Annotated in this window: 56 protein-coding genes (2 of these 56 cut by a window edge); 17 read left to right on the top strand and 39 right to left on the bottom strand. The window is 40.5% G+C overall.

Features of this window, described 5'->3' with window-relative positions; translation table 11 throughout:
• Positions 1-1,944, bottom strand: the 5' portion of a protein-coding gene (gene aceE / locus IE199_RS01775) for a pyruvate dehydrogenase (acetyl-transferring), homodimeric type (protein ID WP_189766995.1). It extends 735 nt beyond the left edge of the window; the window shows 1,944 of its 2,679 coding nt (coding positions 1-1,944); the start codon lies at positions 1,942-1,944; its stop codon lies beyond the left edge, outside the window.
• Between the two features lie 111 nt (positions 1,945-2,055).
• Positions 2,056-2,826, bottom strand: a complete 771-nt coding sequence (gene pdhR, locus IE199_RS01770; RefSeq protein WP_189766994.1) for a pyruvate dehydrogenase complex transcriptional repressor PdhR — start codon at positions 2,824-2,826, stop codon at positions 2,056-2,058.
• Between the two features lie 292 nt (positions 2,827-3,118).
• Between pdhR and IE199_RS01765 the strand changes: the two genes are divergently transcribed.
• Positions 3,119-5,419 carry a penicillin acylase family protein gene (locus IE199_RS01765; protein WP_189766993.1) on the top strand — a complete coding sequence of 767 codons (2,301 nt, stop codon included), beginning with the start codon at positions 3,119-3,121 and terminating at the stop codon, positions 5,417-5,419.
• Positions 5,420-5,465: 46 nt separating this feature from the next.
• On the opposite strand, the gene ampE is transcribed toward IE199_RS01765, so the two are convergent.
• Together ampE and ampD are read right to left on the bottom strand one after the other, a co-directional pair.
• Positions 5,466-6,383, bottom strand: a complete 918-nt coding sequence (ampE, locus tag IE199_RS01760) for a beta-lactamase regulator AmpE (RefSeq protein ID WP_189766992.1) — start codon at positions 6,381-6,383, stop codon at positions 5,466-5,468.
• A 22-nt stretch (positions 6,384-6,405) separates the two neighbouring features.
• A complete protein-coding gene (gene ampD / locus IE199_RS01755; RefSeq protein ID WP_189766991.1) occupies positions 6,406-6,987 on the bottom strand; it encodes a 1,6-anhydro-N-acetylmuramyl-L-alanine amidase AmpD in 582 nt (193 codons plus the stop codon).
• Between the two features lie 65 nt (positions 6,988-7,052).
• On the opposite strand from ampD, the gene IE199_RS01750 reads away from it, so the two are divergent.
• The 10 genes from IE199_RS01750 to yacG all read left to right on the top strand — a co-directional run bounded on the left by IE199_RS01750 (position 7,053) and on the right by yacG (position 15,548).
• On the top strand, positions 7,053-7,574 hold the full coding sequence (locus tag IE199_RS01750) for a retropepsin-like aspartic protease family protein (protein WP_229854477.1): 522 nt from the start codon (positions 7,053-7,055) through the stop codon (positions 7,572-7,574).
• Between the two features lie 2 nt (positions 7,575-7,576).
• Complete coding sequence (gene nadC / locus IE199_RS01745; RefSeq protein WP_229854473.1) at positions 7,577-8,488, top strand: carboxylating nicotinate-nucleotide diphosphorylase; 912 nt, start codon at positions 7,577-7,579, stop codon at positions 8,486-8,488.
• 257 nt (positions 8,489-8,745) lie between these two features.
• Positions 8,746-9,189 carry a pilin gene (locus IE199_RS22055; protein WP_308436234.1) on the top strand — a complete coding sequence of 148 codons (444 nt, stop codon included), beginning with the start codon at positions 8,746-8,748 and terminating at the stop codon, positions 9,187-9,189.
• Between the two features lie 38 nt (positions 9,190-9,227).
• Positions 9,228-9,629 (top strand): pilin, encoded by a 402-nt coding sequence (locus tag IE199_RS22140; RefSeq protein ID WP_308436233.1) that lies wholly within the window; start codon positions 9,228-9,230, stop codon positions 9,627-9,629.
• Positions 9,630-9,767: 138 nt separating this feature from the next.
• Entirely contained in the window at positions 9,768-11,474 is a 1,707-nt protein-coding gene (gene pilB / locus IE199_RS01730; RefSeq protein ID WP_189766990.1) for a type IV-A pilus assembly ATPase PilB, read from the top strand.
• A 25-nt stretch (positions 11,475-11,499) separates the two neighbouring features.
• Positions 11,500-12,747 carry a type II secretion system F family protein gene (locus tag IE199_RS01725; RefSeq protein WP_189766989.1) on the top strand — a complete coding sequence of 416 codons (1,248 nt, stop codon included), beginning with the start codon at positions 11,500-11,502 and terminating at the stop codon, positions 12,745-12,747.
• A gap of 110 nt (positions 12,748-12,857) precedes the next feature.
• The gene (locus tag IE199_RS01720) at positions 12,858-13,745 is read left to right on the top strand and encodes a prepilin peptidase (protein WP_189766988.1); all 888 of its coding nucleotides are present in this window, start codon (positions 12,858-12,860) and stop codon (positions 13,743-13,745) included.
• Complete coding sequence (gene coaE / locus IE199_RS01715) at positions 13,746-14,357, top strand: dephospho-CoA kinase (protein ID WP_189766987.1); 612 nt, start codon at positions 13,746-13,748, stop codon at positions 14,355-14,357. It abuts the gene before it with no gap.
• Positions 14,358-14,437: 80 nt separating this feature from the next.
• Entirely contained in the window at positions 14,438-15,184 is a 747-nt protein-coding gene (gene zapD / locus IE199_RS01710) for a cell division protein ZapD (RefSeq protein WP_189766986.1), read from the top strand.
• Between the two features lie 127 nt (positions 15,185-15,311).
• Positions 15,312-15,548, top strand: a complete 237-nt coding sequence (gene yacG, locus IE199_RS01705) for a DNA gyrase inhibitor YacG (RefSeq protein WP_189766985.1) — start codon at positions 15,312-15,314, stop codon at positions 15,546-15,548.
• A 32-nt stretch (positions 15,549-15,580) separates the two neighbouring features.
• Here the strand turns inward: yacG and mutT are convergent, their stop codons facing one another.
• The 27 genes from mutT to IE199_RS01570 all read right to left on the bottom strand — a co-directional run bounded on the left by mutT (position 15,581) and on the right by IE199_RS01570 (position 45,930).
• The gene (gene mutT / locus IE199_RS01700) at positions 15,581-15,973 is read right to left on the bottom strand and encodes an 8-oxo-dGTP diphosphatase MutT (RefSeq protein ID WP_189766984.1); all 393 of its coding nucleotides are present in this window, start codon (positions 15,971-15,973) and stop codon (positions 15,581-15,583) included.
• Positions 15,974-16,041: 68 nt separating this feature from the next.
• Positions 16,042-18,741 (bottom strand): preprotein translocase subunit SecA, encoded by a 2,700-nt coding sequence (gene secA / locus IE199_RS01695; protein ID WP_189766983.1) that lies wholly within the window; start codon positions 18,739-18,741, stop codon positions 16,042-16,044.
• Between the two features lie 93 nt (positions 18,742-18,834).
• Positions 18,835-19,698, bottom strand: a complete 864-nt coding sequence (locus IE199_RS01690; protein ID WP_229854471.1) for a M23 family metallopeptidase — start codon at positions 19,696-19,698, stop codon at positions 18,835-18,837.
• A 274-nt stretch (positions 19,699-19,972) separates the two neighbouring features.
• Positions 19,973-20,890 (bottom strand): UDP-3-O-acyl-N-acetylglucosamine deacetylase, encoded by a 918-nt coding sequence (gene lpxC, locus IE199_RS01685; RefSeq protein WP_189766981.1) that lies wholly within the window; start codon positions 20,888-20,890, stop codon positions 19,973-19,975.
• Positions 20,891-21,050: 160 nt separating this feature from the next.
• Positions 21,051-22,220: a cell division protein FtsZ gene (ftsZ, locus tag IE199_RS01680; protein WP_189766980.1), complete on the bottom strand. Its 1,170-nt coding sequence runs from the start codon at positions 22,218-22,220 to the stop codon at positions 21,051-21,053.
• 83 nt (positions 22,221-22,303) lie between these two features.
• The gene (ftsA, locus tag IE199_RS01675) at positions 22,304-23,539 is read right to left on the bottom strand and encodes a cell division protein FtsA (protein ID WP_189766979.1); all 1,236 of its coding nucleotides are present in this window, start codon (positions 23,537-23,539) and stop codon (positions 22,304-22,306) included.
• A 4-nt stretch (positions 23,540-23,543) separates the two neighbouring features.
• Entirely contained in the window at positions 23,544-24,320 is a 777-nt protein-coding gene (locus tag IE199_RS01670) for a cell division protein FtsQ/DivIB (RefSeq protein WP_189766978.1), read from the bottom strand.
• 2 nt (positions 24,321-24,322) lie between these two features.
• Positions 24,323-25,255 (bottom strand): D-alanine--D-alanine ligase, encoded by a 933-nt coding sequence (locus IE199_RS01665; RefSeq protein ID WP_189766977.1) that lies wholly within the window; start codon positions 25,253-25,255, stop codon positions 24,323-24,325.
• Complete coding sequence (gene murC / locus IE199_RS01660; protein WP_373304753.1) at positions 25,245-26,690, bottom strand: UDP-N-acetylmuramate--L-alanine ligase; 1,446 nt, start codon at positions 26,688-26,690, stop codon at positions 25,245-25,247. The genes IE199_RS01665 and murC overlap by 11 nt, the downstream gene beginning before the upstream one ends.
• A gap of 8 nt (positions 26,691-26,698) precedes the next feature.
• Positions 26,699-27,790, bottom strand: a complete 1,092-nt coding sequence (murG, locus tag IE199_RS01655; protein WP_189766975.1) for an undecaprenyldiphospho-muramoylpentapeptide beta-N-acetylglucosaminyltransferase — start codon at positions 27,788-27,790, stop codon at positions 26,699-26,701.
• Positions 27,780-28,985 (bottom strand): cell division protein FtsW, encoded by a 1,206-nt coding sequence (gene ftsW / locus IE199_RS01650; protein ID WP_229854470.1) that lies wholly within the window; start codon positions 28,983-28,985, stop codon positions 27,780-27,782. The genes murG and ftsW overlap by 11 nt, the downstream gene beginning before the upstream one ends.
• Positions 28,982-30,346 carry a UDP-N-acetylmuramoyl-L-alanine--D-glutamate ligase gene (murD, locus tag IE199_RS01645; RefSeq protein ID WP_189766974.1) on the bottom strand — a complete coding sequence of 455 codons (1,365 nt, stop codon included), beginning with the start codon at positions 30,344-30,346 and terminating at the stop codon, positions 28,982-28,984. The genes ftsW and murD overlap by 4 nt, the downstream gene beginning before the upstream one ends.
• 7 nt (positions 30,347-30,353) lie before the next feature.
• Positions 30,354-31,436, bottom strand: a complete 1,083-nt coding sequence (gene mraY / locus IE199_RS01640; protein ID WP_189766973.1) for a phospho-N-acetylmuramoyl-pentapeptide-transferase — start codon at positions 31,434-31,436, stop codon at positions 30,354-30,356.
• On the bottom strand, positions 31,436-32,836 hold the full coding sequence (locus IE199_RS01635) for a UDP-N-acetylmuramoyl-tripeptide--D-alanyl-D-alanine ligase (RefSeq protein WP_189766972.1): 1,401 nt from the start codon (positions 32,834-32,836) through the stop codon (positions 31,436-31,438). Before IE199_RS01635 ends, mraY begins: the two co-directional genes overlap by 1 nt.
• Positions 32,833-34,362 (bottom strand): UDP-N-acetylmuramoyl-L-alanyl-D-glutamate--2,6-diaminopimelate ligase, encoded by a 1,530-nt coding sequence (locus IE199_RS01630; RefSeq protein ID WP_189766971.1) that lies wholly within the window; start codon positions 34,360-34,362, stop codon positions 32,833-32,835. The genes IE199_RS01635 and IE199_RS01630 overlap by 4 nt, the downstream gene beginning before the upstream one ends.
• The gene (locus IE199_RS01625) at positions 34,355-36,082 is read right to left on the bottom strand and encodes a peptidoglycan D,D-transpeptidase FtsI family protein (RefSeq protein ID WP_189766970.1); all 1,728 of its coding nucleotides are present in this window, start codon (positions 36,080-36,082) and stop codon (positions 34,355-34,357) included. Before IE199_RS01625 ends, IE199_RS01630 begins: the two co-directional genes overlap by 8 nt.
• Before the next feature lie 3 nt (positions 36,083-36,085).
• Positions 36,086-36,397, bottom strand: coding sequence for a cell division protein FtsL (gene ftsL, locus IE199_RS01620; protein WP_189766969.1), 312 nt, complete (start codon positions 36,395-36,397; stop codon positions 36,086-36,088).
• 2 nt (positions 36,398-36,399) lie between these two features.
• Entirely contained in the window at positions 36,400-37,338 is a 939-nt protein-coding gene (rsmH, locus tag IE199_RS01615) for a 16S rRNA (cytosine(1402)-N(4))-methyltransferase RsmH (protein ID WP_189766968.1), read from the bottom strand.
• A gap of 39 nt (positions 37,339-37,377) precedes the next feature.
• Complete coding sequence (mraZ, locus tag IE199_RS01610; RefSeq protein WP_189766967.1) at positions 37,378-37,836, bottom strand: division/cell wall cluster transcriptional repressor MraZ; 459 nt, start codon at positions 37,834-37,836, stop codon at positions 37,378-37,380.
• Positions 37,837-38,077: 241 nt separating this feature from the next.
• On the bottom strand, positions 38,078-39,124 hold the full coding sequence (locus IE199_RS01605) for an ABC transporter ATP-binding protein (protein ID WP_189766966.1): 1,047 nt from the start codon (positions 39,122-39,124) through the stop codon (positions 38,078-38,080).
• The gene (locus tag IE199_RS01600; protein ID WP_229854469.1) at positions 39,121-40,749 is read right to left on the bottom strand and encodes an ABC transporter permease; all 1,629 of its coding nucleotides are present in this window, start codon (positions 40,747-40,749) and stop codon (positions 39,121-39,123) included. The genes IE199_RS01605 and IE199_RS01600 overlap by 4 nt, the downstream gene beginning before the upstream one ends.
• On the bottom strand, positions 40,746-41,759 hold the full coding sequence (locus tag IE199_RS01595; RefSeq protein ID WP_189766965.1) for a Fe(3+) ABC transporter substrate-binding protein: 1,014 nt from the start codon (positions 41,757-41,759) through the stop codon (positions 40,746-40,748). Before IE199_RS01595 ends, IE199_RS01600 begins: the two co-directional genes overlap by 4 nt.
• A 108-nt stretch (positions 41,760-41,867) precedes the next feature.
• On the bottom strand, positions 41,868-42,752 hold the full coding sequence (locus IE199_RS01590) for a sulfite exporter TauE/SafE family protein (protein WP_189766964.1): 885 nt from the start codon (positions 42,750-42,752) through the stop codon (positions 41,868-41,870).
• Between the two features lie 7 nt (positions 42,753-42,759).
• Positions 42,760-43,257: a YcxB family protein gene (locus IE199_RS01585; RefSeq protein WP_189766963.1), complete on the bottom strand. Its 498-nt coding sequence runs from the start codon at positions 43,255-43,257 to the stop codon at positions 42,760-42,762.
• 89 nt (positions 43,258-43,346) lie between these two features.
• Positions 43,347-44,144 carry an SDR family oxidoreductase gene (locus tag IE199_RS01580; protein WP_189766962.1) on the bottom strand — a complete coding sequence of 266 codons (798 nt, stop codon included), beginning with the start codon at positions 44,142-44,144 and terminating at the stop codon, positions 43,347-43,349.
• A gap of 218 nt (positions 44,145-44,362) precedes the next feature.
• Entirely contained in the window at positions 44,363-45,448 is a 1,086-nt protein-coding gene (locus IE199_RS01575) for an energy transducer TonB (protein ID WP_189766961.1), read from the bottom strand.
• Positions 45,449-45,459: 11 nt separating this feature from the next.
• Positions 45,460-45,930 (bottom strand): GNAT family N-acetyltransferase, encoded by a 471-nt coding sequence (locus tag IE199_RS01570; protein ID WP_189766960.1) that lies wholly within the window; start codon positions 45,928-45,930, stop codon positions 45,460-45,462.
• A 291-nt stretch (positions 45,931-46,221) separates the two neighbouring features.
• Between IE199_RS01570 and IE199_RS01565 the strand changes: the two genes are divergently transcribed.
• Positions 46,222-47,313 carry an aldose epimerase family protein gene (locus IE199_RS01565; protein ID WP_189766959.1) on the top strand — a complete coding sequence of 364 codons (1,092 nt, stop codon included), beginning with the start codon at positions 46,222-46,224 and terminating at the stop codon, positions 47,311-47,313.
• Positions 47,314-47,323: 10 nt separating this feature from the next.
• Here the strand turns inward: IE199_RS01565 and IE199_RS01560 are convergent, their stop codons facing one another.
• Entirely contained in the window at positions 47,324-48,076 is a 753-nt protein-coding gene (locus IE199_RS01560) for a DeoR/GlpR family DNA-binding transcription regulator (protein ID WP_229854467.1), read from the bottom strand.
• Positions 48,077-48,236: 160 nt separating this feature from the next.
• Here IE199_RS01560 and IE199_RS01555 point away from each other — a divergent pair, with 160 nt between their 5' ends.
• The 3 genes from IE199_RS01555 to IE199_RS01545 all read left to right on the top strand — a co-directional run bounded on the left by IE199_RS01555 (position 48,237) and on the right by IE199_RS01545 (position 50,112).
• Positions 48,237-48,884, top strand: a complete 648-nt coding sequence (locus IE199_RS01555; protein WP_189766958.1) for an HAD family hydrolase — start codon at positions 48,237-48,239, stop codon at positions 48,882-48,884.
• Positions 48,877-49,158 (top strand): PQ-loop repeat-containing protein, encoded by a 282-nt coding sequence (locus IE199_RS01550; RefSeq protein WP_189766957.1) that lies wholly within the window; start codon positions 48,877-48,879, stop codon positions 49,156-49,158. Before IE199_RS01555 ends, IE199_RS01550 begins: the two co-directional genes overlap by 8 nt.
• Before the next feature lie 153 nt (positions 49,159-49,311).
• Complete coding sequence (locus IE199_RS01545; RefSeq protein WP_189766956.1) at positions 49,312-50,112, top strand: trypsin-like serine protease; 801 nt, start codon at positions 49,312-49,314, stop codon at positions 50,110-50,112.
• A gap of 49 nt (positions 50,113-50,161) precedes the next feature.
• On the opposite strand, the gene IE199_RS22050 is transcribed toward IE199_RS01545, so the two are convergent.
• The 4 genes from IE199_RS22050 to argR form a co-directional block, all read right to left on the bottom strand.
• The gene (locus IE199_RS22050) at positions 50,162-50,293 is read right to left on the bottom strand and encodes a hypothetical protein (RefSeq protein ID WP_268245312.1); all 132 of its coding nucleotides are present in this window, start codon (positions 50,291-50,293) and stop codon (positions 50,162-50,164) included.
• A gap of 13 nt (positions 50,294-50,306) precedes the next feature.
• Positions 50,307-50,639 (bottom strand): helix-turn-helix domain-containing protein, encoded by a 333-nt coding sequence (locus tag IE199_RS01540; protein ID WP_189766955.1) that lies wholly within the window; start codon positions 50,637-50,639, stop codon positions 50,307-50,309.
• Entirely contained in the window at positions 50,639-51,073 is a 435-nt protein-coding gene (locus IE199_RS01535) for a hypothetical protein (RefSeq protein ID WP_189766954.1), read from the bottom strand. Before IE199_RS01535 ends, IE199_RS01540 begins: the two co-directional genes overlap by 1 nt.
• A 183-nt stretch (positions 51,074-51,256) precedes the next feature.
• On the bottom strand, positions 51,257-51,727 hold the full coding sequence (argR, locus tag IE199_RS01530; protein WP_189766953.1) for a transcriptional regulator ArgR: 471 nt from the start codon (positions 51,725-51,727) through the stop codon (positions 51,257-51,259).
• Positions 51,728-51,923: 196 nt separating this feature from the next.
• On the opposite strand from argR, the gene IE199_RS01525 reads away from it, so the two are divergent.
• Positions 51,924-52,703: a polysaccharide deacetylase family protein gene (locus tag IE199_RS01525; protein WP_189766952.1), complete on the top strand. Its 780-nt coding sequence runs from the start codon at positions 51,924-51,926 to the stop codon at positions 52,701-52,703.
• On the opposite strand, the gene IE199_RS01520 is transcribed toward IE199_RS01525, so the two are convergent.
• Genes IE199_RS01520 through IE199_RS01510 form a run of 3 tightly spaced genes read right to left on the bottom strand, consistent with a single transcriptional unit; the run spans position 52,700 to position 57,201 of the window.
• Positions 52,700-53,749 (bottom strand): ACP S-malonyltransferase, encoded by a 1,050-nt coding sequence (locus tag IE199_RS01520; RefSeq protein WP_189766951.1) that lies wholly within the window; start codon positions 53,747-53,749, stop codon positions 52,700-52,702. The genes IE199_RS01525 and IE199_RS01520 overlap by 4 nt on opposite strands.
• Positions 53,746-55,992, bottom strand: coding sequence for a thiamine pyrophosphate-dependent enzyme (locus tag IE199_RS01515; RefSeq protein WP_189766950.1), 2,247 nt, complete (start codon positions 55,990-55,992; stop codon positions 53,746-53,748). The genes IE199_RS01520 and IE199_RS01515 overlap by 4 nt, the downstream gene beginning before the upstream one ends.
• A gap of 21 nt (positions 55,993-56,013) precedes the next feature.
• A complete protein-coding gene (locus tag IE199_RS01510; protein ID WP_189766949.1) occupies positions 56,014-57,201 on the bottom strand; it encodes an acyl-CoA dehydrogenase in 1,188 nt (395 codons plus the stop codon).
• A gap of 163 nt (positions 57,202-57,364) precedes the next feature.
• On the opposite strand from IE199_RS01510, the gene IE199_RS01505 reads away from it, so the two are divergent.
• Positions 57,365-57,671 carry the 5' end (the start) of a LysR family transcriptional regulator gene (locus IE199_RS01505; RefSeq protein ID WP_189766948.1) on the top strand. Its footprint extends 533 nt past the window's final position, so only the first 307 of its 840 coding nucleotides appear in the window; it begins with the start codon at positions 57,365-57,367; the stop codon falls past the right edge of the window.

Raw genomic sequence — 57,671 nt, 5'->3', positions numbered from 1 at the left:
GTGTGAGTGACCGTCTTGGTGCTGTAAACCTTCACCGTTAAGCGTGGTACGACCCGCTGTAGCACCTAATAAGAAACCACGTGCTTGAGAGTCACCTGCCGCCCATGCTAAGTCGCCAACACGTTGGAAACCAAACATTGAGTAGTAGATGTAGAACGGAATCGTTGTTGCGTTACAAGTTGAGTAAGACGTACCAGAGGCAACCCAAGAGGCCATTGCACCTAATTCGTTAATACCTTCTTGTAATACTTGACCTTTTTTATCTTCACGGTAGTAAGCAACTTGGTCAGCATCTTGAGGAACGTATTTTTGTCCTTCATTTGCGTAAATACCTACCTGGCGGAATAGACCTTCCATACCAAAAGTACGTGCTTCATCAGGGATGATAGGCACAATACGCTTACCAATTTTCTTGTCTTTTAATAATGCGTTAAGTACACGAACAAATGTCATGGTACTAGACACTTCACGATCGCCTGAACCTTTAGTAATCGCTTCAAATGCTTTTACTGAAGGAATTTCAAGTTGCTCTTCCGCTTGTACACGACGTGCAGGTAAATGACCACCTAATGCTTCACGGCGAGCTCGCATGTATTGCATTTCTGGGCTGTTTTCATCAAATTTGAAGAATGGTAGATCTTCAATTTGATCGTCAGAAATAGGCATGTTGAAACGATCGCGGTATTGCTTGATCGAGTCGATATCCATTTTCTTCACGTTGTGCGCTGTGTTTTGTGCTTCGCCTGATTGACCTAAACCAAAACCTTTAACTGTTTTTGCTAAGATAACCGTTGGGCGACCTTTAGTGTTAATTGCTTTATCGTAGGCTGCGTAAACTTTTACCGGATCATGACCACCACGGTTTAAGCGCCAGATGTCTGCATCAGACATATTCGCTACCATAGCAGCTGTTTCTGGGTACTTACCAAAGAAGTTATCACGAGTATATTTGCCGCCTTTCGCTTTACAGTTTTGATACTCACCGTCAACAGTTTCGTTCATCAAATCTAAAAGCTTGCCAGAAGTATCACGTGCAATTAATGGATCCCAATATGAACCCCAAATGACTTTGATCACTTCCCAACCAGCACCACGGAATGTGCCTTCTAGTTCTTGGATGATCTTGCCGTTACCGCGAACAGGGCCATCTAAACGCTGCAAGTTACAGTTAATGACAAATGTTAAGTTATCTAAACCTTCACGAGAAGCTAGACCAATAGCACCTAGTGATTCTGGCTCATCACACTCACCGTCGCCCATGAAACAGTATACGCGCTGTTCTGAACAGTCTTTAATGCCACGGTTTGTTAAATACTTAAGGAAACGAGCTGTATAAATCGCTTGTAATGGACCTAAGCCCATTGAAACGGTTGGGAACTGCCAGAAGTCATCCATTAAGTGTGGGTGCGGATAAGATGATAAACCGTTACCATCAACTTCTTGACGGAAGTTAGCCATTTGCTCTTCTGTCAAACGACCTTCTAAGAAAGCACGTGCATAAATACCTGGTGAGATATGGCCTTGTGCAAAAATAAAATCGCCACCATGCTCTGGCGTTGCCGCTTTAAAGAAATGGTTGAAACCAACATCATATAAAGTTGCACTTGAAGCAAATGAACCAATGTGGCCACCTAACTCTAAGTCTTTTTTCGATGCACGCAGTACCAACGCCATGGCATTCCAACGAATTGCCGCACGAATGCGAGATTCAATGGTTTGGTCTGCTGGCATGTGAGGCTCTTGCCCCGGAGGAATAGTATTCACATAAGCTGTGGTCGCATCAAACGGTAAATGTGTACCGCTACGACGAGCTTGGTCGATAAGTTTTTCAAGTAGGTAATGTGCACGTTCTGGACCTTCATTTTCCAAAACGGCTTCCATTGATTCGATCCACTCTTGAGTTTCTAACGAATCAATATCCATGTTTTTTGGGAGCTCAGACATAGTATTACTTAGTCTCCGGTTGTTATTTATCAATGTAAAATTTGTAGATAAAAGAAAACTATCAGTTAACTCTCTTTAATCTGCTAACTAATGCCGCTAATAACTGACGGCTTATATTCTCTGCATTCGACGCATTGAACGTTCCATTCGGCTTTGTTCTTCGGTCAAATTCAGTAAAACTTCTTCAATAAACGCTAGATGGCGATGACTCGCCCCCCAAGCTTTTTGCGGCTGGCCACTGATGATGGCATCCATTAGCCTAGTTCTATATTCGGCAATCTTGGCAAATATATCTGGTCGCTGTGCCAAAATTGTTAAATTTTGTTCAATATTGTCAATGACAACCGCCGACATACTTCGCGCCAAATGCAAAATCACACCGTTATGTGAAGCTGAACATATTGCCAAGTAAAACTCAAATACTGCTTCAGCTTCAAGGCGATAGTTATTCTCAATTTGTGCATTGCCAATGGCTAAATGTTTACTCTTGATCAGCTCAAAATCTGCAGCAGTACCTCGCATCGCGGCATAGTATGCCGACATGCCTTCAATACCATGGCGAAACTCAAGCAAATCAAACTGTGATTCATTGCTTTGCGCCATCAAATCAAAAAGCGGATCAGAAAAACCTTTTAGTATTTGATCGCTAACAAAGGTACCACCACCTTGGCGTCGACTCACTAAGCCTTTTGCTTCGAGTTTTTGAATTGCTTCTCGCAGTGATGGCCGAGAAACATCAAACTGTTTTGCCAACTCACGTTCTGGCGGCAATTTTTGCCCTGGTTTTAAACTACCTTCTAAAATCATGTCTTCTAATTGCGACATAATTACATCAGAAAGCTTGGGCTGTTTTACCGGCTTATTGACATTTGAAAGTACCATATTCTCACTTTAATTCAGTGGTTTACCAGAAAAACAACAGGCAAAACCTATCACCAAAAACCCTTGGTAAATTGGTATTACCAATATACAAACTGGTGTAAAAATAACAAAATAGAAGTTTTTTGTAAATAGAACATAGTTCAGCTGACGAAAAAAACAACAAAGCGTTCTTACAAATGTTAAACACATTTTGCACAGTCATTAGACGATTTGATGACAATTATCTTCACTTATTCCCTCACTATTTTAGTTACGCTTTTGAGGATTTAATCGTTAAATAAAGGACTAAATAATGAATCCAACACTCTCCACATTGCTTTTGGCATTATCGGCGACAATTGTTTTATCTGGCTGTAACAGCGATAAACACCACTCAACTACCATTGAATGGACCAGTTATGGTGTGCCACATATCACAGCAAAAAATTACAAAGATTTGGGAAAAGGCTTAGGCTATGTTTTAGCAAAAGACAGGTTATGTAATTACGCTGACGGTTTTATTACGGTTAACAGTAGGCGAGCACAATACCTTGGAGCGGGTGATGAACAAAGCAACATAGATTCTGACTTTGCCTATTACCACTTAAAATTGCAGGAAGTTGCCAGCACCACATTTGAAAATTTAGATCCCAGTGTACAAGATCTGATGAAAGGGTTTGCCATAGGTTATAACGACTGGCTAGTTAAAAATCCCTCTTATTACCAAGAATGTAATAGTTATGCCGACCAAATAGACCACTTAGATGTATATAAACTCAGCCTTTCTTTAAACTACTGGCCATTTATTGAAAACTATTTTTCGGTGTTAGCTAATGCCTCGCCTACACAAACACAGTCTGCTGAAACTCTCTTTAACAAATCTGATACTTGGTCAGAAAAATTTAAAGGTAGCAATGGTTGGGCACTTGGCAAGGAAATGACGCAATCAGGAGGCGGCATGGTATTGTCAAATACCCACCTTAGCCATACGGCCAAATACGCTTGGTATGAAGCACATTTAACTATCCCCAATAAGCTCAATGTTTACGGCGGTATATTGCCTGGTTTTGTCACACCTGCTCTTGGTTTTAATGACAGTTTTGCTTGGACACATACCTGGACGGCTTCCGTCCCAGGTTCAATTTATTTGCTAACACAAGTAAACAATGATCCGCTAACTTACCAATACGGAGATGAATTTAAGACATTAACTTCAAACACCTACCAAATACATGTATTACAACCTAACGGAAACACAGAAATAGTTGAACGTACTTTGTACCGCAGCCATTACGGCCCTATCGTTTTATTTAACAATGATGGCACCATGCTGGCCGCCAAAGATGCACCAAGCTTGCGAACTAACCAAGCAGATTACTGGTTAAAACTAGCGCAGAGCAAGAGTATTGAAGATGCCGTTAAATTAAATAAACAAGGTTACCGAACAGGTTCACAAAACATCATGATGGCTGATAAATCAGGGCAAACTTTTTATGCCGACTTAGCAGCCGTACCTCACCTATCGGAACAAGCATGGAATATTATTGAAAACACACCGATGTTAAATGAGCACAACGGCGTGTTGCTAGATGGTGCAAACCCTGTTTTTGAATGGACTAACTATGTTCCTTTTGAAAACATACCAAAGCGCTACTCCAGCGAATATGTACAAAATGCTAATGAACCCGCTTGGTTGGTAAATTTAGCCAATCCTATCACTGAATATGTTCCACTATATGGAGACGTTGAACGAGCACAATCAACAAGAACCCGATTGAGTTTAGATTTATTAGAGGAATTTAAACAACTTGGAGGCGGAGTAAGTTTGGCAGATTTACAGCAAGTGATGTTTGAACACCGTTTGTTTTTGGCCGAGCTTGTTAACGACGATTTGGTATCACTTTGTTTGGCCAATCCAGAGGTATATTTTTCGCCCATCGAACAAACGGTTGATATATCTAAAACATGCGACGTATTAAATCACTGGGATAAAACCGCCAATATTGACAGCGTAGGTACACATTTATTTAGAGAATACGCGTTTAGTGTTTATGAGTCGTTAAGTGAAAACGATTGTAATGAAATGAGCTGTTGGCAAATACCCTTTTCTGAAGATGACCCAATTCACACACCTCGAGGCTTATACTCTTCAGAAATTACAAATACTATGCACCTAGAAGCACTAGCTTATGCAACTCTCGTTGTTCAACAAGCGGGTATTGCCTTAGATGCACCATTAAAAGAGCTGCAGGCACTATCTAAAGGAAACAGCAAGCAAGTGGCAGCTGGAGGTTATGGCGATATTACCGGCAGTTTTTCTGTACTGGGAGTTGAAGAAGTATCTGGCGAAGACTACGTATCTTACTCAGGGTTAACTCAGCAAGGTTACGCACTAAACTCAGGAGATGGTTTTATTTTTGCAGCAGAACTTAGCAACAGCGGTGTTAAGGCTAAAACTATGCTGTTATATAGCCAATCTAATGACGTTGATTCTCCACATTATTTTGATCAAGCATCACTTTTGCCAAAACAGGAATATAAAGAAGTAAAGTTTACATCAGAAGCCATTAAAGCTGACCCAAACTATAAGAAAGAAAAATTAAAGATAAATTAAATCCGCTTTCAAAAAGGGGAAACAATAATTGTTTCCCCATGTTCGATTAGTTTACCACGCCGGTTATGATCAGCATTGATACCGTGGCCAAACATAACAATAAAGTACGTTTTGCTAACCTCACCAATAAACAAGGCTCTGCTGTACAGTCATCTTGATCCACCATAAAGTCTTCCGATTTCTGTGCCACATCAATTAATACATAATGTGCTTGTTTTTCTGTGGCAAATAAGTTTTCTAACCAAACAGGGAAGGCTCGCGAAAAATGCCCGACTAACATATAACCAAAAGCAACAATTCGCACCGGCACCCAATCAATGATAAACAATAATCGCTGGTTTAATCGCAGCACTTCGTTGTTGCTATCATCACAAGGCTTGCACTCTTGGTATTGCTCAGCTTTTTGAGCATCGTCTAAATTAGCTTTAAGTAAATATTCTTCATGTTCTAACTGGCATAGCGGAGATTCATTTAATTTAGTTAATAAACGATAAAACAACGCGCCTGGTGCACCAAACAACACAAAAAACAGCATAATGGCGATAAAATACCGATAGTTTAACCACACTAAAGTTTGACCAAAGCCCATATCTGGTAAGTTTTTATCTTGCATCAGCTGTTTGTGATACAAAGAACAGGTTGTGGCTTCTCCACGAAATGCCGCCATTAAATATTGTTTATAGGTATCTCTAGTTTTAAAACAACCAAAACAAGCGATAAGCACTAAAGTTGAAACAATTAAATGCAGTAGACCGTCTTCAACAATGGCTAAAACAGCATAACAAACAATAACGGGAACAAGTAAAAATATCAGGTTAGTGATGGTTGATTTAGAAGGAGAACCTAAAATATCCAGTTTTTTAAATAACCGTAAATAACGCTGATAGTAAACACTAAATTGCCACGCAGAAGATGAAAGGTACCTTTCTGCTGCTAAAGCAATTAACAAACTGATTAAGCTCATTTTTTATTCCATTATTATCATTTTAAGCAATTAGCTTTTTAAACCTAACCCAGTCGAATGCCTTACCTGGGTCTGTTTTACGTTCTGGCGCAATATCACAATGCCCAACAATATTATCAGCAATTTCTGGATATTGAACTTTTATTGCAAGTGTCAGCACACTAAGCTGCTGGTATTGCTCGTCAGTATAAGGAATATCATCTGCTCCTTCCAGCTCAATACCAATGGAAAAGTCATTACATTTACTTTGGCCTAGGTAATTTGAAACGCCTGCATGCCAAGCTCTATCATTAAATGATACATATTGAATAATCTCACCGTTCCTGCGAATTAAGCAATGTGCAGAAACCCGCAACTGATATATCTCTTCAAACACAGGGTGAACATTGGGATCAAGACGCCCTAAAAACAGATCGGTAATATAAGGCCCACCAAACTCTTTGGGTGGAAGTGAAATATTGTGTACTACTAACAAACTAACGTTACGACTTGAACAATGCTCACGCTGATCAAAATGCGGTGAGGGAATTTTCTTTGCACCAACAAACCAGCCGTCAATTATCAGGTTTGTATTTAAGGGTGGGAAATCTTGGGTAGTAGACATACAATAGTTGCCAAGAGTTAAGAATATTTAACAATCATAATGCCGCTTGGGAGTGATTTAAAGCTTTGAGTGATCAACAACCACCAGATTTAAAAATGGGAAAATACTTTGTTTGGCTTGCTTGGTGCTCTGCCTTAGGTTTATTAGTTTTCTTTTTTCAAGATATTTTAGATAAACAATGGAACCCAAATCAAAGTCCAGAGTTTACTTTATCTAATACGGGTAAAGCCGAAGTAGTGTTAGAGCAAAACCGCCAAGGGCATTATGTAACACGCGGCACTATTAACGGACAAACTGTTGTATTTTTATTAGATACTGGCGCAACCAATGTATCTATTCCTGCCCATATTGCAGAGCAATTGTCGTTAACATCTTATGGTAGCCATATCGCACAAACGGCCAATGGTAATGTGAGAGTATTTAAAACGACGCTTGATGAACTTAGCATAGGCAATTTATTTTTAAATAATATTGACGCCAGTATAAACCCAGGCATGAAAACAAATGAAATTCTATTGGGCATGAGTGCCCTGAAAAAGGTAGAATTTACCCAATCTGGAAAACGACTGATATTAAGAGAAAGATAACTGTGGTTGATTATAATAACTCCCCTTTATTCAAAAACAATATTTGCAACTCGGTAACTCGTGCACTTTGTGAAGATCTTGGTGTTGAAACATCTGAGCAACTTGTGCAGGCTCAAGATATTACCGCTGAGCTAATTCCTAGTAATAATGTTGCTGTTGCTAATGTTATTAGTAGAGACCCTTGTATTGTTTGTGGCGTTGAATGGGTAAATCAAGTTTTCCACCAGCTTGATAAAATCTACGGGTTTACTGGAGATCAAGCGACTACAATTACTTGGTTTGTTAATGATGGACAAGCTGTCAAAGCGAACACCAGTTTATTTGAAGTATCAGGTAATGCCCGATTAATCTTAACTGGCGAGCGTACGGCGTTAAACTTTCTACAAACGCTTTCGGCTACTGCAACCGTTACCTCAACGTATGTTGAACATCTTAAAGATACCAATACTAAGCTCCTTGATACCAGAAAAACCATTCCAGGCATGCGTTTAGCACAAAAATATGCAGTAACGTGTGGAGGCGGTGTCAATCACCGTATTGGTTTATATGATGCTTTCTTAATTAAAGAAAACCATATCGCTGCTTGTGGCGGCATAACAAAAGCGATTGAAACAGCTAGAGTAAACCACGCAAATAAAACTGTGGAAGTAGAAGTTGAGTCGATAGAAGAATTAACCGAAGCGTTAAACGCTGGCTCTGACATTATTATGCTTGATAACTTCACACCAGAAATGATTGAACAAGCGGTAACGCTTACTAAAGATATTTCAGGTGGCAAAACAAAGCTTGAAGTGTCTGGTAATATGACTCTTGATAAAATTCGCCAATACACCAAGGCGGGTGTCGATTACATTTCCGTTGGTGCTATTACTAAACATTTGCACGCTGTCGATTTGTCAATGCGCTTTGTTTAATTAATATCCTTTCTTGTGGCATGTTTTAGCCATGCCACAACACCTTTAATCTAACCCATTAAAATTTAGCCCCCCATTTTTTCCCTTTAGCTTTCGGCTTTCTCAGTTAAATATGTGTTAAAAAATAAACACAATTCCTAATAAAACGTTAAAACTTAAAAAAATTTCAAAAAAAAGCGTCACAATATTTTACATTTTCGAAATTTTGTCGCAGTATGAACTTAGCCCCCTTAATAACTAGTATGGATTTACGAATTATGAAAAAGACACTTCATAACATGTTAACGGCGAAACAAGGCCAAAAAGGTTTTACTCTAATTGAATTAATGATCGTTGTGGCGATTATCGGTATTTTGGCAGCAGTAGCCTTACCTGCTTACCAAAACTATTCTGACCGCGCAGCGTTTTCGGAAGCAGTGCTAGCAGCTACACCTTACAAGGCAGCAGTTGAACTAGCGATTCAAACAAAAAACCCGGGTGCTTTAACTGACTTAGATGCAGGTGCTTTAGGTATTCCAGCTGCAATAGCTCAAACAGCAGCTGTACATGGTGTTGGTGTAGCAGACGGTGTTATCACTGTAACTTGGGCGAACGATGGTTCTAATCTAGCAGGTGTTACTTATACTCTGACAGCAGGTGGTGTTACTCCTCCAGTGACTTGGACTGAGGGTGGTACTTGTTTAACTAACGGTCTTTGTTAATTGTTTGAGAAGGGAGCTAAACGCTCCCTTTTTTAATTATGAAAAAAAACGGCTTTACTTTAATTGAATTAATGATGGTAGTTGCCATTATTGGAATTCTAGCTGCTGTAGCACTTCCTGCATACAGACTGTACACCGACAGGGCAGCATTTTCTGAAGTCATCTTGTCTGTATCTAAATACAAATCTGCCATTTCTACTGCTATTGCAACAAAGAACCCAGGAGCTTTAACCGACCTAGATGCTGGCCAACTTGGTATACCAAATCCAGATCCTGCATATGGACGAATAAAGTCGATCACAATCGTTGATGGAGTGATTACAGTGACTGCTGCTGGTGGAACTTTAGAAGATGTTACGTATACGCTCACCCCTAGCGGAGTTACTTTTCCTTTAGGTTGGACAGAAGGCGGCACTTGTAAAACACTAGGCTACTGTTAACACTAGAGCAATAAACGTTTTGGTTGTTTACTGACAGCAAATATTTTATATGAATGAGCTTTTCATATTTTGTGTTTCATTACAAAAATGCGTTACACTGTTTTATTAGCAGCATAAATATAATATATCCAAGGTGTTATGAAAGGACTGCATCAGCAATCAAGTGTGCTATCGGCACTATCAAAACATGATCTTGTCCCTGTAGAATTGGTGGATAAAATCAGTGCAGAGTTTATCCAGCAAAAAAAACCTTTTATTCGCTATCTTGTTGAAGATAAAAACTATAATGCACAAAATATTGCCAATATCTTATCTAAAAGTTTTGGCTACCCACTTATAGATTTAACCCAGTTTGATACAAGCCTTGTTCCCGATGGCATTCGAAATGAAAAACTGATCCGCAAACATAACGCTTTACCCTTATTTTTACGCGGCAAAGTATTGTACGTCGCAATGTCAGATCCAACAAACCATGACGCATTAGAAGAAATTCAGTTTAATACGGGTTATACCACCGAGTTAGTACTTGCCAACGAAAAAGCTTTGCATGATTGTATTGAAAAGGTTTTGGAAGAAGAAAGCGGCGCACTTGATATTTCAGATATAGACACTGAAGAGCTTTCTGGCATTGATGTACAAGAAGATCGAGCTGACGATGACGATGCCGTATCAGGTGATAAAGAAGATGCGCCTATTGTTGTTTATATTAATAAAATATTACTAGACGCCATTAAAAAAGGCGCGTCTGATTTACACTTTGAACCATATGAAAAAGCTTATCGAATCCGCTTTCGTATTGACGGCATTTTAACAGAAGTCGCCAAGCCTCCTATTGCACTTTCATCTCGTATGGCTGCGCGCCTTAAAGTCATGTCAAAATTGGACATTGCAGAAAGGCGTATTCCACAAGATGGTCGAATAAAACTCGCTTTATCGAAACGTAAATCGATAGATTTTCGTGTCTCTACCCTGCCGACCATGTGGGGCGAAAAAATTGTAATGCGTATACTGGATTCCTCCAGTGCCATGCTAGGTATTGACATGTTAGGTTATGAAGCTGCGCAGAAAAAAATCTACATGGACGCGTTGGCGCAACCTCAAGGCATGATCTTGGTCACAGGACCAACAGGCTCGGGTAAAACCGTTTCCTTGTACACAGGTTTAAATATTTTAAATACCCCTGAACGAAATATTTCTACCGCTGAAGACCCTGTAGAGATTAACTTAGAAGGTATCAATCAGGTACAAATTAACACTAAAGCCGGTCTAACCTTTCCAAGTGCTTTAAGGTCTTTTTTACGTCAAGACCCTGACATTGTAATGGTGGGTGAGATACGGGATTTAGAAACGGCGGAGATAGCTATTAAAGCGGCACAGACGGGTCACTTAGTACTTTCAACACTACATACTAACTCGGCCTCAGAAACACTAACACGTTTATTAAATATGGGAGTTCCTTCCTATAACGTCGCCAGCTCAGTAACTATAATTATTGCCCAGCGCTTAGCAAGGCGCCTATGTGCACAATGCAAAACAGAAGATAACGTCCCTCAACAAGAACTAATAAATCAAGGCTTCCCTGCGGAAAAAATAGGGCAATTTAAACTATTTAAACCTGTCGGATGTGACCAATGCACTGGTGGTTACAAAGGGCGTGTGGGCATTTACGAAGTTATTCAAATTAACGAGCGTATTGCTGCTATTATTATGGAGGGGGGAAATTCCCTCGATATCGCGGCACAATGCCAAAAAGAGGGTTTTAATAACTTAAGGCAATCAGGCTTGATTAAAGCGATGAATGGCGTAACAAGCCTTGAAGAGATAAACAGGGTAACAAAGGCCTAAATAATCAATATTATAGGAAGGTTTTATGGCAGTTTCAGCAACACGAGCAAAAGTAGCCGCTCCAAAGCCGCTAGATGTATTTTTATGGCAAGGGGTTAACCGTAAAGGTAAAAAGGTTAATGGTGAACTTTCTGCCGCTAGCATGCTGGAACTTAAAGCTCAACTTAGAAAACAAGGTATTACTCCCGGCCGTATTAAGAAAAAACCTAAACCTTTATTTGGTTTAGGCGGCGACAAAAAAATTATTCCTGCAGATATTGCGACCATAACACGCCAAATAGCGACTATGTTAGGAGCAGGTGTGCCTTTAGTACAAACCATCGAAATGATAGGTAAAGGCCACAATAACGGTAATATGCAAAAGCTATTGGGAGATATCGGCAATAAATTACAATCTGGCATTCCCCTATCTGAATGTTTACGCGATCACCCTCGTTATTTTGATGGTTTATATTGCGATTTAGTCCATTCTGGGGAACAGTCAGGTTCACTCGAAACCATATACGATCGTATAGCGACCTACAAAGAAAAAGCGGAAGCACTAAAAGCAAAAATTAAAAAAGCGATGACTTACCCAATAGCGGTACTGGTTGTCGCCGCCATTGTTACCTCGATATTATTAATATTTGTTGTACCCGTATTTAAAGAGATTTTTGATAGTTTTGGTGCAGAACTGCCAGCATTTACTTTATTGGTGTTAGCAATATCTGAGTTTATGCAATCATACTGGTACATAGGTCTGGGCATAGTTTTTGTCGCCGGTTTTTTGTTTAAAAGAGCTCACCTCAATAGCCGTAAATTTAGAGACAACGTAGATAAAAACATTTTAAAACTTCCCGTTGTTGGAGACTTACTTAAAAAGGCAGCAGTTGCTAGATATGCCCGAACCTTGTCGACAACCTTTGCAGCAGGTGTTCCACTGCCAGATGCACTTGAATCGGCTGCTGGTGCATCTGGCAATGCCGTATTTCGCGACGCTATTTTAGAAATACGCTCAGAAGTATCATCAGGCATGCAAATGAATTTAGCGATGCGTAATTGCAACATCTTTCCAGATATGGTCATTCAGATGGTCGCCATTGGTGAAGAATCAGGTGCAGTTGACGATATGCTAGCAAAAGTAGCAACTGTTTATGAGCAACAGGTTGATGATGCCGTTGATTCGTTAACTAGTTTGTTAGAGCCTATGATAATGGCTGTACTTGGTGTAGTTATCGGTGGATTGATTGTTGCCATGTATTTGCCTATCTTCCAAATTGGACAAGTGGTATAACTTTACTGACCGATATTTGCTGTTTGTGGCAGTATGCTTGATAAAGTGATTGTTTCTATTTGCCATTTCATCGCTTAAACTGTTGCAAAAAATAGGTTGGATAGTTGTACATGTTTGACGACTTTACTTTAATGTTTACCACATACCCGTGGGCTTTTTATGCCAGCATTACTTTGCTTGGATTAATTATTGGCAGCTTTTTAAATGTTGTTATTTATCGTTTGCCTAAGATGTTAGAGCAAGGCTGGTATCAAGAATGCAGAGAGTTTTTAGCTGATGAGCTAAAACATCCCCCTTCCAACCAATCACAAGAGAAGCTTACGCTTTCAACACCAAGCTCTACTTGCCCACATTGCGCTCATAAAATTCGATTTTATGAGAATGTTCCAATCATAAGCTGGCTAATACTGGGTGGAAAATGCAGCCAATGTAAAAATAAAATATCTGCACGCTACCCCACTATAGAAGCGGTTACGGGACTTCTAAGTTTAATAATAGCCATGCATTTTGGTGTTTCTATGCTGACATTATTTGCCTTAGTACTTACTTGGGGACTGATCAGTTTAACAATGATAGATTTTGATCATATGCTGCTCCCCGATCAAATTACTTTACCTTTGTTATGGCTGGGCTTAATAGTCAATTTAAATGGCACCATTGTCCCATTAGAGCAGGCTGTTATAGGCGCTATTGCAGGTTATTTGAGTCTATATTCGGTATTTTGGCTATTTAAGTTAATTACAGGCAAAGAAGGCATGGGCTTTGGTGACTTTAAACTCGTCGCGGTTTTTGGCGCCTGGATAGGCTGGCAACTACTGCCTCTCCTTATTTTAATGGCCTCGGCATTAGGCGCAATTGTTGGCCTTAGTTTGATCCTAATTAAAGGTCAAAGTAAAGAGCAAGCCATACCATTTGGACCATATATTGCAATTGCCGGTTGGGTTTGTTTTTTGTGGGGGCAAAGCATGTGGGATTGGTACCTGGGGTTATTAGCTTAAATGTCAAAATTAATCATTGGATTAACAGGCGGCATTGGCAGTGGTAAAACTACCGTATCAAATCTATTAGCCGACTATGGTATAACCATAGTCGATGCGGATGTCGTTGCACGCGAGGTTGTTGCCGAAGGCAGCCTAGGCTTAAAAGAAATAGTTGCGAAATTTGGAGCAACGATTTTACAAGAAGATGGACAATTAAACCGAGCTAAACTTCGTGAACTGATTTTTAGTGATGAACAACTTAAGCAATGGTTAAATGCTTTGTTACACCCATTAATACGTGAAAGCATATTAAATCAACTCAAATCAGCAACTAGCCCTTACTGTATATTGTCAGCCCCCTTGTTATTTGAAAACAACCTACATCAATACACTAACAGAACGTTATTGATAGATGTTGAAAAAGAAATACAAATCACAAGAACCTCGAAACGAGACAACGTAGAAAAAAAGCAAGTAGAAGCGATAATTGCCAGTCAAATGCCAAGAGAAGACAAGCTCGCTTTAGCTGACGACGTCCTCAACAATAGTAAGTTAACACATCTGGAATTAGAAAATGCCGTGGAAAAGCTGCATCTAAACTACTTAGATTTAGCAGCTAAATTGAATTAAACGCCGAAAAGCTAAAAAGATTAGCCATTTAGCTCAAGTGTGGTTAAGATAAGTGCAGTTGTAGGTAATATTGTTGTGCAATGACAGGCATTTTATACGAACATCCGCTAAATGAGCGGATAAGAAACTACTTAAAGCTCGAGCAATTGTTTGCTCAGGCTAACGAGTGCCTGTCTTTAGATGTTTCAACCTCGCATCAAGTTTATTTCAATGCCTTATTTGCCATAATCGATACATTAGAGCGTAATGATATCCGTGGCGATCTAATTAAAGACTTAGAAAAGTTAGAGCAAAACTTGGTCGTTTGGTCGAGCAACCCTGATGTAGACGGCAGTGCATTAACTGAAAATTTAAAACAAACAGTTGCTTTACTAAGTCAATTGAAGTGCCCATCACAACAATGGATACAGCTCAAAGAGGATAAATTTCTTTCGGGTTTAAAACAGCGTTTTGCTATTCAAGGTGGTAGTTCAAGTTTTGATTTGCCGCAATTACAATTTTGGCTTAAGCATTCAGCAGATAAAGCGCAACAAGATCTCAAGCACTGGCTCTCGTTTCTAGCTCAAATTAATCAAGCATTGAGTTTAATTCTCAAATTTTTAAGACAAAAAAGTAATTTTGAAACCATCGAAGCAAATAATGGTTTTTTCCAAGAAAGTGGCGATGGTTTGATGTTGTTACGCATCAAAGTGCAAAAAGGCAGTGAGTATTATCCAACCGTCAGCGGCAATAAGTTCAGATATTCCATCAGATTTGTCTGTCCTTGCCAGGAGTCAGGCAAGAAGTTTTGCGACATGATGGTACCTTTTGAACTAGCCCGTTGTTAAATGTAGCTAATTGTTCCAATTAGTACCATGACACTTTAGTTTATAAACTTCGAGTACTTGCATACACTGTTAAACCCAACGTAATCGTTTTATAATTGCCCTTTAGCACATCATACCTTATTAACTTATGACACTAATCGTAGACTGCCCAAACTGTAAAAAACAGGTAATTTGGAACCAAGACAGTAAATTCCGTCCTTTTTGTAGCGAGCGTTGTCGCCTTATTGATTTGGGAGATTGGGCTGAGGAAAACCATAAAATATCTCAACCAATGCAAAAAGATGTTGTGGTTAGCGAAGAGATGCTTGATGCGCTTGAAGCTGAGTTTGTTCAGCATAATAAATTTTTTGTTGAGCCTGAATAGGCTCAACAGAACACTGAACACTGAACACTAGATTACTGATAATATTGTTCTAGTGCGTCGATAATTTTCACGTTTGCTTCTGGAAAGTCTAAATCGCGCAAGTCAGTTAACATAAACCAACCTTCCTCTTGGCCTTCTTGTGCTGTTGGCTCACCTTGATATTGGTCAACAATAAACACATCAAGAATAACCTGTTTATCGCCGTAATCATGTTCGATTTTTATCAAAGGAATACCTGCAAGGGTATCAATCGCTATTTCTTCCTGAAGCTCTCTATGCAGCGCTTGTGCAACTGATTCTCCAGACTCTACCTTGCCACCGGGAAACTCCCATTTTCCGCCTTGGTGAACGTCTGCGTGTCGTCTAGTTAAAAATACTGCTTGGTCACTAACAATAACACCAACAGCTACATGTACTTGCTTCATACTTACTCCAAAAACAAGAATGCCAATCTATTGATTGGCATTCTCAAATCAAACAACGAAAACCAGTGTTAACTTAGTTTACCGTGACACTGTTTATATTTCTTACCTGAGCCACACGGACATGGATCATTTCGTCCAACACGAGGCATCTCGTTTGGCTCTGTATTATCAATAGCAGATTCATGTGTATATTGCTTAGGTGTTTCATCAGCTTTACGATGTTGCTCTTCAACAGCCTCAACATCTGACTCTGCTTGAATGCGTACTTTACTTAAAATACCGATCACTTCATGTTTTAAGTTATCCAGCATTTGAGAAAATAACTCGAACGACTCACGCTTGTATTCTTGTTTAGGGTTCTTTTGTGCATAACCTCGTAAACCAATGCCTTGACGCAAGTGATCCATAGCAGCTAGATGCTCTTTCCACAATGAATCTAATGTTTGTAACATAACTGCTTTTTCGAATTGGCGAAGCACATCTGCACCTACCATATCTTCTTTAGCTTGATATTCTTGTTCAATGATATCCTGGATTTTTTCACGTAATGTTTCTTCGTGTAAGCCTTTATCTTCTTCTAGCCATTGAGCAATTGGCATTTCAATGTTGAAATCGCCCTTTATACGCTCTTCTAAACCAGGAATATCCCACATTTCTTCCATTGATTGGCGAGGAATGTGTTGGTCGATAACGCTTGCTACAACATCTGAACGAATAGCTGTCACTACTTCTTTGATGTCTGACTCATCCATCAATTCATTACGTTGTTCATAGATAACTTTACGTTGATCATTTGCTACGTCATCGTATTCTAATAGCTGCTTACGAATATCGAAATTACGACCTTCAACTTTGCGCTGTGCGTTTTCAATACTCTTAGTAACCCAAGGATGTTCAATAGCTTCACCACGTTCCATACCCAACTTACGCATCATGTTAGTAATACGTTCCGAGGCAAAAATACGCATCAAGCCATCTTCCATTGAAAGATAAAAGCGAGTTGAGCCTGGGTCACCTTGACGACCAGAACGACCACGTAGTTGGTTATCGATACGGCGAGACTCATGTCGCTCAGTTGCTACGATATGTAAGCCACCTAATTCAATAACTTTATCGTGTTCAGCTTTCCACTCTTCTTTTGCTTTGGCTATTTGCTCTTCGTTAGGGTTATTTAATTTGGCAATAGCAGCATCTAAGTTACCACCCAACACGATATCCGTACCACGACCAGCCATGTTAGTTGCAATTGTTACAGCACCAACTTTACCTGCTTCGGCAACGATTTCAGCTTCTTGTTCATGGAACTTGGCATTCAATACTTTGTGTTTAATCTTAGCTTTTTTCAAATAGTTTGATAAAAACTCAGAGGTTTCAATGCTAATAGTACCGACTAATACTGGTTGACCACGTTCTACACAACCTTTGATATCTTCTAAAATTGCTTCAAATTTCTCTTCCGCTGTCAGATAAATAAGATCTGCCATATCATTTCTGATCATGTCGCGGTTAGTTGGAATAACAACTGTTTCCAAGCCATAGATATGATTAAACTCAAAAGCTTCTGTATCAGCAGTACCTGTCATACCAGAAAGTTTTGTGTAAATACGGAAGTAATTTTGGAAAGTAATAGACGCTAACGTTTGGTTTTCATTTTGAATATTTACGCCTTCTTTAGCTTCAACAGCTTGGTGTAAACCTTCAGACCAACGACGACCTTCCATTGTACGGCCAGTATGCTCATCAACGATAACGATTTCGCCGTCTTTAACGATGTAATCAACGTCTTTTTGGAATAGTTTATGCGCTCTTAAAGCCGCCATAACATGGTGCAACAATGTAATATTGCTTGCAGAGAATAACGAGTCGCCTTCTTCGATCAAACCTTTTTCAGTTAAGATTTCTTCGATGCGAACTTGTCCGCGCTCAGTTAAATAAATTTGTTTTGCTTTTTCATCGATGGTGAAGTCACCCTCAACAAAGTCAGCTGATTGTCCCGTTTCTTCATCTTTATCTTCTTCACTTTGTACTTCTAAAGAAGGAATGATGGTATTGATGGCTTTGTATAGTTCAGAGCTATCTTCTGCAGCACCTGAAATAATAAGAGGAGTACGTGCTTCATCAATTAAGATTGAGTCAACTTCATCCACAACAGCAAAATTTAATGGACGCTGTACACGTTCTTCAGCTGAAAACGCCATATTATCGCGCAAGTAATCAAAACCAAACTCATTGTTGGTCCCGTAAGTCACGTCAGCTTCATAAGCTTCTTTCTTTTCAGGATGCGACAAGCCTGGAATATTACATCCAACCGTCATGCCTAAAAATTCAAATAAAGGGCGAGACCAATCAGCATCACGCTTAGCAAGGTAATCATTTACCGTTACGACATGGACACCTTTGCCTGTTAAGGCATTTAAGTATGAAGGTAAGGTTGCTGTTAACGTTTTACCTTCACCCGTTCTCATTTCAGCGATCTTGCCTTGATTTAGCACCATACCGCCGATCATTTGTACATCAAAGTGGCGCATACCAAAAACACGTTTACTGGCTTCACGTACAACAGCAAATGCTTCTGGTAATATGGCTTCAATGGTTTCGTTATTGGACAAACGCTCTTTAAACTCGGCGGTCTTTCCTTTTAACTCTTCGTCACTTAATGCCTCAATGACAGGCTCTAGCGCATTTATTTTTGAGACTTCTTTGCGCATTTGTTTGATCAATCTGTCATTTCGACTACCAAACAATTTTGTCAATAAACTTACAAACATCTTGTTTAAACCATTGTTAGAAGAAAATTCTTCAGCTACTAAAAATAAAAGTGACCGGCAGCGCCGATCACCAGTTTATTAATAAAAACCTAACTACTTTGCTTTACGGTACACGTATTTAATCGGATTGATTTGTGTATTGTTTCGCAAAATTTCATAGTGTACATGTGGCCCAGTAGACCTACCAGTACTTCCCATGCGTGCTATGGCTTGTCCTTTATTAACAACATCCCCAACTTGCACGAGCAATTTTTTATTATGTCCATAACGGGTTTTAAACCCTTTGCCATGATCAATTTCAACTAATTGACCATAACCATATCTGTCGCCTGACCAAGTAACTACACCAGCAGCTGTTGCTATAACTTCAGCTCCTTCCTTACCTGCAAAATCAACCCCCTTATGCATAGCGGGTCTACCGGTAAATGGATCTTTTCGTGTACCAAAATACGACGATAACCAACCTTTTTTGATCGGGCGACCAGATAAATAGCTGGTATTTTCTATATGGTGACCCAAGGTAAGAGATTCAAGCAAATTAAGTTGTTTTTCTTCAATGGAGATCGAATTTTCTAATTCTTCAATCGCTAGTAGTAGTTCGGCAAGGGTTTTCTTTTGGCTTGATTGGGTTTGATTAATGGGGCCACCTTGAGGTGGAAGCTCTGTAAGATTAAATTCATTTTCCGGAATTTTTGCCTCTTCAGCTAACCTATCTCCTAAGGCATTTAATCTTAATACTTGGCTTTGTAATTCTGCCAGTTTCATGGTGAGCGCTATCACTTGCTGCTTACTACTGTCAGCTTGCTCACTTGATTCCGAGTTTGCATTGACTCTAGCTTCTGCAAACGTTCCATTAACTGGTGTAGCACCAGAAGACATAATTAAATAGACGATAAAACCAGAAATAATAGCAAAAACACCAAGCGCAGACAGCCAATGAAACTTATTTAGCTTCATTTGAAACCTTACATTTTTTCCGCGATACAGTAGTGTTAAACTCATTATTTATTACGTTTTCAGTACGTTATACCTGCTAGACAGCATCATTTAACGTTTATCAATTTCTATAAGAGGCAAGCATTGTACGACAATCTTGCACCGACCTGCCAGCCTAACAAACACCATTTTCAACAATTTCAAATGGCTTATGGGGCAAAGCAAAATAACCTATTGATTTATTTATTATAATTATATAAATGAAAAAACCGGACGAAGTGTCCGGTTTCAACTTTTAGTAATTCGCTAAGCTAGCTTCTTGGAATTCAATTGGAGCTTGTTGAGTATCTTCATAAGTTACCCATTCCCAAGCATCTTTTTGCTTAAACACTTCTCTTAGAAGTAGATTATTTAAGCCATGGCCAGACTTATAAGCATTTAACTCAGCTAACATGCTGTGACCACACATATAAAGATCGCCAATCGCGTCTAATATTTTGTGTTTCACAAACTCGTCATCATAACGAAGGCCGTCTTTATTCAACATATTGTAGTCATCTAGAACGATAGCGTTTTCTAAGCTACCACCCAATGCTAAATTGTGTGAACGTAATAATTCAATATCACGAACAAAACCAAATGTTCTTGCACGACTAATTTCTTTAATAAATGAACAAGATGATAAATCCATGCTCATTTGTTGACTCGTGTTAGCAATAACCGGGTGATTAAAATCAATAGCAAAGTTAACTTTGAAGCCTTCGTAAGGTCTAACTTCTGCCCACTTATCACCTTCTTCAACACGAATTGGTTGTTTGATACGGATAAAACGCTTGGCTGCGTTTAATGATTCAATACCTACTGATTGAATCAAATAAACGAAAGGCAATGAACTACCATCCATAATTGGAATTTCATGAGAATCAACATCAATAATTAAGTTGTCAATTCCCATGCCTGCAACAGCAGCTAACAAGTGCTCGACGGTGGAAATCTTCACACCTTGTTCATTCACTAAACAAGTACACATAGTGGTTTCACCAACAGCCTCAGGTGTTGCTTTAATATCAACCACGGGGTCTAAATCTACACGGCGAAATACAATACCTGTATTTGCTGGCGCAGGACGGAGAGTGAGCTGCACCTTTTTGCCTTTGTGTAAACCAACACCAACTGCTGACACACTATCTTTAATTGTACGTTGTTTAATCATAAATAGCCTTCTTAAGCCCTTTATTTACTGTATTACGAGCACCGCCGAATTTTAGCGGCCGCATAATATAGCAAAAAAGCCCAAACAAATCAAAATCTCAGCCTAAATAAGCTGAATTATCCATAACTATTGCCAATTTGAGCAACAATATGCCTTAGATTTAGTCTGCTTGTTTTCTTAAAAATGCAGGAATATCTAAGTAATCGTCTAATGCTGCCGCTTGTACTTTTTGCGTTTTAGCTTGAGCATTTGCTTCTGGCATTGCCGCAGTTTGTGCACGTGCTTCAGGCTGTGGATTAGAGACAAACTCTTGACCTACAGCAATAGGCTCCATCACAGGTGCAGGGTTAACCAAAGTAATATCCGGTTTACGCTCAGCGCCAATACCCGTTGCAACAACTGTTACACGTAATTCATCTGACATTTCAGGGTCAATCACGGCACCGACTACCACAGTCGCATTTTCAGAGGCAAACGCTTTAACTGCATTACCCACGGTTTCAAATTCATCAATAGAGATGTCCATACCCGCAGTAATATTTACTAAAATGCCACGTGCACCAGCTAAGTCTACATCTTCTAATAACGGGCTTGAAATTGCAGCTTCTGCTGCCTCTTCTGCTCTGTCTTCACCTGATGCAATACCTGACCCCATCATTGCCGTTCCCATTTCAGACATTACGGTGCGAACATCGGCAAAATCCACATTTATGAGTCCTGGACGAGTAATTAGTTCCGCAATACCTTGTACCGCGCCTAATAAAACATTGTTGGCCGCTTTAAATGCATCTAGTAAAGATGTACCTGGGCCTAATACTTTTAACAGTTTCTCGTTTGGAATCGTGATCAAAGAATCAACATTTTTAGATAAAAACTCGATGCCTTGGTCTGCGTAATTCATACGCTTTTTACCTTCAAACGGGAAAGGCTTCGTCACAACAGCAACGGTTAAAATGCCAAGCTCTTTTGCCACTTCAGCCACCACTGGCGCAGCACCGGTACCTGTACCACCGCCCATACCAGCAGCAATGAACACCATATCAGCGCCTTGTAGCGTTTCACGAATCGTATCGCGATCTTCTTCAGCACTGCGGCGCCCAATTTCTGGGTTTGCACCAGCACCAAGACCTTTAGTTACATCACCACCAATTTGTAACGTTACATTGGCTGAAGAATTTCTCAGCGCTTGCGAGTCAGTATTGGCTGTAATGAACTCAACACCTTCAATGGTTTGAGTTACCATGTGTTCAACAGCGTTACCGCCACCGCCACCAACACCAATGACTTTAATCACTGCTTCTTCGTTATGATCTTCCATCAATTCAAACATTATTTTCTCTCCGATTATTATGTTTTGTTCCACCAAAACGTTTTACATAAATTTGTTTGGGCTACTGAAATATCAATAACCAATTAAAACTCACCTTTAAACCAAGCCAGCACTCTTGAGCCAACACTTGGTGTATTTTCTTTTGCTTTTTCTTCTTGCTGGTTTTGCTCTGTAGCTTTCATGCCATATTGCAATAAACCAACAACGGTCGCATAGCTAGGGTCATTGACATATTCTTTAAGACCTTCAACGCCAAGTGGAGCAGCCACACGAACAGGCATTTGGAAAACCTCTTCAGCAAACTCAACCACGCCTTCCATTTTTGACGTGCCGCCCGTTAAAACATAACCCGCTGCGATTTGATCTTCTAAGCCACTTTGGCGCAGCTCTTCTTGAATCAGTTCAAACAATTCCTGATACCTAGGTTCTACTACTTCAGCTAACGTGTGACGAGACATTGAACGAGCAGCCCTGCCACCAACACTAGGCACTTCAATATTCTCTTCCATACTCACCATTTGGCGCAGCGCACAAGCGTATTGCACTTTGATATCTTCAGCATGGCTCAGTGGTGTTCTAAATATTTTTGCGATATCACTCGTTACTTGGTTTCCAGCGACTGGAATCACAGCTGTGTGACGCAAGGCGCCCCCTGTGAATACGGCGATATCCATGGTGCCTGCACCAATATCAACAATACATATCCCCAATTCTTTCTCATCTTCAGTGACCACGCCGTAACTTGATGCCAATGCCGAGAAAATTAACTGATCGGCTTTAACATCACAGCGCTCAACACACTTGACAATGTTTTTTGCCATATCATTTGCACAGGTAACGATATGGACTTTAGCTTCCATACGTACACCTGACATTCCGATAGGGCTTTTAATGCCGTCTTGACAGTCAATTGAGTATTCTTGTGGTAATACATGCAACATGCGTCGTTCTGCAGAAATCGGCACTGAACGAGCGGTATGAATAACGTTATCAACGTCTTCTTGAGTGACTTCTTGGTCATTAATTGGCACCATACCGTTCTCATTTTGACAACTAATATGTTTACCTGAAATGCCCAAATAGACTGATGTAATATTACAATCAGCCATCAACTCTGCTTCGTTGATTGCTCGCTGAATAGACTGTATAACCAGGTTTAAGTCATTTACGCCACCTTTATCCATGCCTCTGGCAGGTTGATTACCTACACCCACTATGCTTAATGCATTGTCAGGAGTAATTTCACCGACAGCGACAGAGATCTTAGACGTACCAATATCTAAGCCAACAACTAAATTTCTATCAGTAACTTTGACCATTCAGTTACACTCTTTCTTTTTCATGTTTTGATTTCCAGCCTACGGCTAATCCTGTGTCATAACGCAAATCGACATAATTTACTTCTTGCTCTTCTTTGCTATGACTTTTTATTTCTGAGTACACATCTAAAAATCGTTGAATACGCTTTACTCTGTCTTCTCGACCAAGATTTAACATCACACCGTCGTCAAGTGTTAACTGCCAAGAATAGCGCTCAGTTAACACCAACTCGGCAATACCTAAGTTAGAAAAGCTCAACAACTTATTCAGATTGCTATAATTTTCTAGTGCTGTTTTTTCACTGCCTTCTGGGCCAAAAAATGCGGGTAAACTTTTAGTAATACGCGATTGCTGAGCTTGAAAAGCATCACCGTTTTCATTGATTAAAAAGTCACCATTCCAGTAAGCGACCGGCACCTGATCTACCACATAAATTTGCAATTCACTTGGCCATTGCTTACGCACAGACACTGAGTACACCCAAGGTAATTCAGCCACTTGCGCCTGAATCTTATTGACATCTAACTGAAAGAAGTTGCCTAAGTTAACATTTTCAATCGCTCGTTCGATGTCACCTTGCTTGGTATACGGCATGTCTCCACGAATAGATACAGAGGTAACAGGTGTTGATTCTTGGGCTGATACTTTCTCAACTAAAAGCCAAGCCATAAAGCACAGTGCAAAAATAACAGACACAAAAAATCCCACACCAAGCCAAAAGCTCCAATGAACTTGCGCTTGTTGTGTATTTTGTGTGTTATTTTTAGCAGTTGCTGTCATGGCTAATTGTTACTCCCATCACTGAGTTCAACAATTTTGCTCACCAACTGTACGAAGGATAAACCGCGCTCTTTTGCCGCTTTTGGCACTAACGAAGTTTCCGTCATCCCCGGCACAGTGTTTACTTCTAAAACTTGCCATTGTTGATTTTCATCACGCATAACATCGACCCGTCCCCAAATAGAGGCGCCTGTCGCAGCAAATGCTTGTAACGCTAATGCTCGCAATGCTTGTTCATCTTCATCAGATAAACCGGCAGGACAGTGATAAACGGTTTCTGTTGATTGATATTTGGCTTGGTAATCATAAAAAGCGTTAGGCGTTTCCATGCGAATTGCAGCGAGCGCCTCGTCACCTAAAATAGATACCGTAAATTCTGGGCCGGTGATCCAAGCTTCAAGTAATACTTCATCATCAAAAACAAATGCTTGTTCAATACTTTGTTTTAAGCTCTCTGGACTGTCAGCCATTGACATACCAACACTTGAACCTTCATGAGACGGTTTAACCATCACTTTGCCATGTAATTGGCTTAGCAGCGCTTCGCAATCTAGTGTGTTAAACTCTTGTTTGCGTACAATGGCAAATGGAGCCGTAGGAATACCTGCTGCTAGCATCACTTGTTTTGAACGGATTTTGTCCATTGAAAGTGCTGAACCAAGTACGCCTGAGCCAGTATAAGGGATATCTAAATATTCAAGAGCACCTTGCACGCAGCCATCTTCACCACCACGACCATGCAGTGCAATAAACACTAAATCTGGTTTTAATTGGGCAAGTTCAGACAGACAGTAGCCTTTTGTGTCGATAAGGCTTACGGTAAATCCAGCTTGTTCAAGCCCGTTTGCTACCGCAGCACCTGATCTCAGTGAAACTTCACGCTCAGCTGATTCACCGCCATAAAGCACAGCGATATGGCTAATTTTATTTGTCATCGCCGCAGCCTCCCAGTAATGAGTGATTTGCTAATGTTCTAGCTAAAGCGCCAATATTGCCCGCACCTTGAGTGATCACCATGTCTTGGTCTTGCAATTGCGCAGCTAACAGCTCAGCGAGTTTTTCTTGGTCATTCACATAAATAGGCTCAACCTGACCACGCTGCCTAATACTGCGGGCTAAACTTTTACTATCAGCCCCAGGAATTACAGTTTCACCTGCGGCATAGACATCAAGCAGGAACAACACGTCAACGTCAGATAACACATCAACAAAATCTTCATACAAATCACGCGTACGTGAATAACGATGAGGTTGGAATACCATCACTAAACGCTTTTCAGGCCAACCATTGCGCATCGCTTTAATGGTGGCAGCTACTTCTCTTGGATGATGACCATAGTCATCAACCAATACCATGTTGCCGCTATCTGTTTTTAGGTCAGCCAACTGTTCAAAACGTCGACCAATACCTGCAAACGATGCTAGAGCTTTTTCAATAGCTGAATCGTCAACACCCTCGTCGGTCGCAACTGCGATACCCGCTAGGGCATTGAGTACATTGTGTTGCCCCGGTAAGTTAACACTTAAGTCCAATACCGGCTGTCCTTGACGCTCTACGGTAAAGTAACTAACACCGCCACTTTGTTGATAGTTAGTTGCAACAACGTCTGCGTCTTGCGAAAAACCATAAGTGATCACTTGACGGCCAATTCTTGGTAGGATTTCACGAATAACAGGGTTGTCGATACACACCACCGCCAAACCGTAAAAAGGCAAGTTATGAAGAAAATCAATGTAAGTGTCTTTTAACTTTTCAAAATCACCTTGGTAGGTTTCCATGTGATCTTCATCAATATTTGTCACAACGGCAACCATAGGCTGTAAGTGCAAAAATGACGCATCACTTTCATCGGCTTCAGCGATAAGGTATCGGCTAGAGCCTAAGCGAGCGTTGGTGCCAGCACTGTTTAACAAGCCACCAATAACAAAGGTCGGATCAAGTTTTGCCTCACCAAAAATACTGGCGATTAAACTTGTTGTAGTCGTTTTACCGTGAGTACCAGCAATCGCTACCCCGTGCCTAAAGCGCATCAGCTCAGCCAACATTTCGGCACGTCTAACAATTGGAATGCGTAATTCACGCGCTTTAATAATTTCAGGGTTATTTTGGTCTATTGCCGTTGAAACAACAATAACGCTAGCCTGCCCAATATTGGCAGCATCATGACCTATAGCGATTTGCGCACCCAAGGTTCTCAAGCGTTTAACCACTTGATTTTCGCCAATGTCAGAACCTGTGATTTGGTACCCTTCATTTAACAATACTTCGGCAATGCCGCCCATTCCGGCACCACCAATACCGACAAAGTGAATGCTTTTCACTCTGCGCATTTCTGGCACTCGAACTGGAGATGAATTTTTGTCAATCATATGTTTACTCATTTTCGAACAAGCGCCTCACAAGTGCTGGCAACACGGGCAGTTGCATCGGCATGAGCTGCGTCATGCGCAGCTTTAGCCATCGATTTCACAACCGCATCAGAAACAAAAAGACTGTTGAGCATCTGTGCGAGGCTTGTTCCATTTAATTCTCTCTGCAGCATTAATTTTGCTGCTTTCCTATCAACCAAATACATAGCGTTTTTGGTTTGGTGGTCATCGACCGCGTGTGGTAAAGGAACAAAAATGGCGGGTTTTGCTGCCATAGCCAATTCCGAAACAGTAAGCGCACCTGCACGACATATCACCACGTCAGCCCAATCGTAGGCTGCGGCCATGTCGTCGATAAATTCTGTTACCTTTACGTTGTTTTTATCTACTTCATATTGTTGATAAAGTGCTTCTACATCTTGTAAATGCCCTTTACCGGTTTGGTGCCATACCTGAATATTTTGCAATTTGATCTGGCGAATAGCTTGCGGCACGGTATCGTTTAATACTTTTGCGCCTAAACTACCACCAACGACCAGTACCTTTTTACTGGCACTTGGTTGCTCAGGTATTTTTTGCTCTAGCGACACTATGTTTTGGCGTAACGGATTCCCAACAACCTCCGCCTCAACTTTATCTTTAAAAGCGCCCGGAAATGCACACAGCACTTTAGACGCAATTTTTGCCAAATAACGGTTACTCATACCCGCTACGGCATTTTGTTCATGTAATACTAATGGCTTTCCACACAACCAAGCTGCAACACCACCTGGGGCACTGGCATATCCACCCATACCTAAAACCACATCAGGGTTTACTTTGCGAATCACTTGAATTGACTGCCATAACGACTGCGCCAGCTTTAACGGCAGTTTGATACGGTCTACCCAGCCTTTATTGCGCATGCCAGCGATATTAATAAAAGAAATATCAAAGCCATGAGCAGGCACAATCTCGGCTTCCATACGTTTTGCTGTGCCAAGCCAATGAATATGCCAGCCTTCAGCTTTTAATTTTTCAGCGACTGCAATACCTGGGAAAATATGCCCACCAGTACCACCTGCCATCACCAATAAAGTGCGCGACGACTTATTTGTCATTTTTACGTCCTCCTTTACTGGTTGCTTGTAAACTTTGAAGTCGAATTTCGTGGTCAATACGCATGAGCACTACAACGGCTATCGTCATAATGATCATTGAACTTCCACCAGAACTGATTAGGGGCATTGTTAAACCTTTGGTTGGCACTATACCTGCGCTTGCGCCAACATTTACTGCTGTTTGAAAACTGAACCAAATCCCGATAGCGTAGGCAAAAAAACCTTCAAAATACTTTTCTTTTAGTAGTGCTTTACGCCCTAATAATAGCGCCTTCATCACTAACGTAATGCTCAGCAGCAATACCACAGCAATGCCAACAAAACCCATTTCTTCAGCTAAAATAGCCATAACAAAATCGGTATGAGCCTCAGGTAAATATTCCAGCTTCTGAATACTGTTGCCTAAGCCCTGCCCAAAAACTTCACCTCGGCCGTAAGCCATTAAAGATTGTGTTAATTGATAACCACTACCAAATGGATCAGCCCAAGGATCTAAAAAGCTGGTAACACGAGCCCAGCGATACGGAGAAAAATATGCCAGCGCGGCAATTGCAGATAAACCAGTTAATGCAATGCCGATAAATTGCCAAAGCTTTGCGCCAGCTAAAAATAACAATCCAAAGGTGGTAACAAACATCACCACAACCGTACCTAAATCAGGTTGCAGTAATAAAAGCAGCGCCAAAACACCAAAAACCACCAAAGGTTTAATAAAGCCCTTAAAGTTTTCCATGACTTCATCACGACGTCTGACCATGTAAGCGGCTAAATAACTAAAAAAGTACAACTTAGCCGGTTCAGCTGCTTGCACGGTAATCGGGCCAATAACAATCCAGCGAGTAGAGCCATTTACGGTGCGTCCTACAACCAACACTAATAAAAGTAAAAAGATGGCAGACAACAGCAATGGCCCACTGTATTGATGCCACTTAGACATAGGGATCTGCATCACTGCGATGCCAATAATGATGCTTAATACAATGTAGATACTGTGCCTGATAAAAAAGTGAAATGGATTATCAAACAGACGTTCAGCCACAGGCATTGATGAGCTCATCACCATGATCAGGCCAATGGCGTACATTGCGGCAGCGAGTAATATATAGCTGCGGTCAAAAGTCGCATTCGCTCGTGGCGTCTGTTCAAGCCATTTATTAAATTTTAATAGAGAAAGTTGTGTCATCGCTTGCATCACTGACCTTCCCCTAATGAACTAACGGCAGCCGCAAAAGCGTCGCCTCTTGCCATATAATTGGCAAACATATCGATACTGGCGCAAGCTGGTGACAATAAAATAATATCGCCAGCATTTGTCAGTTCGCGAGCAGTTAACACCGCTTCTTCAATTGACTTAACTTGTACAGCATTTTTTGATAACTGAGCCAATTGCTCACCATCTTTACCTAAAGTAATCAAGTGCGCTACGGTATGTTCAAATACTGATTGTAGCGGCGTAAAGTCAGCACCCTTACCTTCACCACCAGCAATTAGGGCTAATTTGGCACTACCTTTTGTTAAGCCAATACCTTCAAGCGCCGCCAAAGTTGCACCAACATTGGTAGCTTTAGAATCATTAATCCAAACACGGCCATCATTTGATGCAATCACCTGACAGCGGTGCGCTAAGCCATTAAAGCTCGAGAAGTGTTCAACCATAGCGTCTAGTGGCCAATCAAGTGCATGACCTAACGCCAATACCGCGCCATAGTTAAGTACGTTGTGCATGCCCGCCAAGGTTAACGCCGACAATGCAATGAGTGGCTTATCACCAAAGGCTAACATCGGCGTAGTGTCGACATTAATCACGCCAAAATCGCCAGCGCTAGGTTTATCAATGCCAAACGAGATTGTTGATTTTTCGTTTAACCCCAATGACTGATATAGCTCAGGTTCATGACGATTAACCACGGCAATATCACTCATCAAATAAACTTTTTGCTTAATTTGGCGATAATTTTCAATGGTTTTATGTCGATCTAAATGATCATCACTCAGATTAAGTACACAAGCGACTTTGGCTTGCATGCTTGATAAGGTTTCGAGTTGAAAGCTTGATAACTCAAAGATAAACACATCAACGTCATCTTCGACATGACTTAATACCGGCGTACCAACGTTACCAACCAGTGCAGCTCGTTTACCTAATTTATCGGCAACATGCGCCAGCAAACTCACCACAGTTGATTTACCATTTGAACCAGTAACGGCAACTATTGGCTTGTTATTTAAGCGACAAAAAAGTTCTACATCACCAAGTAAATCAGCACTTGATGGTATCTCGTTACGTAAACCTTCGGCGTCTAAATCAATGCCTGGGCTTGTAATTACAATGTCAGCACGGTTCAAAATTGACGTATGCCAATGGCCAGTTTTAAGTTGTTGACTAGGAAACTGTTTGGCAAAAGCTGACGCATCAACCGGTGTTTCTCGACTGTCGATCACAACACAAGTTAAGCCGTGTTTATCCAAAAATTTCACGCACGACATTCCGGTTAAGCCTGCGCCTAACACGACAATGTTTTTGTTGGTGAAAGTTTGGATAAAATCGACGTTCATATTTAATTTATCTCAACTTCAAGGTCGCTAAACCCACTAGTACTAAGACCAAAGAAATGATCCAAAAACGCACGATCACTCGTGGCTCTGGCCATCCTTTTAATTCGTAGTGGTGATGAATGGGCGCCATGCGAAATATACGCTGACCTCTGAGTTTATATGAGCCTACTTGCAAAATAACCGATAGGGTTTCCATCACGAAAACACCGCCCATAATAAATAACACCAACTCTTGGCGAACTAATACTGCAATCACACCCAGTGATGCACCTAACGCCAACGAGCCAACATCGCCCATAAATACTTGAGCGGGATAAGTGTTAAACCATAAAAAACCTAAGCCAGCGCCAACTATCGCTGTACAAACAACAACAAGCTCACTGGTTAATGGGATATGAGGAATATTTAAGTAAGCGGAAAAATTAACGTTACCAGTTACATAGGCAAAAACAGCAAAGGCACCAGCCACCATGATAGTAGGTACTATGGCAAGACCGTCTAATCCGTCGGTTAAATTTACTGCATTACTGGTACCGACAATCACGAAGTACGTCAGTAAGATATACAGCATACCTAGCTGCGGTAATACGTCTTTAACAAAAGGAAGTATCAATGCGGTTTCTTGAGGTTGTTGCGCCGTCGCGTATAAGAAAAACGCGGTACCAAAACCTAACACCGTTTGCCAAAAGTATTTCCAACGAGCAATTAGCCCCTTTGAATCTTTGCGGATAACTTTTCGGTAATCGTCAACAAAACCAATAATACCAAATGAGGTCACAACAAATAATACCGTTAATACGTAACGGTTAGTCAAATCACCCCATAACAACACACTAAAAATAATAGCGCCCAAGATCAAAATACCACCCATAGTAGGTGTACCAGATTTTGACAAGTGGCTTTCAGGACCATCGTCACGTACCGTTTGGCCAATTTGCATGCGCTGTAAATAGCGGATAAGTTTTGGACCGAAATACAGAGATAACCCCAACGCAGTTAACGTTGATACAATCGCTCTAAACGTTAAATACGAAAAAACGTTAAACGCACTAAAATACTGAACTAAATATTCGCTAAGCCAAAGCAACATTAAGCAATTTCCTCATGTTTTTGGCCATTGCGCCAGTTTAAGATATCCTCTACAACAAGTTCCATACGAGAACTTCGCGATCCTTTTACTAGAATTGAAATTTGCTGCTGCTCATTGGCAAGCAAATTTTGTAAATGACAAATTAGCTCGTCACGAGTATTAAAATGTTGCCCACGACCTTGATGACGGCGTTCAAAAGCGTCGCTTGTAGCTTGACTTAACACGCCAAGAGTTAACATATCGTCGATATTTTTGCCCGCAGCATATTCACCCACTTCTTGGTGATAACCGCGCGCATCAGCACCTAACTCACCCATATCACCAAAAATAAGAATAGTGCGACCAGGGTAAGAGCCCGTTAAATCACATGCAGCTTTCATTGATTCAACATTCGCGTTGTAGCTATCATCGATTAACTTAAAGTTGTCGTTAATTTGGTATAGATTTAAACGCCCTTTTACTGGCGCCATTTCGGCAAGACCTAAACGGATATCATCTAGCGACGCACCAAATTCAACAGCAATTAATGCTGCCGCTACGGCATTACACACATTGTGGCGACCAGGAATGGTTAACTCGATGAAAGTAGAGCCTTTGCCTACTACATGCAAAGTAAATGCAGCACAGCCGTTTTCGTCTAACACAACATCACTGCTATAACAGTCTGCAGCACTTACACAAGAAAAGGTACGTACTTTTTTATCAACTAAACGCCATTGCCATTTATTGGCTAATTTGCAATCTTGGTTATATAGCGCAACACCACCTTCAGATAACCCTTCATAGATTTCACCTTTAGCGCGTGCCACACCACATAAGTCACCAAAACCTTCTAAATGGGCAGCAGCAATATTGTTAATTACCGCGATATCCGGTTTGGTTAATCCTGAGGTATAGGAGATTTCTCCCATATGATTTGCACCCATTTCAATAACGGCGAAATCATGGTCATGCTCTAAACGCAGTAGTGTTAATGGCACACCAATGTCATTATTAAAATTACCATTGGTTGCAAGCACTTTTCCTAGTCGCGCCAAAATAGCAGCAACCATTTCTTTTACCGTGGTTTTGCCACTACTACCGGTAATGCCCACAGTTTTAGGAGCTACTTTGGCTTTAACATAAGCCCCTAATAGTCCTAGAGCTTGGTGGGTATCTTTTACCACGATTTGTGGAATATTTATGTCACATAGGTGATCAACTATCACTGCCGAACAGTTTGCTTGTTGTGCTTGTTCTACAAATTTGTGGCCGTCAAAATTTGCACCACGTAATGCCAAAAATACAGCACCTGACGTTAGCGCTCTGCTATCGGTACTTATTGCTTCAATAGTGCTATCAGCGCCCGTTAGTTTGCCTTCTACTACATCAGCTATTTCGATTAAAGTTAAAGGAATCATAAGCGTGCCTCTTGGGCGAAATAAGAGCTAACCAGCTCTCTTTCATCATAATTAATTCGTTTGCCTTGCATTTCTATGTAGTTTTCATGACCTTTCCCAGCCAACAAAACCACGTCATGCGCAGCTGCGTTATTCAGTGCAAATAGCACTGCTTCTTGCCTTTCAAGCACTATGTTAATTTTTTCCTGATGAATACAGCCTGACAAAATGTCATTTGCTATATTCTCAGGTGCCTCACTTCTTGGGTTGTCATTAGTGATCACAATGTGATCTGCATGTTGCTCTGCAACTTCTCCCATTAAAGCGCGCTTACCTGTATCTCTATCACCGCCACAGCCAAATACCACCCAAAGAGCGCCTTTACAATGTTGACGACATGCAACAAGAGCGTTATCTAGAGCGTCAGGGGTATGAGCGTAATCAACCACCGCAGTGACCTTGCCATTTCCGCCATAGGTTTCCATACGACCAGCAATGGGACTTAATTTACTAACAAGCTCAGCAATAGTGCATAGAGGAACAGCCCTACTGACTAACACCGCAATAGCGCCCAATAAATTGGCGATATTGAATTGGCCCAGCAAACGGCTGCTTAGTCTGATATCACCAACGTGAGTACGCAGTAAAAAGTCACATCCTTTTGCATGTAAATTTATTTCTGTTGCCTGTACAAATGCTGACGCTTTGCTTATCTGTGGAGAAAACCCGTAAACAACAACAGATTGTTTGTTATCTAATCGTGGCAACCAAGCTTGTGCTTGGTTATCGTCACCATTAACAACCGCCAATTGTTGAGTTTGTTGTGAGAATATTTGAAATTTTGCTGCGGCATAATTTTCCATCGTCTGATGGTAATCCAGATGATCGCGAGTCAAATTTGTAAACATAGCAATATCAAATAGTTCACTATGCACACGGCCTTGAGCAAGCGCATGAGATGACACTTCCATTACCACGTGTTTGTCGCCTTGCTCTTTAAATTGCCACATCAATTGGTGTAATTCTGTTGCGCCTGGCGTAGTGTTATTAATGGGGCAAATATGGTCTATGTTGCCAGCACCATTAGTACCAATTACGGCAGCGTTTTCGCCGTGTAGTTGCAGTAATCTTGCAAGAATTTGGCTAGTGCTAGTTTTTCCATTAGTCCCCGTGATACCAATGATATTTAACGAGTCTTGTGGTGCTTGGTAAAACGCTTTTGCTAGCGCAAACAATTGACGGTTTAATTGATAAAATGAAACAACGTCTACAGACTGTCCCGCATTATTTTGGCGCGTCTGTGTATTGCCGTGTTGTGAAGCTAGGTCGCACTCAAGCAAAATTAAATCACAACCTTTTGCCAAGGCATCATCAACAAAATCTGCACCGTGTTGGTTATGACCATTGATTGCACAAAAGATATCGTGCGCTTTTATCTGACGGCTATCGTTTACTAAAAAGCGTTCGGCTTCATCAAACGTTACGTTAAGTGTAATTTCAAACTCAGCCAGCCAGTTTTTAATAAATAAAGGCGAAACCTTATGCATTACTGTCTCCTTTTTTAGCGTTAGGAGCAGTATGTTCGTCTGGTGCAATGTTTAATAAACGCAATGAGCCTTGCATAACACGAGAAAATACAGGCGCGGCAATTTCACCACCGTGATAAAGGTCGCCACCAGGTTCATTGATAACAACCACAACGACAATTTTTGGATCTGAAACAGGTGCGATACCAGCAAACAAACCAACGTAGTCGTTACCATATCCGCCAGCTACCGCTTTAAATGCCGTGCCGGTTTTACCTGCGACTCGATAGCCATCAACTGCCGCATTTTTATATTTACGAGCAATAACTTGCTCTAACATCAGCAACACATTTTTTGAGTGTTTCTCAGAAAAAACACGCTCTTTATTAACTATCGGAGCCTTTGGATCACGTTTAATAATGGTAAAAGGTAGTTTCATACCACCATTGGCAATTTCAGAGTAAAAGCGCGCCATTTGCAAAGTTGTTGCAGAAACGCCCATACCATAAGAAAGTGCTGCCAATTCAACTTGTGACCAGCGAGAACGTGTATGCATGATGCCTTGACTTTCGCCAATAAGTTCAATGCCTGTTGACTCACCAAAACCCGCATTAAAATACGAGTCTAGGAAAAACTCTTTTGGCAAAGACAGGGCTAACATCGAAGTGCCCAAGTTTGATGAATTGACTAAAATATCTTCAGGCGTTTGTTTACCGTAGCTTCTTGGGTCACTAACTCGTCGACCACCAAGGCGCATAATGCGTTTGCTAGTGTCGATTACCGTATCTTTTTCAATGGCTCCAAATTCTAGAGCAGATAACACAGCAATAGGCTTCATTGTAGAGCCAGGCTCATAAAAGTCAGTAATAGCACGATTTCTGAAACGGTGAATAGCAACGCCACGACGATTATTGGGGTTATAAGAAGGGCCGTTTGCCATCGCCAAGATTTCTCCAGTAGAAACATCGGCAACGATAACTGAGCCTGAACTCGCTTTAAACGCTTTGATCGCGCCTTTTAATTCACGATAGGCCAGTGCTTGAACTCGTTGATCTATACTTAACGTTACGTCTTTAGGCGGCGTCGCTTTTATTGACTCCAATACTTCTATACGATTGCCTTTGGCATCTTTTCGAAAACGTTTTTGCCCTTGTTCACCGGTTAACGCATCATCAAAAACACGTTCAATACCTTCAATACCTTCGTCGTCAACATTGGTAAAGCCAACAATATGAGCACTAATTTCACCCGTTGGATAAAAACGTTTTGATTCTTTTCGTAAATAAATACCAGGAATTTTTAACTGCTTGATGTAGTCAGCCATCGCTGGAGACACTTGTCGTTCAACATAGACAAAACGTTTTGCAGGGTCACGAGCTACACGCTCAGTAATTGTTTTAACGTCTTTATCAAGTACATCTGCCAGTGCTTTCCAGTGTTCAGTCATAGACAGGGCGTTATTTTCCATAACAACTTTTGGATCTGCCCATACCGTCTGCACAGGAACACTGACCGCTAGTTCAACGCCATTTCTGTCAACAATAGAACCACGATGTACTTTGTTTGCTGTGGTACGAAGTGATCGCATATCACCCTGCTCTTTGAGCATTTCCGGTTCAATCACTTGAATGTAGGCTGTTCGAGCAATCAAGATAAAATAAACGAGCACAATAACACCGATGACGAGATAAAATCGCCATGACGCTGTTATTTGTTTGTACTTACTTACCTTAGTTGCCACTTGTTATTTCAACCTAATAATTACTTCATTGTCTGCAGTAGGTTTTACCATCTGCAATTTTCTTTCTGCTTCAGACTCAATGGCACTGTGTTCAGCTAAGCTATTTTGCTCTAGTAACAAATTACGCCACTCAACATCTAATACATCGCGTTCAGTCAATAAATGTTCTAACTCGCTGGTGCTCTGGCGATTTAAGTGCGTAAAATACACCACTGAAAACGCTGAAAGTACAACCAACAAAAGCAACACATATATTGCAATGTGTTGCTTAATGTCATGCCAAACTTCAAAAGCCAAAATGACTTTGGAAGACATGATTAATCCGCCAACCTTGTAGCCACTCTCATCACTGAACTGCGAGAGCGAACGTTAGCCTCTACTTCATATTTTGAAGGTTTATATTTGCCTTCTAAACGTAGTTTCTTTCCTTTATTAATTTCTTCTTCACTCACTGGCAGACCTCGTGGGACTTGCTTACCTTGTGAGTGTTTTTTCATAAACTGTTTTACTAATCGATCTTCAAGTGAGTGGAAGCTGATAATGACTAATCGACCACCTGGCTTTAACACTGATAAAGATGCTTTTAGCGCATTTTCGATTTGTTCAAGCTCGCTGTTAATGTACATACGAATAGCTTGAAAGCTTCGTGTTGCTGGATGCTTTTTGATTTCTCTTTGTGGTGCAGTTTTTTTGATAAGTGCTGCAAGCTGCCCCGTACGTGTTAAAGGCTCTTCTTCACGGGCATCTACAATTGCATTAGCAATACGCCACGCATGTTTTTCTTCACCAAATGTTCTTAATACCCAGCTAATATCTTCAACATCAGCAACAGCTAACCATTCTTGAGCAGTTTGGCCTTTTGATGTGTCCATCCGCATATCAAGTGGGCCGTCATTCATAAAACTGAAGCCGCGCTCTGCTTGATCTAGTTGCGGTGAAGAAACACCTAAATCGAGTAAAATACCGTCTACTTTACCCATCAGTTGCTGTTGTTCAGCAATTTGTAGTAATTCGCTAAAGCCAGAATGCACGATAGAAAATCGAGCATCATCGGCAAATTTTTTAGCCGCTTCAATGGCTGTTAAATCGCGGTCAATGGCGACAAGTCGACCATTTTTAGAAAGTTTACTAAGGATTAATCCAGAATGACCACCGCGACCAAACGTGCCATCGATATAGACGCCATCAGGATCTAACGCAAGCTCTGCGACTGCCTCGTCTAGCATCACAGAAATGTGAGATTTATCAGGTTGCACGTTGTGTTATCGCCGTTGTTTTTAAGTTTTTGTTAATTTCTAAAGTGAAAGATCTAACAATCTTTCTGTAAGCTCTACTTGGCCAGATTGAATTTGCGCGATGCCTTTTTGCATATGTGCTTTCCATGCCTCGTCACACCAAATTTCAAATCGTTTTAACTGGCCAACAAGCATGACATTTTTTGCCAAGTTTGCGTGTTCACAAAGGGGGCCATTGATGAGCAATCTGCCATTTTTATCCATATCGCAATCAGAAGCATTGCCTAGTAATACTTGCTGCAATAAACGCTCTTGCGGGTTAATGTTGGATAAGTTGCATAGCTTTAATTCAATTTCTTCCCATTCTGGAAGTGGGTATAACAACAAGCATGGATTTTGAATATCAACGGTACAGATCAATTTTCCTTGGCAATCGTTCATAAGCTCCTCGCGATACTTCGTCGGTATCGTGATTCTGTTCTTACTGTCTAACGTAATTGAACTGGTGCCTCTAAACATAACCTTGTTTTTAATCCGTAGAATCCATCAAGATCCACTTTTCCCCACTTTTTTCCACATTGATACAGTTTAGAGAGATAAGTAAAGGTATGTCAAGCAAAGAATTGCTATTTTGATCGCCGTGATCAGCAATAAAATAAAGGCTTTCGGCGAAGTTTATGTTTTTGTGGAGTTTTGTGGATCAGCGGCCCAAATTTCACTAAATTTTTTGTAAAAATTGGGCTTTGTGGATATCAGTAGGTTATTCTCGGACAAAAATTTGGTATTGATGTGCAATAATGTGGATCGCGACTTTTTCACCCACTGCCAATAACTGTTCACTATAAAAACTTAAGCGCTCAAATGATAACGCACAGTGCTTATCTAAGCTAGCTAAGATGTAATGATAGCCTTGCTCAGTAAAAGTAATGTGTTTAACGATGCAATTTGCTTCTGCTTCAATGAGCTTTAAGTATTTAGGCTTAATTAATAACTCTATCGACGAATCAGGCGTGTCTGTGAGCTGCTCACAATTAACTTCGCCAAGTGCTGTAAACAGACTATTACCAACTGATTTCACTTTCAGCCAACTGCCAATTTGCAAAAAGTCAGCCACTTGCCAGCTGGCAGGTTGTTCAAATACGGCTTTTGGTGCGCCTGTTTGTATGATACTTCCTTGATGCAGTAACGCTATTTTGTCAGCAAATGTAAACACTTCATCTTTGTTATGAGTAACAAAGATTGCGCTCATGTTAAACGACTTTAACAACGAGCGAAGTTCAATCATTAATTCATCACGTAATCGTGCGTCTATATTTGAAAACGGCTCATCAAGTAAAAGTAGTTTTGGTCTAACGGCCAACGCTCGAGCAATGGCAACTCGTTGTTGCTGTCCACCGGATAACTGGTGTGGAAAACGTTCCGATAGTTCAGTTAACGCCAGCAACTTTAACAATTCAGCAACGCGATAATCTTGCTCACTTTTTTTCAGTTTTTGAATACCAAAAGCAATATTTTGCCCCACGGTTTTATGTGGGAATAACGCGTAATCTTGGAAAATTACCCCAACTTGCCGCCTCTCTGGTGGCACATGAGAACCAGCACCGATATGAATGTCGTCAATACAAATTTCACCACGGCTTTGCTCAACAAACCCCGCAATGGTGTTTAACAAAGTCGTTTTGCCACAACCACTAGGGCCTACTAATCCTAAAATATCACCTTCGGCCAAGGATAACTCAACATCTTGCAAAATCAGTTTATCTTGCAAAAGAACAGACAAGTTTTTAATCGTTAAGATGGGCTTCAATGATTTTTCTCTTTTTTATTTAGTATGACAATTGGGATCAAACCAAAGGCAACGATGAGGATAGCGCCAATTGCGCCTTGCTCCAAGCGTTCATCGGATATCATTTGATAAATATGTGTGCTTAAAGTATCAAAATTAAACGGCCTTAAAACCAATACCGCTGGCAATTCTTTCATCGCTTCAACAAACACTAACAACCAAGCAACAACAAATGAGGATTTAAGTAGTGGAATATGCACTTGTCTGATAGTTTGCCACAAGCCAACACCTAAACTTGCGGGGGCATAATCGAGTGATTGTGGTATTTGTTCAACGCCACTGGCTATGGTGCCATTGGCAATAGCTGAAAATCGAGTCACCAAAGCAAATACGATTGCAAAAGCACTGCCTGATAAAACTAACCCTGGCGCGTTAAAACCAAATTGCACTGCTAGATCATTAATCACATGATCTAAAGGTCCAAATGTTGCTAACATCGCCATCGCTAACACCGTCCCAGGGATAGCATAACCCAGCCCCGAGATCTTTAATGGTAGTGCTGACAGTTTTACCTGACTTAATCGTCTAAACAACACAAATAATAGCGCTAACACACTAGCAATAGATGCTACGTAAAAGGAAACTTCTAAGCTATTAAGACCAGACGACAACAAAGTGTTAAATTGCTCAACATCGAAGTATCGCCATGCCATGTCTAACAAAATGCCACAAGGTAACAAGAAGCCAAAAACAACGAGCCCCCAACAAAATGCACTAGCGGCAATTTGCTCAATGCCAGTTAATGTATAAACATGTTCGATGTGTTGGCGTGAATTAACTTGGTGTGACTGTTTAGCACGAGCACGTTGCTCTGATACCAACACGATCAATACAAATATCAACAAAACGCTGGCAATCGCGTTGGCGGTAGAAAGCTCGCCATATTCCAACCATGTATCATAAATTGCGGTTGTTAGGGTATTGACGGCAAAATATTGCACCGTTGCAAAATCTGCTAACGTTTCCATTAACACCAAACTCGCTGATATCGCTATGGCAGGCCTAGCTAATGGTAATGAAACTTTAAAAAAGGTTTGTCTTGCATTTAATCCTAGCGAACGCGCTGCTCTTATCATTTGTGGATCTTGGCATTCAAAGGCCGTACGCACCAACATGTAAACATAAGGAAAAAGCACCAGCGCGATCATTAGCGCCGCACCAAACAAACTCCTAATATCAAAAAACCAGTAATCTTGAGGTGATTGCCAAGCAAATATATCGCGGAGAAAGCGCTGAACTGGGCCAGCATAATCGAACAAATCAGTATAAATATAAGCAATGACATAAGCAGGCATAGCCAATGGCAGCAATAGCAGCCATCGTAACATCTTGCGCCCATATACATTCGTGCGAGTGACTAAAGCGGCTGAGATCACACCAAAACATATAACCAGCAAGACGACATATCCGCCCAACAACAGGGTGTTGATGATGTAATCTGGTAAAACTGTTTGCCATAGATGCAAAAAAGTATCATGGTTTGCCGAAGAAGCTGACCATATCATAACGGCAACTGGCGCCATAAGCGCCAGTGCAAACAACCATGAACTTAGTGCCCATATTGGGCGTTTAGGGGTTAGAGTCACAGATCAAATTTTGCTTGGTCGAGCAGTTTTATTGCTGCTTTTCTGTTTTTTGCCACCTCAGTTAATGGCAGAGAATCTGCTTTAAATTTACCCCATGAAGCTACAAGGTCAGACACTTTTACTCCTTCACGCACAGGGTATTCCATATTCGTTTCAGCGTACATTTGTTGGGCTTGCTCAGACACTAAAAATTCCATTAACTTAATCGCATTAGCTTTGTTTGGAGCATGCTTTGCTAGCGCCACACCTGACACGTTGATATGTGCGCCACGATCGCCTTGATTTGGAAAGTTAATATTCACGGCATCAGCCCATTCTTTCTGGTCTTTATTCGTTAACATGTTGCCAAAGTAATAGCTGTTGCCCAAACTTAAATCACAGAGATTTTGATGAATAGCTTGAACTTGTCCTCTGTCGTTACCTTGAGGTTTTCTCGCTAGATTCGCTTTAACACCTTTTAACCACTCTAATGTTTTTGTCTCACCATGATGAGCAATCATTGAAGCAACCAAAGCAACCGTATATGGATGTTTACCGCTGCGTGTGCAAATTCGACCTTGCCATTTTTTATCTGCCAGATCTTCGTAACTTATATCGATATCACCCAGGCGTTTAGACGAGTAAATATTGCGGACTCGCGTCGTTAAAGCAAACCAAGTATCGTCCTCTGCTTGCAGGTGAGCTGGCACTGCTTGTTCAATGGTTGATGAGTCCACACGTTGAACTAACCCTTTGTCTTTTAATTCGATTAAACGACTAATATCTGTTGTTAACAATACATCAGCAGGGCTATGAATCCCCTCTCTGGCTAAGCGCTCTGCCATACCTTTCTTAGCAAATACAACATTAACTTTAACGCCAGTCTGGTCAGTAAACACATCAAATAATGGCTTAACCAAGTTTGCTTGGCGATATGAATAGACATTAACTTCTTCGCCGGCTTGAGCCAAAAATGTAGGTAAGATGGCACAAATAGCTAATGCCGAATTAATTAAAGTCTTTTTAAACATAGTTCTTCCAGTTTTTTTATTATCGAGCGATTCTATTAACGACAGTAAAATTGGCGGCAAGATTAAAGAATTAAAGGGCTTTCGTCAACTTTTGAGAACCGTTCTCATTTAACCTTTAATACCAACAATACCGATAACAAGTAACCAAAATGCAAAAAACAATTTTAAGCGGGTTGCTGACATATAACTTACTAAGGTTTTTGCGAATATTCCACCAATTACCGCGCCAGGCCCCGCAAACAAAGCGACCTGCCAATACACTTCAAATGACACCAACGTATGCTGCCAAATGGCAGACCACACAGTAAATGCAGAAACAATCACAGCGGCTGCCACTGCCATAGTGACATCAAAACGCCTTAATATTAAATAAATGGCTAACAATTCACCTACGCCCACGGAAAGCCAAGCAGTAATTGCGCCACCAAATAAACAAATAACAACTATAGCTAGCCAATCAACCAGTGCTACATCACTATGATCTCTGCTTGGTTTAACAAAAAATACCGTGATGACTATGCATAAACCTAAAACCAGCGAGAACCAACTAAAGTTGTGGTGCAAACTATTGGGTGGCGCAACATTGTTGCCATATACCAGCCACAGTCCCAATATAGAGCTTAGTGTTGCGACTAAGATTATGCGTTTAAAGCCATGCCATAGTTTCAGCTCGTTTTTTTCAGTTTTATAGTGATGCCACCAAGTTAATGAGCCAGCTGTCATACCAAAACATTGAATAGCAAAACTTGTCGCAATAGCTTGTTGTTCAGTAAACGACAGTTCATTAAACGCAGGAATAAAGACTACGCCACCACCCGCCCCTGTTGAGTTGGCAAAAATAGCCCCTAACACACCTAAAAAGCTGAACATTACGTAAGAAGATATTCCCGCAAGGTCCATCGGCGACATAACAACTAAAGCTAACCACAAGCTGATAAATGGAAAAATAAACCAAGGACTGGTGAGACGAATGGAAAAGCGGTTAGGTGACATAGTTGAACTAATGAGCTTTATTGGAAAGCGCAGCTGATTTTTTATTTAAATAGCCGCAGGCATCATCAGAAAGCACCAATTGTGAAATATAATGCTTTCCTTTACTGGTATGAAGTAGCCAGCCTTTTTCTGTTTGACACAGTTGCTGAATGTCATGCCAGCCAATATGCTGTTTTTCGCCCATGAGAGTGGTCGTAAAGCCGTGTTTATCAATGGTAAGTTGCACATTGTGATTTGCTGCTCGACTTAGCATTTGCCTAGTCACCCACCAAGGTTTCTTAAAACGCACGCTTAATGCTTCTATCACACCCAATACAAACAGAAACCAAGCCGCATATGGATTCACATCAGTAAAGATAACAAGTAGCCCGCCCACTGCACTAAGACCAATGGCTTTATAATAATCTTTTAAGTCAGCTCTAGCTTTAGAGGACTGCTCAAAACACTCTCGATAATAAGCTTTATCTAGTGTATAAGTTGTTTGATAAAAAAACTTGTCTGACATGGTCTTATAGTTAACGTTTTTAGCGCGGCATTTTACCTACGTATCTTGTAAGAAAACAGAATTTTTTGCTCTTTGTCCAACATTAAATCTTACTCTCTATAATTTTTTGCTGCCGCTAATCGACGAAATATAGCAGGGAAAAATCTGTACACCGTAGGCGCCCAGTAGCTAATGCCTTTGCCAATAATAACTTGTGCTTTGTCTTTTTCTAATGCCGTCACAATTTGATCGGCACAATCTTCTACGGCGATACCATTAGCAATTGAACTGGCCATTTCATCAAATTTTGAGCCGTCCCCTCGAAACGCATTGACAGATATTTGGGTTTGTACAAAGCCTGGACAAATATTTAACACCTTGATGCCATTAATGGTTTCTTCCGCTCTTAGGCAATCCATATAGCCAATTATTGCGTGTTTTGATGCACTATAACCAGCCATACTCTTACCACCTATTAGCCCTGCTACGCTAGCCACAGTAGCAATAGTGCCTTGACCTTGCTGCTTCATAAAAGGCAATAGCGCTTGAGTCATGGCAATAGCACCAAAATAATTTACTTCCATCACTTTTCGCTGTACATCTAGCTGAGTTTCGCACGCAAATCCCCGTTGCCCTATACCACCATTATTTACCAATACATCAACACGACCAATTTGCGACATCGCATTAACGACCAATTCATTTAATTGCTCAGGTTGTGCTAAATCTAAAGGTACTATCAGGTGTTGCTGAGATGACGTTAAGCTCGACTTTACTTGCTCTAATGCTTCTGTATTTCGTGACGATAAAACAATGCGAGCGCCCTGTTTTGAACAAGCTATTGCTAGTGCTTTACCTATACCCGAAGAGGCCCCTGTGATCCAAATGGTTTTGTTCGCTAGATTCATTTTATTTTTATTGTGAGTAGGCTGTTACCTCAATATAAAATAAAACGCACCTAAACCCCAAAAAAGTTTAGGTGCGCCATTCATGAAACAACAGAAGTGGAAAAATGCTTAACTTGAAGCAGAATTATCGCTTCATTTCATAGTATAGAAGGCAAATTAAAATTTGCTTAATAATTTGCCATTATTTTATTTATCAATTTGTTATAGCTAAATTATGGTTAAGCGCTCTTAGCCAGTTCAACCAAGGTAAATCGCGTATCCTTTTCACCATAAACCACTAAGCTGCAACCTTGCCAAGACTCAGGTACTTGCCAAGATGATTGCTCATTGATATTGAACACATGAAATTTGTTATTACAACGTACTTCTAGCTTACTTAAAGCACCTTCAATATTTGCAAAGGTAAAATTATTTCTAACTAAGGTGTGAGACCAAAACGGTTGTTCATCAATGATCGAATTTACTGCGATGTTATTTTCACTCGCAACAAAGGCAGTTACTTTATCTAAGGTTTCTTTGTAAGCACTCAAATAGTCTTTTGCAGAAGGTAATTCAACTAATTGCTCATACACATCAAAAGCTTGCTTCAAGCGATTTAACTCAACTGCTAATACAAACTGCTGATGCAACACTGCAAACTCATGTGGTTCTGACTTTTTGCTTTCATGTGCAAAAGAAATATTTGATAGACTCTCTAGCTGGCGAATTTTATCCCCCTTGGCTTTAAAGTATGCAGATTTAACTGTTTGTAAAAAATTATTCTCAGCGATGAAACGATTCTTTATAGACGACAATTCATCAATTAGTTCTTTAGCTTCGTCTAAGTTGTTTTCCTTAAGTGCTTGTTGAGCATTATTATACTTTGTACTAAAACGTCTTCTAACCGCATATTCACTATTTCCATCGCCCTTCATAGCAAAATCCATTTGTACGGTATTAAAACAGCGCTGGATAGGTTTACCATCGACAGTTGCCGGCTCATATTTCCAACGTTTAATTGCTTTAATCGAAGCTCGTTCAAAGTCTTCACTGCCAGAAGAATCAAGCTTTAAAATATTAGATACAGAACCATCTGGTTCAACAATAAAGCTAAACCTCGCCCAACCTGTTCTACCTTCTATTGCGGCTTCCTTAGGGTAGTCAGGATTAACTCTTTTTATCGGCGTAGGGGGTTCTATCGTTTTTAATTGTTTAGCTAATAATGCTGTCGCATCATCAAACGCTGCACTTGAAAACACAGTTGCAGATAATGCTCCTGCAACAACCATTTTTGTTATGTTTTTTGACTTGGTATTTAATGCCACGGTACTCTCCTTTACTCAACATTAATCATTTTTCGCATGTCAATTAAATTGGCTTTAAAACCAAATTTTTCGTATGCGCGAATAGCGCTAGCATTCTGTGAAAATACGTCAAGATGCAAAGCTTCAACACCTTGCATACTGCTCCACTCTTCTAGCGCTGATAAAATCAGTTTTACTATGCCTTTCCCTCGTTGTTCAGCAACAACATAGATAAAGCCTACATAGCCTTTAAAATTGTACTTTAAGTAAGGTTTCGCCTTTTCAATACGTACATAGCCTGAGCCAATTGCAATGCCATCTAATTCCACAACAACTAAATGTACATGTTCAGCAGTAATCAAAGTCTCTAAATCATAATAATGTATTTGTTCTGATTTTAGTTGCGGCTCAAAAGGACGTTCAGCTTCAATGATACCTTGCTCGAAGGCTCTCAAAACAGGTAAATCGTTCAGTGTAGCCTCTCTAATTTTGGCTGTATGCATCGTCTTAAAATACTTCAATATAAAATTGGAATTATCGATAAAAATTAACACATTAGTAACATGAGTACTATACAGCTAAAAAAGTCTGTGTGCTAAATCAATTTTTTCAAAGGTAAAAACAGCTAACACTACCTTGATTTCTGGCCTTGATAATAACGACTATTTTTGTAATAAAATATTAACAAAAACACTATCACTGCTTTCAACGACTCGCTACTATATTGGTAATTAGGTCGGTTACTTATCAAACATTAGACCTTTACCTGTCAGTCAATCTTTGGAGCAGTCTTTATGTCCACCTTTGAAACATACAATGTACAACGTTTATCGGTGCAACCATTTGGCCAAACATCAACAGGTCAGCAGGCTAAGCTTTTTATATTAACCAATAAACAAGGAATGCGTGTTGCCATTACGGATTTTGGTGCTGCTATTGTTTCAATATTTACGCCAGATAAAACAGGAAGACTCACCGATATTGTTTTGGGGTACGACAATGTTAGCGATTACCAACAGGACACCTATTACTTAGGAGCAGTTGTTGGCCGGTACGCAGGTAGAATTGATCAAGGAAAGATATCAATCGACAATCACCAATATCAATTAACATTGAACACACCTGATAGCCAACTGCATGGAGGTCACCAGGCATTTAATAAAGTATTGTGGCATGTTGAACAAAACCTTCAGGAAAACGATAGCCAATTAACCTTAACCCATATTAGCCCTGACGGAGATAACGGCTTTCCGGGTGAAGTTCGCGTTTCAGTAACTTATTTATTAACGGACGATAATGAACTTGTCGTCAAGTATCATGCAACCACCAATAAAACGACACTATTAAATTTAACTCAGCACAGTTATTTTAATCTTGCTGGTCATGACAGTGGTCAAGTTCACCACCATCAAATAAAAATCAATGCATGCCACTATTTGCCTATGGATAAACGCGCATTTCCAACAGGTGAAATTAAGGCAGTAAAAAACACTGCGCATGACTTCTTACAATTAACGCCATTGGCTAAACACATAGACAGTGATGACGAACAAATTCAAATTGGTCGTGGATTCGATAATTATTGGTTGGTTGATGATAACGTATTAAACGGCGAGACATACGCAGCTCAAGCAGTTGAACCTATAAGCGGAAGAGTGTTAACGATGTATTCAGATCAGCCAAGTTTGATTCTTTATACTGCAAACTATATTGATGGTAGTCACTACGGAAAAAATAATGTTAAGTATCAAAAACGTGGCGCGTTGTGCTTAGAGCCACAACGTGCCAATAACAGACAAAATGGCCACCAATTGTCTAATACCTTATTAGAGCCAAACGAACCGTTTAATAGCACAATTCGTTATTGTTTTTCTGTTCAAGCTTAAAAAATGGCATTTAAACAAGGATAATTGCCATATTTTTTGCTTTAATGAGTTTTAACATTGTCGGATCGGCATCTTTATCAGTTATTAACGCATCTAGTTGTTTAAGTGGCGTGATTTCATGGTTAGAAATCAGCCCTAAACGATCACTTCCACCCATGGCGATGGTTTGATCTGATTGTTCGATCATCGCACGCATCATGGCTGCTTCCTCAATATATTTAGCTGTGATGCCGTGCTCAGGATGCAATGCACAAATACCCATAAAACAAATATCTGCTCTGATCCGCCTAACCATATCCAATGCAATTGCCCCAGCACAACGTAGCGCTGGTTTAAACAACACGCCGCCAAGTAAAATCACTTCAGCTTTGTGGTGATGAACCAATTCACAGGCCACCAGAGGGCAAGCTGTCACTATAGTTAAAGGCATTTCCTTTGGAATAGCTAATGCTAAATAGCGACAAGTTTCACCTGAATTAATAAATATCGTTTGCCCAGGCTTGAGTAAACTAACCGCTTGATTAGCACGTTTCTGCTTTTTTGGGTCCTTCTTTTCTAATCTATCGGCATAATCCGGCACATCTAACTGCAGTGGCAAGGCACCGCCATGCACTCGCCGTAATAAGTTAAGCTGCCCCATTTTATTCAAATCACGCCTTATCGTATCCTCAGATACACCTAGCTCTTCTGCTAGTTCTGTTGCCAGAACTTTGCCGGCTTGATTTAAACGTTGCAGAATTTGTTGTTGTCTATCAGCGATCAAAATATACCCTTGCGCTTTTTTGCATGTTTATGCCTATTTTACTTGCATTTTTATCACTATCAAGGGTAAATTAGTTGCACCATGATGCACCTTTTGACTAAAAAACACCACAAAACAGGCATACAACGCATTTTCATGCAAATATAAATCAAGGAAAGTTATGATCGATTTTTTAAAATACCAAGCACTGATTTTTGATATGGATGGCACTTTAGTAGACTCATCTGAAGCAGAAAGGCGAGCTTTTTCCATATGGTGTAATCATCACCAGCTTGACCTAGAAACGGTATTGCGTGCAACACGAGGTACACAACTTAAAGACTGTTTGCATGAATTTGCGCCACATTTAGACCCGGTAAAAGAATTTCAAAGCTTAAATGAATTAGAACAAACAGAAATTAGTGAGATAAAAGAAATAGAGGCTGCCAGCCAGTTTTTAACCTTAGTTGAGCATTTAAACTTGCCTTGGGGGATCGCAACATCGGCTACCTTGCCACTTGCGACTAAACGTTTAAACGCCGCTGAAATAAAAATACCTGACATACTGGTAACAGCTGAACAGATAGAAAAAGGAAAACCTGATCCAAGCCATTTTGCCGAAGCCGCTAAACAACTAAAGGCCGCTCCATCTCGCTGTTTAGCATTTGAAGATTCAATTAACGGTATAAATAGTGCGTTGTCTGCAGGTTGCGATGTTGTCATCATAGGCAATGACAATATTGATTATCCTAAGCACAAAAACATCAAAGCACAGTTTACTAGTTATTTGCCATTAATTAGCCAACTCAAGGAGCAGTTTCATGTCTAATAACTCAATTCAGACACAAGAAATGTTGGAAAAGCGCTGGGACTTGGCAGGCATAATCATCGGACTTTTAGGCTGTGTCGCGCAATTGACTCAGGTGCTTAACGAATGGCAACGAGACACACCTTCGGGGCTGTCGATTGGTTTTGTCAGCGGTTATTGGTTGGTGTTTGCTTTTTGGTTAAGTTATGGCCTTTTTTTCAAACGCTCAGCAATCATCATCACCAATGCAATTGCCTTACTTTTGCAAACCATATTGTTAATTAGCTTGTTCTAAGGCAAGTTGATTTTTCTAGGGTATGTTTACCGCAATTTATGCTGCCTTAGGCATTCGTTTAAAAGAGCAACTCACTCTAATTAATGGATAATTTAAACCTTTTATTTTACCTAAGCATCTAACGATGCTTTATCACTAAAATAAAGGCAAATTATGCGTAAAGTTGTAGCGGCATTATTATTTACATTCATAGGTTTTAGCACTCAAGCTATTGTCATTCAGCAAGATACCAAAGCTAATGAACATATCATTAACAAAGTACCGTCTTTCTTAATTGATATGCCACATGAGGGGCATGGTGCACTTATCGCACCACAATGGATTGTGACGGCGCAACATGTCATTTTTTATGATTATCAAGGTAAAACCTTAACCATCGACGGCAAAGATTACACCATCGAAAAAGTGGTTAAACACGAAGGGTTTAAAACGGCACCAAAACACTTAACACAAGGTGACGCTTCAGCATTAATGACTTTTATGAAAAGCACCCATGATATAGCGTTAGTGAAATTATCTAGCCCAGTTCAAAATAGAAAGCCTATTGACATTAACCGTTCGTTCGATGAAAAGGGAAAGATCATTACTGCATTTGGTCGTGGTGCAACAGGTGACGGAAAGACTGGTGCAATTTTCGAAACTAAACGCACTAAAACACTGCGCACGATGCAAAATAAATTTGAGAGTGCGGAGAAACAGTGGTTGTCGATCCGTTTTGATCAAGGAAAAAGTGCTCTGCCTTTGGAGGGTATTGATGGCTCTGGTGATAGTGGCGGTCCATTAGTAATTGAACATAATGGTAAAGCGAAATTAGCTGGGTTATTTAGCTGGGATTATATAGAAGGTAATGTCGAAAGCTTTACCGCAGGATTATTTGGCAATTCCTCTTATCAGGTTCGTATTTCCTATTACGCTGATTGGATTGATCAAATCACCAATGAATCAACAAAATAAGGTGAAAAGTCACAGGCATTAACAAATATGTTAATGCCTGTGCACTAAGCTAAGATGTGGTTGCCCACAGTTGCCCTAATTTAATTCCTATCACGAATAGACCAATACCAGCACCAATAACCAAAAATGTACGCATTGCTGACTTTTCAGAACTGCTTAACGTTGCCCACCAATTTTTCATTTTCCCACTCCCTTTAAATGTTCATTAAATATTGCAAAACCACCGTGATAAACACGCCTAAAAGTAAACCACAAAACATGCCTTTTACGATTAATACACGTTCTTGATTTTTATCTAAACTTTCTGTTTTTCCTATCACTTCAACAAGCTGCTCTGGTGCAATTAACTGCGTTTTTTCTACTTGAAATACTGAAGCCAAAGCCATCAAGGTTTCATTAGACGTATTACCATATCGCTCAACACGTTGAATGGTACGTAAACTTAAGCCACATGCATCAGCCAAGTGCTGTTGTGTCCAATTTTGTTCAGTTCGTAATTGCTTAATTACTGCTGCATTTACTTCCATTACAGTATGTCCACCCCAGTTAATTTGCCAGCAAAATACGTAACCACAGTAAAACCAACAGCAAACCCAACAATACCTCCGGCAACAGTAAATGCTATGGTAACAATTTTATTTTCTGATAATGCCTGCTTTTTAGTTGCCACATGAGTGCCATCCTCAATTAAACTGCAATGGACTTCACCAGTGAGCAACTTGGCAACATAAAATTCAATCTCATAAAGTTTATTGTCTACCTTAATTTTATGGCATGAGCGTCTGCGAATTGTGTGATGTTCAGATACAAGCTTTCCATCAAGCCAAACACTTTCTTTGCCAGAATTTGCAGAGGCTTTAATCTCAAAATGATGCCCATTAACATCAAATTGAAAGTGATATCCAGTAAAGTGGCTCGCTTCTTTGGTAGATTTTTCTTCTTTTTTAATTGGTGAGTTCATCACTTTTCTCGTTCAAAATTAACTTGTTGCACATTGAAGCAATTTATATAGAAAAATACGCCGACTTTGTTATGACACGACAGCTTTTGACATATGACACTAGGTGTCACAAAGTTATAACACAATGAAATACAAATAAAAAAGGAGCAATCATGCTCCTCTTAAAAAATTTGTTCAGCAGGGTTAAACATCTAATAAGCGTTTAATGTCTGCCGTGATTTTATCAATATTTGCCACATCACTTGGTGCGATAAAGATAGTATCATCGCCAGCTAAGGTACCCAAAATACCAGCAGCTTCTCCCATACTATCTAACATTCGAGAAATAAGTGGTGCACCGCCAATTCCCGTTTTTACAATAATTTGCATGTTGTTATGTTTAACACTGACAACCACAGATTGTATTGCTTGACGAGACTTAGGAATGGCCAGTTCATCCGGCAAAATATAAACGACTTGATCGCTAGCATTACGCATTTTCACAGCACCTAATTTCGACAGTAAACGCGAAATTTTGGCTTGCGACATGTTTTTAAAACCCTGCTCGGCTAATGCTGAGGCAAGTTGGCTTTGAGACCCATAACATTGTTCATTAAGTAAGGCTTTAAAAGCAGCAATTAACTCTGCTTCATTTTTTTTGCGAATGGACGTCATATCAATTTTCACCGCTAAATTTAGTGGCAATATTTTAACGGGATTTAAGCTTTTAGCCTACCTATTTATTCACTTTATTTTTACTAATGATTTAATTTTAAAAGCCTGATTGATAACTTCACTTAATAATTATATTGTTTAGACGAATATATATACAAAAATAGAATTGAAAACAAAAGGAATTGGATTAAAGACTATGTCAAAAACGTTTTTTTATGCCGCAACAATGTTAATTTTATCTCACCTTTTAGGTTGTCAGGCAACACAAAATAGCGCCAAGCCACAAAGCAAAATACCACATATCCGAGGAGAAAACATTAACCTAAACGGCTTTCACGAAACTAGGGCAAAAACTTTTGGCCAGCATTACATTTTAGAAGCTCAAACCAGCAAAAAGTTACTTAGCCTAACCTTTGACGATGGCCCATCTCAATACACACTCGCTATTGCGAAAGTTTTAGCCAAGTACAAGATTCCTGCAACCTTCTTTATGCTTGGCAATGAAATGCAACAACATCCAGAAATTGTTAAGGCGATACATCATCAAGGTCACCAAATTGCTAATCACTCATGGGATCACCCTGACGTCAGCACCTTTAACAACGCTAAAACGTTTTGGCAGCAACAAGTCGCCTCACAAGCGACAACGTTAAAGCAAATTGTCGGCATTAGCTCTAATATTTTTCGCCCGCCTTATGGCAGGATTACCGACACTCAAGTAGAACATTTAATTAAAAATGGCATGGTGACCGTTATGTTTTCTATCGACACCAAAGATTGGGACGAAAATGACAATGCCGTTGATACCTTAGTTGATAGAGCAACAAAATACGCACATCCTGGTGCTATCATCTTAATGCACGACGGCGGAGGCAATAGGCAAAATACCGTTAATGCCCTTGCCCCAATTATCGAATTTTATCTAGCGCAAGGTTATCAATTTGTTCGCTTAGATACATTGCTAGCAAATGATTAACTAGCTTTAACCACCAAACGTCGTTGAGACTCTATGCCCATAGAAAGCAATACCGGCGATGATTTTTGTCGCTCGATAAAGGCTTGTTTACAGCTTAAACCTTGCCATTGCATGTTAATCAAGTTTTGTGCAATCGAGCCCCCTAAACTGCTCCCTGGTCCCAGTAAAATAATATGCTCAGGAGCAAACTCTTTAATCGCCACTTCAATTGCGCGATTAAAGTGATAAGTTTCAGTTACCTGAGTCGACAACGTATAGTTAAATAGTTTATCCAAGTCTGTGCTGTACGGCTGCCAAATATGCCCTAGGCCGTCAATTAAGGGTACCTTGGGTGCAACAAATTTATCTTGCTCAAGTATATTCATCGCTTTGGCCGAAATTTCTGCCATCAATGGTGAGTGATAAGCCGCATGGTTAAATAACTTCACCGGGTAACGCTCGTCTATGACAGGCAACTTTTCTTGCAAAGCATTTATCGCAGCTGTTGTACCAGCAAATACCCAATACCCACCTAAATCGATGGAGAGAAATAAACCATTAGGATAATTTATATTGACTTCATCCAATAGACTTTCCAGTGCTGCTTTACGTGACAGATCAATTTGCCAGTGTTCGTCAACTAACGGATAAATTAGCTGATCACCTTGTGCATCACTGGCCATGATAGCGCCCATGGTATCAATGAGTTGTAAAGCATTTTCAGCATTCATTGCTTGGGCTACGGCAAGTGCAATATACCAGCCCATAGAATTGCCAGTCACTGCAACCAATTCATATTGTTCGGTGTCTATGGCCAGGGAATCAGCATAAGCACAAGCATAAATAAGGCTAGATGCGTTATCCGCTGACGTATGTTTTTTTAGATTAAAACTTGCGCTGTTATCCAGCGTTGATATTAGCTCTGCACCTTGCTGATTTCGATACTGATCAAAGGAGTTTAATAGTGACGATTTATCACTATGATATCGCGCGAAATACCCCATCTCCTCTTTGTTGTAGCTGCCCCTTCCTGGGCAAACCACTATGGCACGTTTTTTTTGGCTCATGCTGTTTCCCCTTGTTTAGAGTGAGCAGATTGAGCAAACATGTCTTTGGCCTTCGCCACGATATCATCTTTACTCGGTAATACGCTGTAAGCTGCTTGCCCCAATGGAATGAAGCTGTCTTTAGCACAAATTCGAGCGATGTCTGTTTGGTTTTTGTCTGGCAGTTGCTCGGCAATTAACGTATAGAGTGCTTCGCTGATCGAACCTGTTTGACGGCACTCATCAACAATTAGCGTTTTATTACACGCCGCTACTTGCTCAATAATTCCTTGAGTATCAAGTGGGGCAAGCCATTGTAAATCAACAATTCGGCAATTTATCCCCTGCTCAGCTAACTCTGCTTGTGCCTGACAAGATAAATAAAAACCATTGCCATAACTTAATATACATAAGTCTTTACCGTCACCTCGTGTGGCGATGGCCATGTCGTTTTCGCTTTGTGGTGATGTTGAAGACGGCAACTGATATTCACTCAACCATAAACCGTCACCAACTTGATGAAGATCTTTGGTCATGTACAACGCAATGGGTTCAAGAAAAACCACCACCCTTCGCTGTTGATGAGCAAGTGCTACTGACTGGCGCAATAATTGTGGCGCACTGTGAGCATTTGATGGGCAAGCAATGACAACACCAGGAATATCGCGAAATACAGCAAATGAGTTGTCGTTATGAAAATGACCACCAAAACCTTTTTGATAAGCCAGCCCTGCTACTCGGATCACCATTGGATTAGTAAACTGACCTTTAGAAAAGAAAGACAAAGTAGCCGCCTCACCACGAATTTGGTCTTCTGCATTGTGCACATAGGCTAGGAATTGAATTTCTGGCATAGGTAAAAATCCGTTATGCGCTAAGCCGATTGCACCACCTAAAATGGATTGCTCATCGAGCAAGGTATTAAGCACTCGGTTTTTACCAAACTTTTCTACCAATTTTGTCGTGACGTTATAAACACCACCTTTACGGGCAACGTCTTCACCTAACACCACAATATTGTCATATTGCGCCATTAAATCGAGCATGGTCCAATTTAATATTTTGGCTAGGTGCTGTTTTTTACCCAAATTATGCTTCTCGTGAGCAAATAAAACTTCTCTATCTACCACAGGTAAAGTCGGGCAGGAAAGCGGTTGATTGTCAGGAATTATCGATTCCATCACCTGCTCAGCCGTTGTCAACTTAGCTAATCCTTGCACTTGATTCGCTACTTGTTCAACACGTTCACTGATCCCCTGATAAATGTTCAGTAGCTGTTCTACCGTCGCTAAGTTAAGTGAAAGCATAAGTTTTGCAGAATAAAGCAAAGGATCATGGCGTTCATTTTCTTCAATTTTACTGGTTTGGTGATATGAGGACTCAGTATCAGAGCCTGCGTGCCCTAATAAACGCACCAGCTTGATATGCAAAAATACAGGCTGTTGTTTTTCTTTCGCAATTTTGCGGGCCTTAAGGCTAGCGGCATAGGTATCTAATAAATTTAGTCCATCACAAGCAATATAGTGTAAATGTGGTCTGTGGCGAAAATTTGCCTCTATCCAATGTTCTGGCGTATGTGTTGAAATGCCTATGCCATTATCTTCGCAAACAAATACGATAGGAATTGCTAATGACTGATGCGCCGCCCACAAAGCACTATTGATAGCGCCCTGTGCCGTGGAGTGATTTGCCGAGGCATCACCAAAACTGCATATCACCACACTGTCGTCATCTAACGTTGCTGATTTGTGCAATCGTCTTGCCAAGCCGATGGAAAACGCTGTACCCATCGCCTTGGGTAAATGTGATGCTATGGTACTGGTTTGTGGCGGCACATTGAGTGCTTTGCTGCCAAGAACTTTATGCCTGCCACCTGAGATAGGGTCAAATTTTGACGCAGCGAATGACAACAACATATCGTAGATAGGTGTTTGCCCGGCAAGCTGTTTGCTTCTTTGCACCATAAAGGCGCCACTGCGGTAATGTAAAAACGCCATATCTTTAATGGAAAACGCTTTGGCAACCGCAGCATTGCCTTCATGGCCAGAACTGCCAATGGTGTAAAAGCTCTGACCTTGTTTTTGCATCACCCTAGAGTGCAGATCCAAGTGACGTGAGATCACTTGTGATTCAAACATATCCATCAATTCTGCAGCCGTTAATCCTAACGATTCTAGACTAGGTATTTGATGTATTTCAGGTAACTGACCACTTAATAAAAAGCGGGCAAAGTTATCTTTAACTATCTGATTGCGATCACTCACGACGCTCTCCCTGACTTTTGCTTAGAAAAACGCCTGTATACCGGTTTGCGCTCTACCTAAAATTAACGCATGAATGTCGTGTGTACCTTCATAGGTATTGACCGCTTCGAGATTCATCATATGACGTATCACATGGTATTCATCGGCAATACCGTTACCACCATGCATGTCTCGTGCAATTCGAGCAATGTCTAACGCTTTGCCACATGAGTTTCTTTTTACTAACGAAATGGCTTCTGGAGGTAAGTTGTTTGCATCCATTAAACGCCCAACTTGCAAAGAGGCAAATAACCCTGTGGTGATCTCGGTTTGCATATCCGCCAGTTTCTTTTGAATTAATTGTGTCGACGCTAGCGGTTTACCAAACTGCGAGCGATCTAACGTGTATTGTCTTGCCGCATGCCAACAAAACTCAGCAGCGCCCAATGCGCCCCAAGCAATACCGTATCTGGCTTTGTTTAAACAACCAAAAGGCCCTGAAAGACCTTTTACATGAGGTAATAAATTCTCGTCTGGCACAAAGACATTATCCATAACAATTTCACCGGTTATTGAAGCTCGTAGTGAAAATTTACCTTCAATTTTAGGAGCCGACAGTCCTTGCATGCCTTTTTCAAGAATAAAGCCGTGGATAACACCCTCAAGTTTTGCCCACACGATAAAAACATCAGCGATTGGCGAGTTGGTGATCCACATTTTATTGCCAGTAAGTTGATAGCCACCATCAACTTTGACCGCTCGTGTTGACAAACTAGCGGGATCTGAGCCTGAATCTGGCTCCGTCAAACCAAAACATCCAATTAACTCACCGGTCGCTAACTTAGGTAAGTACTTCATTTTTTGTTCTTCACTGCCGTAAGCATTAATGGGATGCATCACCAATGAAGATTGCACACTCATTGCACTTCGATAACCACTGTCTACACGTTCAACCTCGCGAGCAATTAAGCCATAGCTGACATAATTTGTACCTGCACAGCCGTACTTTTCGGAAATAGTGCAGCCCAAAAGCCCTAACTCTCCTAGCTCTCGCATAATTTCAGGGTCAAAATGTTCAGTTCGGTTTGCTTCTAGAATGCGTGGCATTAACCTTTCTTGACAATATTGATGAGCACTATCGCGAATAATGCGCTCATCTTCACTGAGCAGTGCATCTAAGTTGAGAGGGTCTTGCCAATTAAATACCGGTTTTTGATCTGCAGTAGTCATGTCTAATCCAAAAAGTTAGTTACTGTACAAAGATTACCCAAGCATAAGCTAAAGTTAAAATATAGTTTTTCTTTATCATGTATAGACAAATTCTATACCTATGATTACTGTATTAACTAGCCACAACGAGTATGAGCCTGCTCAGTTAGTTGAGAAATAGCTTATGGATTTAAAACAGTTACAGTATTTTATCGCGGTGTACGAACAAGGCAGTTTTAGTCATGCAGCCAAAGTATGTTATATCGCTCAACCTTCAATTTCTGCGGCCATTAGTCAGCTTGAATCTCAGTTTAACCAAGTACTGTTTAACCGCCATGCTCGTGGTGTTAGTGCGACACCAGCTGGACAGCAACTCTATCCGTTGGCTAAACAACTCATCGGCCAAGCCAAAGCGATTCAGACAAGTTTGATGGGCGATCAGGAAAAACAACAATTTAGCTTGGGGGTAACTAAGGGGTTAGGTGTAAAAC

Origin of the sequence: Thalassotalea marina, from assembly GCF_014656435.1 — a bacterium.
GTDB classification, from domain to species: domain Bacteria; phylum Pseudomonadota; class Gammaproteobacteria; order Enterobacterales; family Alteromonadaceae; genus Thalassotalea_C; species Thalassotalea_C marina.
The sequence above is the reverse complement of the archived record's forward strand: the minus strand, read 5'-3'. Positions and strand labels throughout refer to the sequence as shown.

Excerpts from the sequence above, each read along its gene's own strand:
- IE199_RS01540 (WP_189766955.1), bottom strand. The coding sequence starts at position 50,639 with ATGGAAGTAAATGCAGCAGTAATTAAGCAATTACGAACTGAACAAAAT.
- IE199_RS01535 (WP_189766954.1), bottom strand. The coding sequence starts at position 51,073 with ATGAACTCACCAATTAAAAAAGAAGAAAAATCTACCAAAGAAGCGAGC.
- IE199_RS01690 (WP_229854471.1), bottom strand. The coding sequence starts at position 19,698 with ATGAAGCTAAATAAGTTTCATTGGCTGTCTGCGCTTGGTGTTTTTGCT.
- IE199_RS01545 (WP_189766956.1), top strand. The coding sequence starts at position 49,312 with ATGCGTAAAGTTGTAGCGGCATTATTATTTACATTCATAGGTTTTAGC.
- IE199_RS22055 (WP_308436234.1), top strand. The coding sequence starts at position 8,746 with ATGAAAAAGACACTTCATAACATGTTAACGGCGAAACAAGGCCAAAAA.
- murC (WP_373304753.1), bottom strand. The coding sequence starts at position 26,690 with ATGATTGACAAAAATTCATCTCCAGTTCGAGTGCCAGAAATGCGCAGA.
- IE199_RS01510 (WP_189766949.1), bottom strand. The coding sequence starts at position 57,201 with ATGACTACTGCAGATCAAAAACCGGTATTTAATTGGCAAGACCCTCTC.
- mraZ (WP_189766967.1), bottom strand. The coding sequence starts at position 37,836 with ATGTTTAGAGGCACCAGTTCAATTACGTTAGACAGTAAGAACAGAATC.
- IE199_RS01765 (WP_189766993.1), top strand. The coding sequence starts at position 3,119 with ATGAATCCAACACTCTCCACATTGCTTTTGGCATTATCGGCGACAATT.
- IE199_RS01565 (WP_189766959.1), top strand. The coding sequence starts at position 46,222 with ATGTCCACCTTTGAAACATACAATGTACAACGTTTATCGGTGCAACCA.
- argR (WP_189766953.1), bottom strand. The coding sequence starts at position 51,727 with ATGACGTCCATTCGCAAAAAAAATGAAGCAGAGTTAATTGCTGCTTTT.
- ftsA (WP_189766979.1), bottom strand. The coding sequence starts at position 23,539 with ATGGTCAAAGTTACTGATAGAAATTTAGTTGTTGGCTTAGATATTGGT.
- IE199_RS01725 (WP_189766989.1), top strand. The coding sequence starts at position 11,500 with ATGGCAGTTTCAGCAACACGAGCAAAAGTAGCCGCTCCAAAGCCGCTA.
- IE199_RS01665 (WP_189766977.1), bottom strand. The coding sequence starts at position 25,255 with ATGACAAATAAAATTAGCCATATCGCTGTGCTTTATGGCGGTGAATCA.
- murG (WP_189766975.1), bottom strand. The coding sequence starts at position 27,790 with ATGACAAATAAGTCGTCGCGCACTTTATTGGTGATGGCAGGTGGTACT.
- lpxC (WP_189766981.1), bottom strand. The coding sequence starts at position 20,890 with ATGATTAAACAACGTACAATTAAAGATAGTGTGTCAGCAGTTGGTGTT.
- coaE (WP_189766987.1), top strand. The coding sequence starts at position 13,746 with ATGTCAAAATTAATCATTGGATTAACAGGCGGCATTGGCAGTGGTAAA.
- IE199_RS01525 (WP_189766952.1), top strand. The coding sequence starts at position 51,924 with ATGTCAAAAACGTTTTTTTATGCCGCAACAATGTTAATTTTATCTCAC.
- pilB (WP_189766990.1), top strand. The coding sequence starts at position 9,768 with ATGAAAGGACTGCATCAGCAATCAAGTGTGCTATCGGCACTATCAAAA.
- murD (WP_189766974.1), bottom strand. The coding sequence starts at position 30,346 with ATGAACGTCGATTTTATCCAAACTTTCACCAACAAAAACATTGTCGTG.
- zapD (WP_189766986.1), top strand. The coding sequence starts at position 14,438 with ATGACAGGCATTTTATACGAACATCCGCTAAATGAGCGGATAAGAAAC.
- yacG (WP_189766985.1), top strand. The coding sequence starts at position 15,312 with ATGACACTAATCGTAGACTGCCCAAACTGTAAAAAACAGGTAATTTGG.
- ftsL (WP_189766969.1), bottom strand. The coding sequence starts at position 36,397 with ATGTCTTCCAAAGTCATTTTGGCTTTTGAAGTTTGGCATGACATTAAG.
- IE199_RS22140 (WP_308436233.1), top strand. The coding sequence starts at position 9,228 with ATGAAAAAAAACGGCTTTACTTTAATTGAATTAATGATGGTAGTTGCC.
- IE199_RS01570 (WP_189766960.1), bottom strand. The coding sequence starts at position 45,930 with ATGCATACAGCCAAAATTAGAGAGGCTACACTGAACGATTTACCTGTT.
- IE199_RS01550 (WP_189766957.1), top strand. The coding sequence starts at position 48,877 with ATGTCTAATAACTCAATTCAGACACAAGAAATGTTGGAAAAGCGCTGG.
- mutT (WP_189766984.1), bottom strand. The coding sequence starts at position 15,973 with ATGAAGCAAGTACATGTAGCTGTTGGTGTTATTGTTAGTGACCAAGCA.
- IE199_RS01595 (WP_189766965.1), bottom strand. The coding sequence starts at position 41,759 with ATGTTTAAAAAGACTTTAATTAATTCGGCATTAGCTATTTGTGCCATC.
- pdhR (WP_189766994.1), bottom strand. The coding sequence starts at position 2,826 with ATGGTACTTTCAAATGTCAATAAGCCGGTAAAACAGCCCAAGCTTTCT.
- IE199_RS01520 (WP_189766951.1), bottom strand. The coding sequence starts at position 53,749 with ATGAGCCAAAAAAAACGTGCCATAGTGGTTTGCCCAGGAAGGGGCAGC.
- ampE (WP_189766992.1), bottom strand. The coding sequence starts at position 6,383 with ATGAGCTTAATCAGTTTGTTAATTGCTTTAGCAGCAGAAAGGTACCTT.
- secA (WP_189766983.1), bottom strand. The coding sequence starts at position 18,741 with ATGTTTGTAAGTTTATTGACAAAATTGTTTGGTAGTCGAAATGACAGA.
- IE199_RS01590 (WP_189766964.1), bottom strand. The coding sequence starts at position 42,752 with ATGTCACCTAACCGCTTTTCCATTCGTCTCACCAGTCCTTGGTTTATT.
- IE199_RS01720 (WP_189766988.1), top strand. The coding sequence starts at position 12,858 with ATGTTTGACGACTTTACTTTAATGTTTACCACATACCCGTGGGCTTTT.
- IE199_RS01580 (WP_189766962.1), bottom strand. The coding sequence starts at position 44,144 with ATGAATCTAGCGAACAAAACCATTTGGATCACAGGGGCCTCTTCGGGT.
- ampD (WP_189766991.1), bottom strand. The coding sequence starts at position 6,987 with ATGTCTACTACCCAAGATTTCCCACCCTTAAATACAAACCTGATAATT.
- IE199_RS01555 (WP_189766958.1), top strand. The coding sequence starts at position 48,237 with ATGATCGATTTTTTAAAATACCAAGCACTGATTTTTGATATGGATGGC.
- IE199_RS01585 (WP_189766963.1), bottom strand. The coding sequence starts at position 43,257 with ATGTCAGACAAGTTTTTTTATCAAACAACTTATACACTAGATAAAGCT.
- ftsZ (WP_189766980.1), bottom strand. The coding sequence starts at position 22,220 with ATGTTTGAATTGATGGAAGATCATAACGAAGAAGCAGTGATTAAAGTC.
- IE199_RS01635 (WP_189766972.1), bottom strand. The coding sequence starts at position 32,836 with ATGATTCCTTTAACTTTAATCGAAATAGCTGATGTAGTAGAAGGCAAA.
- IE199_RS01630 (WP_189766971.1), bottom strand. The coding sequence starts at position 34,362 with ATGCATAAGGTTTCGCCTTTATTTATTAAAAACTGGCTGGCTGAGTTT.
- IE199_RS01670 (WP_189766978.1), bottom strand. The coding sequence starts at position 24,320 with ATGACAGCAACTGCTAAAAATAACACACAAAATACACAACAAGCGCAA.
- mraY (WP_189766973.1), bottom strand. The coding sequence starts at position 31,436 with ATGTTGCTTTGGCTTAGCGAATATTTAGTTCAGTATTTTAGTGCGTTT.
- IE199_RS22050 (WP_268245312.1), bottom strand. The coding sequence starts at position 50,293 with ATGAAAAATTGGTGGGCAACGTTAAGCAGTTCTGAAAAGTCAGCAATG.